Source organism: Rummeliibacillus sp. BSL5, from assembly GCF_052928305.1.
The window spans coordinates 56,784-111,868 of sequence record NZ_JAVGCV010000005.1; the positions used below are offsets into that span (position 1 = coordinate 56,784).

The window sequence follows — 55,085 nt, forward strand, 5'->3', positions numbered from 1 at the left end:
CCATAAAATACTATCTCTCCTTTTTGTTTTCTTCTTGTTCTAAAGCGGTTATTTTTTCTTCTATTTTCATTAATCGTTCTTCTACTGGATCAGGTATGTTTTGATGATCTAATTTTTGTTTATGGTTGACACGGACGCCATCCTGGATGACTACTTTACCTGGAATCCCTACAACAGTGGCATTTGGAGGGACCTCTTTTAATACAACGGATCCTGCCCCGATTTTACTATTCTCTCCAATTGTAATCGAACCTAATACCTTTGCTCCTGTGGCCACTAGGACGTTGTCATGAAGTGTTGGGTGCCGTTTACCTTTTTCTTTCCCTGTACCACCCAATGTCACGCCTTGATACAGCGTCACATCATTGCCAATCTCGCAGGTTTCACCAATGACTACTCCCATACCATGGTCGATGAAGAAACGCCGGCCAATTTTTGCCCCTGGGTGAATTTCAATCCCTGTAAAGAAACGGCTAATCTGAGAAATCGCTCTTGCCAAAAAATAAAATTTGCGTTTATACAAACCATGGGCAATACGGTGAGACCATATAGCATGCAAGCCTGCATAGGTTAACACCACTTCCATTGTGCTTCGCGCTGCCGGGTCATTATCAAAAATCGTTTGAATGTCTTCTTTCATATTCTTAAACATATAAATCCTCCCCCAAAAATATCTAAGACATTTGGATTCAACAAAAAAGACGCCCCTGTCTAATGAAAGACAGAGACGCCTACTATGCGCGGTTCCACTCTGATTGGAAGCATACTTGCTTCCCGCTTGAACATCTTTTAACGGAGATTACCGGCTAAGTCTACTCTAGTGACTATTTCAACTTAACGCTCAGAGGTGCATTTCTGTAATTCATTGGCTCAGACCATTTTCAGCCGGTGATGGTCCTCTCTTTTAGAGCATGAATTGCGTACTTCTCCTCTTCATCGCTTTTATATCATTTGTTAGCTTCATTTTACAATGTAGCGAAAAAAAATCAATCAAAATAAAAACCAAATAAAAATTGTAAATCTATTTTATTCATCCCGCCCTACGACAGCATATGAATAAAGGTATTACTAAATGAATGCTTCGATCCGTTTAACAACAGTGTCTTTGCCCAGTAATGAAAGTGCATCATTTAGTTCTGGTCCATGCATTTCACCCGTAGTAGCTACACGGATTGGCATGAAAAGATTTTTGCCTTTATGGCCTGTTTCTTTCTGCACTGTTTTGATTGCTTTCTTAATGTCTGCAGGCTCAAATGATTCCAACTGTTGTAATTGTTCTTTGAATGCAGCCATTACTTCTGGTACTTGCTCTCCTGCAAGAACTTCTTTTTCTTCATCAGTATATGCAAGTTCCTCTGTAAAGAACATACGAGATAAATCAACAATTTCTGCTCCAAAGCTCATTTGCTCATGGTACAAACCAATCAACTTATTAGCCCACTCTTGTTGTTCCTCGGATAAGTTTTCAGGAAGAAGTCCGTCTTTTTGTAAAAATGGAAGGGTTAAAGCAACTACTTCTTCGCTATTCAGCTTCTTCATGTATTGATTATTCATCCATTTTAGTTTTTGTTTATCGAACATGGATGGTGATTTAGATAGACGTTTTTCATCAAACTTTTCGATAAGCTCTTCTTTTGTGAAGATCTCTTCTTCGCCCTCTGGAGACCAACCTAATAGAGCGAAGAAATTGAACATCGCTTCTGGCAGGTAGCCAAGATCTCTATATTGTTTCACAAACTGGATAATGGATTCATCACGCTTAGAAAGTTTTTTATGGTTTTCATTTACGATCAGCGTCATATGGCCATAGTGAGGTGGTTCAAAACCAAATGCATTAAATATCATTAATTGCTTTGGTGTATTTGATAAATGCTCTTCCCCTCTAAATACATGTGTAATATCCATCATATGATCATCAAGAACTACTGCATAATTATATGTTGGGATGCCATTTGCTTTTACGATAACCCAATCGCCGATATCTTTTGATTCAAAAGAAATTTCTCCGCGAACTAAATCATCGAATCTATATACAACGTTTTCTGGCACTTTAAAACGGATTGTATAAGGTTCGCCTGCTTCTTCTTTTGCAGCTACTTCCTCTTTTGATAGATGTCTGCATTTTCCGTTATACATAGGAGCCGCAACGCCGCGCTCTTGCTGAGCTTCACGGTCTGCTTCTAATTCTTCTGTTGTACAGAAGCATTTATAAGCCATGCCCATATCAATTAGCTTATTTGCGTATTCTGTATAAATTTCTAAACGTTCCATTTGACGATATGGCGCATATGGACCACCAATATCAATTGATTCGTCGTAATCAATACCAAGCCATTTTAGGTTGTCTAATTGAGATGCTTCGCCACCCTCGATATTGCGGGCCACATCCGTATCTTCAATGCGGACAATAAAGTCTCCGTCGTGGTGTTTTGCATACAAAAAGTTAAATAAAGCTGTACGTGCGCCGCCAATATGTAAATGTCCAGTAGGGCTCGGTGCATAACGTACTCGAACTTTGTTAGTCATGTCTAAATCCTCCTATTAATCGTTCAAAAATTCAACTTTACCCATTTTACCACTGCTAGTATGAAAATTAAAGGAAGTCACTTTTTAATAAGCAAAATAGTTGCCATACTTGCAATTCCTTCTTCACGCCCTGTAAAGCCTAATTTTTCTGTTGTTGTAGCTTTGACATTTACTTGAGAAGGCTCTGCATGTAAAAGTTCCGCAATTCGATTTCTCATTTGCTCAATATAAGGCGCAAGTTTTGGCCGTTGTGCCATAATAGTGCAATCAACATTTCCTAAAGTATAACCCTTCGATTCTACGATCTCCCAAATGTATGAAAGCAATTTTGCAGAATCTGCATCCTTGAATGCCGGATCAGTGTCGGGGAAATGATGACCGATATCCCCTTCCCCAATCGCTCCTAATGCAGCATCCGTTACGGTATGTAATAATACATCCGCATCAGAGTGACCGATTAAGCCTTTACTATGAGGGATTGTAATACCGCCAATAATTAATGGGCGCCCTTCTTCAAATGCATGTACGTCAAAACCTTGTCCTATTCTAAACATGTTATCCTCCTATACGTTGACTTAAAATAGCATCGCCAAATATTAAGTCCTCTTTAGTAGTTATTTTAACGTTTTCATAGCTACTTTCAACTATATATACAGATTGTCCTAAACGTTCAACGAGCATCGCTTCATCTGTTCCTAAAAAATTGTCTGTTTCTGCTTGCTGTTCCGCCTTTTTTAAAAGTGTGAAATCGAAAGCTTGCGGTGTTTGAATCATCCATAAACTTGAACGATCAACAGTTCCTTTAATCTTTCCGTTCTCTACTACTTTCATTGTATCTTTTGCTTTTACGCCTGCAATGGCAGCACCTTTTTTCTCGGCTGCTTCTACTAATTCATGGATTATAGGAATGGTGATAAATGGTCTTGCCGCATCATGTACCAAAACAATTTGGCCATCCTCTATCTGCTTCACACAGGCTACAACACTATGCTGCCTTTCTTCTCCACCATTCGGCATAGCCTTCACTTTTGTAATATGGTATTTCTCTAATAGTGTTTGAATATAAGCTTTTTCATTAGGCTTTACAGCTAACCAAATACCTCTACATGCTTCATCCTGTTGGAAAACCTCTAACGTATGGATTAAGATGGGCTTATTTCGAAGCTCCAAAAATAACTTATTGTGTCCAGCAGCCATCCTTTTCCCACTACCCGCCGCTGGTAATATAACATCATACTGCATCCGGTTCACTCTTTCTTAATAGAAAAGGACAAGGTAAATTACCCTGCCTCTCTGCATTTTGTTACGGCAAGTGCCTGCTAGCCTGCACTTTTGCCATTATATTTTGGCTTAGCAAAAATCATACGCCCTGCTGATGTTTGCAGTACGCTTGTCACGGTAACAACAATTGCTTGGCCGATATATGATTTTCCTTCTTCAACCACAATCATCGTGCCGTCATCTAAATATGCAACACCTTGATTATGCTCTTTACCGTCTTTAATCACCAGCACATTCATTTCTTCCCCAGGAATGACCACTGGTTTGACTGCATTTGCTAAATCATTAATATTTAATACTTTCACATTATGAAGATCGCATACTTTATTTAAATTAAAGTCATTTGTTAAAATCTGACCACCCATTTTTTTCGCTAAACGGACTAATTTTAAATCAACCTCTTGCACATCTTCAAAGTCCACTTCAGTGATCAAAACTTGTGTGGCTCTTTCATCTTGCAATTTTTTCAAGATATCAAGCCCACGGCGCCCTCTGGTCCTCTTCAGCGTATCAGATGAGTCCGCTATATGCTGAAGCTCAGTTAATACGAATTGAGGTACAACGAACGTTCCCTCGATAAAGCCTGTTTCTGAGATATCAGCAATCCGGCCATCAATGATGACACTAGTATCTAAAAGCTTATACTTTGCATCGTCGAGTTCTACATCTTCTCCCATTGCCTTTTTCTTCGATGTATTCGATGATTGAGCTTTCCCTGCTGTAAATACATGAATCAGTTCATCTCTCTTTTTAAAACCGACCTGGAATCCGAGATAGCCGAGAACAATGGACAATAGGACAGATAAGATAGGCACAATCGTAGTGATTAAAGGAATTTTGATGTTATCAATAGAAAAGCCAATTAGGTAAGCAAGTATCAACCCAATAATTAAACCTAATGTCCCGAACAACAAATCTCCTACCGGTGCTTTTAATAATTTATCTTCCATCCACCGAATAAATTTTACAAAGTAATCTGAAACCCAAAATGAGAAAGCAAATAACAAGATGGCTCCTACAGCCACTGATGTATACGGATTATTCAACCACGGGTTATCTGATAGATGAATGATTTGGTATAATAGCGGTAAGACAAATAAACCCACAGTCCCTCCAATAAAAAGAAACGCAATTTGGATTATTCCCTTTAACATTCAGGCACCTCCTTTTTTTATTTTAATTATACATAGTTTACCTTTGATGCGTCTTGTGAAACCTCTTTCTTACACCCTATGACAAAGATGGGCTAATCTTGACACAGATCATGAAAAAGCATTCATTTAGCAAGTGCAACGAGGTGAAGCGGAATAGCTGCGAAGGTTTTCTAAGATGATGTGAAACTCTTAATATGCTGTTATTCAGGAGCTCACTTCTCTGCTAACCTTTATAGTGCCTTCTATTCCGACTCCTTATAATTCCCCAGATAAATATATAAATAACCAGGCATTACACAAAAAACATCTTATGCCTTATCAAAACTTAATTTTAGTGCTTGATTAACTGTATCTACCCCGACTACTTCAATGGTATCTGGATACTCAAAGCCACCCAAGTTGGATGCTGGGACAATCGCGCGTTTGAACCCTAGTTTGGCTGCTTCCTGAATTCTTTGTTCAATCCGTGACACTCTTCGCACTTCACCTGTTAATCCTACTTCTCCGATATAACAATCCATTGGTTTAGCAGCTGTATCTCTAAAGCTTGAAACAATGCTTACAAGAACCGCTAAATCAATAGCAGGCTCATCTAGCTTAACCCCGCCTGCTACTTTGATATAAGCATCCTGTGCCTGTAAAAGCATGCCCATCCTTTTTTCTAATACTGCCATCAATAAGGATATTCGGTTCTGATCTACTCCTGTTGCCATTCGCTTTGGATAATTGAAACTTGAAGGCGTTACGAGAGCTTGTACTTCGACTAAGATGGGGCGAGTACCTTCCATCGACGCCACAACAGTGGAGCCTGGAGCACCCTGCGAACGTTCTTGCAGAAACAATTCTGAAGGATTTAATACTTCCTTCAAACCATTTTGGAGCATCTCAAAAATAGCAATTTCATTAGTAGAACCAAATCTATTTTTTTGGCTCCGTAGAATTCGATAAGTGTGGTGGCGTTCTCCTTCAAAGTAAAGGACTGTATCCACCATATGTTCTAGTATCCTTGGCCCTGCAATTTGCCCTTCCTTCGTCACATGTCCAACTAAGAAAATCGCAATATTCTTCGTTTTCGCTATACGCATAAATTCAGCAGTACATTCTCTAACCTGCGAGACACTTCCCGGTGCACTTGTTACATTCGGGTGGTACACCGTTTGAATGGAATCCACAATAACAAACTTGGGGTTCACTTCTTCAATCGTTTGATTTAGAAATTCTAGATTTGTTTCTGAATAAATGTAAAGCTCTTCGGATTTTACGCCTAGTCTTTCAGCTCTTAGCTTCGTTTGGCGAATAGATTCTTCTCCGGAAATATAGAGGACACGATGCCCTTTATTTGAAAGAATCGCTGAAACTTGCAGCAAAAGCGTGGATTTTCCAATCCCCGGATCCCCACCAATTAGGACAAGTGAGCCTGGGACAATCCCACCTCCTAGGACGCGATTCAGTTCGTTTAGTTCCGTTTCAATCCTTGGTGCATCTTCTGTTTCAACTGCAATTAACGGCGTAGCTTTCTGCGTTACAGACGAGGAATGCTGAAAAGCCCCTCTTGGCCCCTTGGATACTACTTCTACTTCTTCCACCATTGTATTCCAATCACCGCAACCAGGACATCTACCTAGCCATTTTGGCGATTCATATCCACATGCATTACAAAAAAACTTTGTCTTCTTTTTGGCCATTTTATATCTCCTGCCATTTTTAGTCTTACTCTTATTATAAAACAAGGCGTCCCAAATTTCGCATTTGGAACGCCTCACTGTTGCGTATTATTTTTCAATACGTTGACATAAAGTTCACTATTTTGTTGCTAATTCTTTGACATTCACGACAAATTCTCCATCTTTCACATCAAATTCAACGCGTTGTCCAGTTAAGACAGTGCCTTTTAAGATTTCTTCTGATAGGCGGTCTTCTATATTTTTTTGGATAGCTCTGCGCAATGGGCGGGCACCGTATTGCGGATCGTATCCTTCTTCTGCAATTTTGTCGATTGCTTCCGTTGTAAGATCGAGCGTAATATCTTGCTCATGCAGGCGTTTTGTTAATTGGTTTACCATTAGGTTTACAATTTTGCGCAAATCTTCTTTTTCTAATGAGTGGAAGACAATCATTTCGTCGATACGGTTTAAGAACTCTGGACGGAATGCTTTTTTCAATTCTTCCATCATGACACTTTTTGCATTTTCTTGGCTTTGTGATGCACTTTGAGCACCAAAACCAAGTGATTTGCGGTATTTCAAGGCCTCTGCACCTACATTGGATGTCATTATAACCACCGTATTACGGAAGTCCACTACACGGCCTTTAGAATCCGTTAAACGGCCATCGTCCAACACTTGTAAGAGGATATTGAAAACATCCGGGTGAGCTTTCTCAATTTCATCAAGCAAAATAACAGAATATGGTTTGCGGCGTACTTTCTCTGTCAGCTGACCACCTTCCTCAAAACCGACATATCCTGGAGGCGATCCAACAAGTCGAGAAGTCGAATGTTTTTCCATGTATTCGGACATATCTACACGGATCATGGCATCTTCATCACCGAACATTACTTCAGCTAAAGCCCGGGCAAGTTCTGTTTTACCAACACCTGTTGGGCCTAAGAATATAAAGGAACCGATTGGACGTTTTGGATCTTTTAATCCTGCACGAGCACGGCGAATCGCTCTCGAAATAGCTTCAACTGCTTCGCTTTGGCCTACTACTCGTTTATGCAACTCATCCTCTAAGTTCAACAGCTTCTCTGATTCAGCTTGCGCCAGTTTAGAGACTGGGACACCCGTCCACATGGACACAACTTCCGCAATATCATTCACCGTTACTTTAGATTCTGATTTACCTTGCGCTTCTTTCCATTCTTTTTTCGTGCTGTTCAATTTATCTTTAAGCTTTTGTTCAGAATCACGTAAGGACGCAGCTTTTTCAAATTCTTGAGATTGGACTGCAGCCATTTTTTCAGAATGAAGTGAGTCTAGCTCTTGTTCTAACTCTTTTAAATCTGGTGGTGTTGTAAATGAACGCAACCGGACTTTAGATCCTGCTTCATCGATTAAGTCAATTGCTTTGTCGGGCAAGAAACGGTCTGAAATGTAGCGGTCTGACATTTTAGCAGCCGCTTCAATGGCTTCATCTGTAATTTTGACACGGTGGTGAGCTTCATAACGGTCGCGCAGCCCATTAATAATTTGAATAGCTTCATCCACTGATGGTTCATCGACTTGTATTGGTTGGAAGCGACGTTCAAGGGCTGCATCTTTTTCAATGTACTTGCGGTATTCATCTAATGTTGTAGCACCAATACATTGTAATTCTCCTCGAGCAAGTGATGGTTTCAAGATATTTGAAGCATCAATTGCTCCTTCTGCTCCACCAGCACCAATTAATGTGTGCAACTCATCGATAAATAGGATAACGTTTCCTGCTTGGCGAATTTCATCCATTACCTTTTTTAATCGGTCTTCAAATTCACCACGGTATTTTGTACCCGCTACGACCGTTCCCATATCAAGCGTCATAACACGTTTATCGCGCAATGTTTCAGGCACTTCATTGTTCACGATTTGTTGTGCAAGACCTTCTGCAATCGCTGTTTTACCGACACCTGGCTCCCCGATTAATACAGGGTTGTTTTTAGTACGGCGAGACAGCACTTCAATTACGCGTGTAATTTCTTTGCTGCGTCCAATCACAGGATCCAAGCTGCCTTCTCGTGCTATTTGAGTAAGGTCTCTTGCTAATCCATCGAGCGTAGGTGTATTAGCTGTCGGCGCACTGTTATTGCTTGCTTGTGGATGATCATTACTTCCAAGCAGTTGTAGTACTTGCTGACGGGCTTTGTTTAGGCTGACACCCGCATTATTTAACACGCGAGCTGCTACACCTTCGCCTTCTCTAATTAACGCAAGCAATAAATGTTCTGTACCAATGTATGAATGGCCCAGTTTGCGAGATTCATCGACTGATAATTCAATGACCTTTTTAGCACGTGGTGTATAGTGTACAATTGGGCCTACATTTTTAGTGCCGACACCAACCAATTCTTCAATACCTTCTTCAATCATTTCTGTACTCACATTGATCGCTTCAAGCGCTTTTGCCGCAATGCCGCCTCCTTCACGTATGAGGCCTAGCAAAATATGTTCTGTGCCGATGGCTTCGTGTTTCATACGGATTGCCTCTTCCTGTGCTAATTGCAGAACTTTTTGAGCGCGCTGTGTAAATCGATTGTACATCATGAAGATCCTCTCCTTTTTACTGTTATATTATTTAACCGTCGTATTGTTTAATTTTTCTCGAATAATTGTTGCTCGAAATACATCTCTTTCGTTCGCCTGGAGCGTTGTACCAGCAAGCTGCTGCAAGAAACCAGGCTGCATAATCAACATACATTCATTCAAAACTCTATCCGGATATGTTGGAATTAATCCCAAATCTATACCCAACCGGACATTTGATAAACAATTAGCCGCTTCTTCACTAGATAAAATCCTTGCATATTTCAACACACCTAATGATCGATTTAAACGATCTGAAACAGCAATAGATGCGTGTTCTAGCAAAGCTCTACGGGCACCGATTTCTTTTTGAATAATTTGCTCGGCTACACTTTGTAGATCTAAAATAATATCTTCTTCTGGCTTGCCGAGGGTGATTTGGTTAGAAATTTGATAATAATTCCCGAGAGCTTCGGTACCTTCTCCGTATATTCCTCTTACAACCATGCCTAAACGAGCCATTGTATTCATCAGCGTTCCCATTTGGTTAGTCGCAGTTAGGGCAGGTAAATGCATCATCACTGATGCACGAAGTCCTGTACCTGTGTTTGTTGGACAGCTTGTAAGGTAGCCAAATGAATCATCGAAAGCATATGGTAGCTTTCTTTCTAAAAGTCGGTCCACTTCATCAGCCAGCTGATAAGCCTTATCCAATTGCAGGCCTGGTTGTAAGCTTTGTATGCGGATATGGTCTTCTTCATTTACCATGATGCTAATCGTTTCATCATCCGACACTAAGATAGAGCCTGTTTTTGTTTTATTTGCTAATTGCGGGCTAATTAAATGCTTCTCTACCAAAACCTGACGCTTAAGAGCGGGCATATCATGAAGTGAGAAATAAGAGAATGGCATATCAAATTTCTGGTCTCCATCAATCAATGCATTTGAAACCATTTTGTCAATTTGCAACGCTTCATCTTCTGAAAAAGCCCGTGGAAACCGAAAACCATTTATATTTCTAGCTAGGCGAATCCTTGTACTCATGACGATATCGCCAAATGTACTATCCCCTCTCATCCATATAGGAGGTTTGCTTTGCAGAAAGTGGTCAATGTTCATCTCTTTTCTCACCTCCTCCATTCAATTTGTTTTCAAGCAATTTAACCTCATCTCGAATTTCCGCGGCGTCTTCAAAACGTTCCTCTTCCACTGCTGTTTTCATATCTTGTCGCAGCGCTTCAATTTGGCGTTTTGTCTGATAGCTCTCATTAATTGATCCAGGAACCTTGCCTATATGTTCTGTAGCGCCATTATGAAGCCGTTTTAATACCTGCGGCAAAAAATCTTTAAACGTCTCATAACACGTTGGACAATTGAATTTCCCTTCTTCGAGAAATTGTCTATATGTCATGCCGCATTGTGGACAGCTTTCATTTTGCACTTTACTTTGTGGTTTCTTGATAGGCATATCCTGTACTGACCAGCTTGGCGTTCCGAATAAATTTGAAAATAGTTTTTGCATGGCATTGGAACTATCACCAGGTTCAAGATTCACGTGAAAGTGATCTAGCTGCTTATTGCATACATCACAAAAGTGCCTTGTTATCTTATTGCCGTTTTTCATCTGTGTGACTGTAATTGTTGCAGGCCGCTGTTTACAATTTTCACATATCATCTTTAACACCTCTTTGCATTTGCTGGTCGTATTTCACCGCTAGTAACATCGCCCTCATAATGCGCGCTCGTAGTTCATCGCGTAAGGGTAAATGGAGGGACAATACTGAACGGTCTAGTGCCGCTATCATCATCCTTGCTTCTCTTTGCGTTATTACATCTTCATCAATTAACCGAAAAATAAAGTCCTGTGCAGACGACTGTGTGATAGAATCACCAATTTGATGCATAATCTCTTCAATTAACTCGGTCCCTGAGCTTGCTCTAACACGTAAAATCCGTATATAGCCACCCCCGCCTCGCTTACTTTCAACGATATACCCTCGCTCGGCTGTAAACCTTGTATTGATGACATAATTGATTTGGGAAGGTACACATTGAAATTTGTCAGCAATTTCACTTCGTTTGATTTCAATATGACCTTTACCACCTAATTCAATAATCTCTTTTAAATACCCTTCAATAATGTCTGAGATATTCCGCATTTTTATTCCACCTCACTCGCTTCACTGACTTTGACTAACTTTGACTTTATTATATGTGCCATCAAAAAATGATGCAAATATTTTGCTTAACCTGGAAAATCGTTATTCATTCTCCTAATATACACAAAAAACATACTGCTATATGCAGTATGTTCATAAGTTTTTGTATTAAATCCACTTTCCAACAATCGGATATTCCCAATGTGTTCCCTGAAGTGCTCTAATTATACCGATAATAGGTATAATAACGCCCATAATCCCGAAAATAATTATCATCGGAATGCCAATAATCGCAAGAATTATAGTGAAGGTCAGGATGCCTCCAACTGTAACGAGCAGCCACATAACGAATTGGAACAGCAGCGCTTGAATTGACAAACGTTTTATCTCTTCATCTCTAATAAACACAAAAATAAGAATCGGGACTAAACATGGGGCAAAAAAAGCGCTCGCATGCAAAATAACTTTTAACCCTTTATTCTCCATCTTGTTATTCACTCACTTTCAATATCAATTTTTACTTAACTTAATTTACGTATTACATTAAATATAGTTTCATTTTTTTATACCTCTCTTATATAAGGAATTTCTCCTTTCTGGCATTGTTTACATAATTGTGAGAGGATAAATATACGAATATTGTTGAAAAGAGGGTCTGAGATGATTCGAACGCTTGGTATCACTAATGATCAACAACTCTTAGCTGATTTTTCGCTCGAAGAGATTAAAACCGGCAAGTTTATATGGTATTGGGTCGATTTTGAATCGCCTACCACAGAAGAAAATAGATTACTTAGCAGCTTTTTTCATTTTCACCCCTTAGCCATCGAGGATTGTTTAATGAGACTACAAAGGCCTAAACTGGACTATTATGAGGGGTACCATTTTCTTGTCGCTCATAAAATAAATAAAGAAACATTTGAAGGGGAAGAGGTCAATTTATTTGTAGCGCCAGACTTTATAGTCACCTATCATCACTCACCTGCCCCCGAGTTTGCCATCGTGAGAGAACGAATTGAGGAAATGCCAGCTTCCTGGGAGCGCGGACCCCTGTATATTGCCTATCAAGTACTTGATAAAATTGTTGATGGCTACTTTCCGTTAGTATATGACATCGAAGATCATTTGAATGAAATAGACGATGAAATCGGTTTTAAGAGTACGACAAAATCAATGAAATATGTATTTGATCTAAGGAGCGATTTGCTTCATATTCGTCGCATCGTTTTGCCAATGCGCGATTTACTTTATCGAGTTTTAAATTCCTATCGCTTCCGCTTGAATGACCAGGAACGGGCTTACTTTATGGATATACACGACCATTTGATTAAGCTGACAGAAATGGTGGAATCGAATCGGGAACTGACAGCAGACATGCGAGATAGCCATATGTCGATAAACTCGAGCCGGATGAATGGCATTATGATGATTTTGACTATTATTTCTTCCATATTCATACCGCTGACATTTATTGCGGGTGTCTATGGAATGAATTTTAAAAACATGCCTGAGCTCAATTGGCATTATGGTTACTTTATTATCTTATTCATTATGTTTGGCATTGCCTTTTCGATGGCCATCTGGTTTAAGTTGAAGGGATGGTTTGACTATAGACCGTAAAAACGAAAATAGAACAGCTGCAAAGTTCTCTATACTTTGCAGGCTATTCCATTTAAAGTTGGTTTATATTAATCTCATTAATATGGGATTTATTTAGGAGTATCCTTTAAACCAAAAAGGACAAAAGACAGGAGATAAGTGACGATGGTTGCACCGATTGTAATATAGATTCTGTGGCTCATTGGCACTTCTGTATAGTTAGCATTTAGAAGCATTAACGATGAGACCGCTACTACCATTGCTAATGGCAATGCATATTTCATTCCTCTTTTTGTATCCATGCTGTACATCCTATTCTTGTGATTTTTTCTTTATTGTAGCATGTTCTACCTAGCTCGAATAGATAAAGAAACGATAATAGGCGATTGCTGTTATAAGATACAGCAACCGCCTATTTGTATAATATACCGATTATTATAAAGTAAAGAACTTGCTTGGCATTTCGCGCTTTTCTTTACGAATCTTCCGGCGTATCGAGCCTGATTCGAATAATTTCTTTTCTTGTTCTGTTTCTGGGAAAACGGGCGCTACTTCCTGAGGTGCACCATTGGTATCTACTGCTACCATAGTAACGAAAGATTCTGTCGTTAGTTTTTTTACACCTGTGTCGATATTAGTAGAATGCACCACGATATATAACTCCATCGATGTGCGTCCAGTAGAACTAACAATCGCCTCTAGTTCTAGGACTTCTCCTGAACGGACTGGCGAATAAAAGTCCACTGAGTCGAAAGATGCTGTTACTGTTTGCATTTTTGCATGCTTCATGGACGTAATCGCTGCGATCTCATCAATATACGCCAACACCTTCCCACCAAAAATTGTGCTCATATGGTTGGTATCGGGCGGTAAAACCAATCTTGTTTGTATTGTTCTTGAACTGCCCATTGGCACTGCTTCTAGCATCGTATACACTCCTCACGTATCTTTTAACACATAATTTTAAAGGGAAGCCCTTGTTCAACAAGTCATTTCTCTGTACTTGCATCGACTTCTCCAAACATACTACAGTTTAGTCTTAATCGTAATAAACTTCAAATCAGTCATTTCGTTCACTGCATATTTAATGCCTTCGCGTCCATATCCGCTATTCTTCACTCCACCATATGGCATATTATCTATACGGAATGTTGGAACATCATTAATGATGACTGCACCAGCTTCTAATTCCTCTGCTGCTCTCATGGCATCTTCTAAATTATTTGTAAAGATCCCTGCATTTAAACCTAAATCTGATTGGTTTACTAAATTAATCGCTTCATCGAATGTGTCATATGGAACAATGGATACAATCGGAGCAAATGTTTCCTGGCATGCTACCTTCATATCAGGCTGAACATTGGCCATGACAGTTGGTGTTAAGGTACGCTCTGTGAAAGTTCCACCTGTAGCAACGGTTGCACCTTGCTCTTTCGCCTCTGCAATCCATTGCATAATGCGTGTAACTTCTTTTGGATTAATCATTGCACTTACATCTGTTTTTTCGTCCAAAGGATCGCCTACTACCAATTTTTCTGTAGCTGCAACAAAGTCATTTAGAAATTGGTCATAAATCGATTGATGGACATAAATACGCTGTAGTGAAATACATACTTGTCCTGCGTAACCAAATGCGCCACTTACACAGCGATCTATAATTTTATCGATTGGCACACTTGGTTCTACAATCAAGCCTGCATTAGAACCCAATTCAAGCGTTACCTTTCGCAATCCTACTTTTTCTTTAATCTTCAATCCAACAGAACTGCTACCTGTAAACGTAACCTTTTTGACGAGCGGATGTGTAACAAGCGTATCGCTTAACTCACTTCCACTTCCAGTAACGATTTGAAGCATCCCATCTGGTAAACCTGCATCTTTAAAGATTCCAGCCATTACAAGGCTGCTTAAAGGTGTTTGTCCAGCAGGCTTTAAAACAACTGCGTTACCCACAGCAAATGCAGGACCTAATTTATGTGCCACTAAGTTAAAAGGAAAGTTAAATGGCGTAATGGCTGATATAACACCTAAAGGTACGCGTTTTGTCCAGCCAATCCGATCTTTTCCACCCGGTGCAGCATCCATCGGAAGCGTTTCACCACTTAATCCTTTAGCTGCCTCGGCTGCAAATTGGTACGTTGTAATGGTACGATCAATTTCAGTAAGGGCAGCTGTGATTGGCTTTCCTGCTTCTCTCGCTGCTATTTCAGCTAGATCTTGCTTGCGCTCTTTCATTAACTCTGCCACTCGATATAAAATTTCAGCTCTTTCATAAGCCGTTGATGATTTAAATTGAAGAAAGGCTTGATGTGCGCCTTCAATGCTTCGTTCTACATCATTCACGGTGGCTTTCGCTATATTTGAAATATGCTCTCCATTATAAGGAGCGGTTAATTCATAGCTTTCAGCTGTGCTAACCCATTCTCCATTAATCCATAATTTTGTTTCCTTCACAGAAGACACCTCCGTTAAAGTTATACCCCTCTTATTCCATACTAACATGATTACTTTTTCATATCCTAAATAGATGCCTAGCATTTCCCAAACTGAAAAAACTCCAGCTATCATAGCCTGGAGTTTTGTGCTTACATTAAATTGTACACTTTTCTCGTTAATCCTATTCAAAAACTCTTGATTCAATCACGAAATGTTCTTTTTCAATACTATCCAGCGAAAACGAAGCGCCTCTGCCAGGCTTCACATCTAAGATCAGCTGGGTATGCCTCATATACTCATAGTGGCTTTTGTGTATATAAAATGGCACATCGCCCACTTTACCAAGAAGTAGATCCTGTTCACCTACTCGAAAATCCTCTTCTTTATAGCACATAGGTGCAGAGCCATCACAGCACCCACTAGATTGAAAAATTAAAATCGGACCATGCAACGATTTCATATAGTTGATAAACTCAAGAGCTTTATCTGTCGCTTGTATACATGCTGTCATCTAGAATCCACGACTATTCTAGAAGAAACCTTGTGGCTTACGATTATAGCTGACAAGTAAATTCTTCGTTTGTTGATAATGCTCTAACATCATTGCATGGTTTTCACGGCCAATGCCTGATTGCTTATAACCGCCAAACGCTGCACCCGCTGGATATTGGTGATACGTATTTGTCCATACACGACCAGCTTCAATAGCGCGTCCTGCACGATAAGCGGTATCACCTGAACGAGACCATACACCTGCACCTAAACCATATACGGTGTCATTTGCAATTTCGATGGCTTCATCAAAGTCTTTAAATGTAGTGACACCAAGGACTGGGCCAAATATTTCTTCCTGGAAAATACGCATTTTATTATGGCCTTTGAATACAGTTGGTTTTATATAATAACCGTCCTCAAAACCATCTATCTGATTGTGCTCACCACCGATTAAACATTCTGCCCCTTCCTCCTTGCCTAATTTTAAGTATGATAGAATTTTTTGCTGCTGCTCGTTTGATGCTTGTGCCCCCATCATTACTTCGGTATCAAGCGGATTGCCAATCTTAATTGATTCAATTCTCGCCATTGCTCGTTCGATGAATTGATCGTAAATGGATTCTTGCACTAATGCACGGGAAGGGCATGTACAAACCTCTCCAGAGTTAAAAGCAAACATTACAAAACCTTCAATTGCTTTATCTAAAAAATCATCATCATGTTCCATGACATCTTCAAAGAAGATATTTGGCGATTTACCACCAAGCTCAAGGGTAACAGGAATAATGTTTTCGGTTGCATATTGCATTACTTGGCGACCTACTGCAGTAGAACCCGTGAAAGCAATTTTAGCAATGCGAGGGTTTGTAGCAAGTGGTTTGCCTACTTCTACGCCATAACCGTTAACTACATTCACCACACCAGCAGGAAGTAGATCTTGAATTAATTCCATTAGCACCATAATAGATGCTGGCGTTTGTTCTGCTGGTTTTAATACAACACAGTTACCCGCAGCAAGCGCAGGAGCCAATTTCCAGACAGCCATTAATATCGGGAAATTCCAAGGAATGATTTGCCCAACAACGCCAAGTGGTTCTTGGAAATGATAGGCTACAGTATCATTGTCTAGTTGGGTCGTACGTCCTTCTTGTGCACGAATAGCACTGGCGAAATAACGGAAATGGTCTGCAGCCAGCGGAATATCCGCATTCAATGTTTCACGGACAGCTTTACCGTTATCCCAAGTTTCTGCTACAGCCAATAGCTCTATATTGTCTTCAATTCTATCTGCAATTTTATTTAAAATACGGGCACGTTCAGCAGTAGAAGTCTTGCCCCATTCGCTTTTTGCACTATGTGCTGCATCTAAAGCTAGTTCAATATCATCTGCAGTGGAACGAGCTACTTTTGTAAATACTTGGCCATCCACTGGTGATACATTGTCAAAATATTGGCCTTTAACAGGTTCTACCCATTCGCCCCCGATAAAGTTATCATATTGAGCTTTAAATTGAACGACAGCACCTTCAGCATTTGGTTTTGCATAAATCATGTCCGATCTCCCCCTTATGTTTGAGCGAATACTACTATCCTATTAAATAGATAGCGCTTTCATATATAATGATGTCTGAAACTATCTTAATATTCAAGTTTTTTAAACTATATTCAAAAATATTTTCTATTAAGATAGATCCAACATTTCATATATATGGCCTAGATATAAAAATATGCATATAAAAAGAAGACAAATACAACACGTGTATATGTCTTCTTTATCAGTTACTTCGATGACCTGGTAACGGTTGAGAACTCACTGTATATTTTGTGGCCTTTGACCGTTTGATATGCCTTAATTTTATAATCTAAATTTTTGCCGTTCTTTATGTTTCTACTAGCAGCACTCACTTTAGAACCTTTGATTGCCATCAGTTTTTTATAGTTTGATCCTTTGCGTGGTGCTTTATAAATTTCGTAGCCTAGCGTTCCACTTACAGGCTTCCATGAGAAAAGAAGCTTGTCCTTCGATACTTCCTTGGCCTTCAGCTTTGTAGGCTTTGCCAATATAGCATTTCCTGATTTTATGTCTGTGTAAGGACTATACAATTTTGTATTTTCCACATTCTTGTAAGCACGCATTTTATAGAAATACGTATTCCCCAGTGAAACTTTTTTATCTATATATGTTGTTACTTTACTGTTTTTTAGGGTAGCTATTTTCTCATATTTGCCTGATTTCTCTACAGCGCGATAAATGATGTAGCCTTCTACATCTGTCGATCCCTTCCAGCTTACAGTAATTTGATTATAGGTTTTGCCTGATACAGAAAGCTTAGCTGGTTTTTCAGGATTCTTGATAAACTTCGCAAAAACCACTGTCTCAGTTTTTAACATCGTATCAAAATCAAACTCTTTTTTATATGAATTATCTGTATACCATCCTGCAAAAGTATAGCCTGCTTTTTTAGGTACCTCTAATGCTTCATCATCTCGTATTGTTTGTTGAGATACAACAGTACCATTCGCATCTTTAATAGATACTGCGTAATCTTTTAATCCATCACCAGTTTCAACCGTTTTGAAAGTCCAGATTGGCGAGCGGACTTTTCCTTGGTAATCATCTGTTACATCTGCATACCAGTAGTATTGTGTATTGTTCTCGAGGTCCTTCCATACTACTTTAGCAGCTTCATTGTTTTTTACATTTTGAGTTGCGCCAATTTTGGTATTCGTATAGACATTTACATTAAACGAATCGGTTGCTACTACTTTCTCTTTTGGCGTTAAATCTGTTTCAATAACAAATTCATCTTTGCCTGGATAGTCATCCGCATTATAAAAATTATATTTATTTAAATATGGAGAATAGGTTTTCACATAAATTTTATTCTCGATAGGATTTACTTGGAGAATGCGCATAAACCCTTGTCCACCTTCAGGACCACCGGAATAATCAGTTAGCATTTGATATACTTTACGATCAGGGTGACCATCACCATTGTCATCAATCTCATCTACTCGTGTTTCACTTCCAAAGAAATGACCTGATAAAACAAGAATGACATTTGGATTCTTTTCTACTACTTTTTCAAAGAGAGTATTTCCCAGGAAACTTCTATCGCCTGACGGTTGTAGGTACTCATGGAAATTAAGTATAGCTTTACGATCTGAATATTTCTGTAGTACTTTATTCATCCACTCTATACTCTCTTCATCAGTTCCCCATCCCATATAAAGCATAAGGAAATCATTGCCTTGTTCACTGATTAAATCATAATGGCCACGATTATTATCATAAGACTCACCGTAATAATCTTTGTTGATAAAACGTTTTTCACCAAAATATTTATAGAATGTATTGTAGTTAAAATCAATGTGGTTGACATCATGATTGCCTGCCAACACGCCATACGGAACATTTGCATCATCCAATGTTTTCATTGCAGCGTCTGCGTTGACCCATTGGCTTTTCTTTGATTGCATATCAATTATGTCTCCTGTATGGAATACATATTTAATCTTCATTTCATCTTGCTGATTCACAATCCACTTTGTCATTTCTTTATAGATTTGCGGATAGCTTTTCGCATAATATTGAGTATCTGTCATCCAAACAAAGGAATAATTAAATTGATTCGTCTGAGCTACTTCATCTTGAACCAATACTTGCACTTTGTGGTCACGTGCGAATGCAGTTCCTGAAATGACAGCATTCAATTTAAAGTTTTTATTATTGTTGGCGATTTTCCATTCTTGAACCTGCCATTTTTGTTTGTCAAAATTCCACACGTAGAGCGATACTCTACGACCAATAACAGATTTGCCCTCCCAATTTATTTCAACCTCATCTTTTGCAAGGTCTACTTCTTTATCCAATGATACTTCAAAGCGATGGTATGGATACTTGTCCGTGCCCGTTGTCGTTACGTATTTTTTATCTGGTGTAGCTATCGAATCAACATTTTCTATAGACTTTTCCCCATTTGATATGAGATCCTTCGGTGGTTCATTATCTGTCTTATTTTCATATGCTCTTATATGTTCATCTTGATTTGCAGTATATTGATACGCTTTTTTAAATGAAACATGCAAATCGTCTCCAGTTGGGTCACCGACAGTAACCTTCAACTTCGGTGCTAGAGGAACATCGACTGATTTTTCATAGGGTATCATTAACTGAGGTAGATAAGGTTGTTCTTCCACTACCTGGAACGTTGTAGTTTTCACTGAGCGATTCCCAGCTTGGTCCGTTGCTTCAATTCGTAAAGTATGGCTACCTGGTGTTAACGCTGCTGAAAAAGTATTAAACGGCAAAGCAATCTCATTATCATCTAGCTTTGCCACTACTTTTTGGACGCCTGCATAGTCATCCTTTAATTCAGCGTTAATGGTGAATTTGCCTTTATAAAGCTTATTCTTTTGGATAGATGGAACAATCACTGGCGGCGTATTATCAACAAAGACAGTGGATTTGACTGTTTTCTTCCCGCTCTTTGCCATAATGGTATGGGTTCCCTCTTTTGCACTCTTTGTATTCCATTTAAAGGAGCTTGCTGAAAACTGTTCGTCCGGTACAACAAAGCTTATTTTTAGAATAGGCTTTGACCCTTTGCTATCGCCAACTTTCCATTCCTTTTCCGGATCTGCATATTTAGGATCGTAGAGAACTGTTCCGTCACTTAATATTAATCGCATATGTTTGACAACAAAGTCATCACGATTTTCTTTTGAATTTTCATCAAAAGGCGATACCTTTGTTCCGGACCGAATAGCAAATGCTCGCTTCTTCCCTTTTGTAAAATACTTGGGGTCCACAGGAACAATAAGTGTTTTATACGAGGTGATTTTGTCATGGAATATTTGCAGGACATCCTTACCAATCGTCACACCATTTTCAAAATAACGATCAATTTTATTAACATCCATGACTAAGTACGCCTTGCTTTCCAAGGCCTCTGTTGTTTTTCCTGTTACATCCTCTTGATCAATCAATAAAGAAGATTTTGAATTTTTTTCTGTATTAAAGGCTTTTACTAATATATTTTTCGAGAGAACAGTATCATTCTGTATATTGAGTGATAGTCCTTGAGGTATTCTTTCTTGCATTACCTCTACTTTTTTCTTCTCAATCTCTTGCGTATTTGTTCCATCAGATACGCTTAAGTAATACTCTACATATTCCTTCCCAATCAGGTCTGTAGAGGGAATTGTATATTTATAGAGGCTACTGCCGCTCTTTTTAGTAAGGTCAATGGCTTTAAATGACTCTTCATCATTGGTCTTGTAGTACAAGCGAGCTGTTTTAATTGAAATATTATCATATAGGTTAAAAGAGAATAACAAATCATTTTGTTCGACGTTCACCTCAGGCGTAGAAACGTCTTGGATTTCCGGCTTTTGTTCATCTTTTGGAATAACCACTTTTTCAGATGGTATTTGCTCTGGCGATACATAGCCAGGCGTGGCATCATAGGTTCTACTGCTATACTTTTTCAACATCTTGTCCTTTGGCGTTCCTGAATATGTATAGAGTATTCCTTTGTCTGCTACAGTATCTATTACTCCAGGTACTTCATTATAGTAGGCAATTGCCACATCTTCCCCTGTGTTTGTTGCCAGTGCAAGACCTTGAACACCATTAACCTCCAAAGGTTTCGTAGCAGTTACCTTGACGATTGTTTCATTTTCAATTAGATTCACATCGTAATAACGATTAAAGTCTGCCACAGTTTTCGTATTATCTTGTACAATCCAGTAGACAATCGAACCTCCTGTTGGAATCGTGATGTCCTCAGTTTCAGGAGTCAAAACGTCATCTTCCTTTTTCAAATTTTCAAGATAGCGGTAGCGGAGCTTGTAATCATTTAAGGAAATATTTTTATCGGCATTATTGTAAATCTCCACAAATTGATAAGCATTTGTTCCTTCTGATTCAGCATTTTTAGGAACTACCTCTGTCATGAACAATGAAGGTGCGTTAAGTATTGAAGTGTCATTTTCAGCTGCATGGGCTGTCGTTACATGTAAGTTTGCTATGCTTGCTGAAAGAAAAAGTATGGAGGCAAGGAACATAGCTAACTTCTTTTTCATCATTTTGTCTAACCCCTTTGTAATTTTTGGATATAAAAAATAATTTTCCCATGCCTATTATAACAATACACCCAGATTTATCTACTAGTATCAGGAAAAAGATGAGTCTTTTTAACAATAAAAAATAAAAAACTGCACAATCTACATTGATAGATTGCGCAGCCTATAAAAATTTATCCCATATAATGAGGTATAATCAGATACTATAATCCACCTAAGTAAGCAGCTTTTACTTGTTCTGCCTCTTGTAAATCTTTTGCTAGTCCAGATAATACTACGTGACCCGTTTCTATTACATATGCACGGTCTGCTATTGATAAAGCCATATGTGCATTTTGTTCGACTAACAAAATGGTCGTTCCCTCTTTACGTATTTCTTCAATGGTATGAAAAATTGTTTTTACCATTAAGGGAGCTAATCCCATGGATGGTTCATCTAATAGAAGTAGTTTTGGACGTGCCATAATTGCTCGCCCCATCGCTAGCATTTGCTGCTCTCCACCTGATAGTGTCCCGGATAGCTGTTTTCGCCTCTCCAATAAGATTGGAAAGATTTTAAAGATCCGTTCTTTATCTTCTGCTACGGCTTTATGATCCTTACGTAAATAAGCACCCAAATCCAAATTTTCTTCCACTGACATGTTTGAAAAAACTCGCCTACCTTCAGGTACGTGAGATATTCCAGCTTTCACGATAGTTTGAGCTGCTTTACCAGCAATTGTTTTACCTTGGAACTCAATGGTTCCTTGCTTTGGTTTTAAAAGGCCAGAGACCGTTTTTAAGAGTGTACTTTTCCCGGCGCCATTTGCGCCGATTAATGTCACAATCTCTCCTTCATTAACCTCTAAGGAGACGCCTTTTAATGCTTGGATATTCCCATAGAATACATTAATCTCATTAATTATTAGCATCTACTCCGTAACCTCCTCGCCAAGATACGCTTCAATGACTTTCTTGTTGTTCCTGATTTCTTCCGGTTTGCCCTCAGCTATTAGTTGGCCATGATCCAGTACATAGATGCGCTCACAAATCCCCATCACCAATCCCATATCATGCTCGATCAGCAAAATGGTTAGGTCAAACTTTTCCCGTATAAGAGCAATTAAACCCATTAGATCTTGCGTTTCCTGTGGGTTCATACCTGCAGCTGGTTCATCTAAAAGCAAAAGCTTAGGTTTAGCTGCTAGTGCACGGGCGATTTCTAACCGCCTTTGCATACCATACGGCAAGTTTTTAGCCAATTCATTCATGTAGGGATCGAGCCCAAAAATCTTTAAAAATTCTATAGATTCTTGTTCCATTTTTGTTTCACCCGAAAAATAATTTGGCAAACGAAAAATGGAACTGATGACAGAATGGTGTGCCAAAGAGTGATTGGCTACTTTTACATTGTCTAATACCGTTAAATCCTTGAAGAGTCGAATATTTTGAAACGTCCTACTGACACCGCTTTTTGTTACTTGGTGAGGCGACATATTATTTGTTTTCTTTCCATTAAAAATAATGGTGCCTTCAGTAGGTTTATAAACACCTGTCAGCATATTGAAACTTGTTGTTTTCCCAGCGCCATTCGGTCCGATTAACCCAATTAATTCGCCTGCATGCATTTCCATATTTAATCCGGATACTGCTTTTAAACCACCAAACTGAATACCTACATTTTCTACTTTCAAAAGAAGGTCACTCATTGACTTTTCCTCCTTTTGCTTTTTTGTTGAATTTAAAGAAGTCCGTTATTTCTTTAGTTCCCATTAAGCCTGATGGTCGATATAACATAACAATAATGAGGACTAAGCTATAAATAATCATTCGAGTTTCAGGGAAGTCTTGTAAGTATAAAGAAATAACTGTCAATAAAATAGCTGCAATGACAGCACCAGATAAACTTCCCAGCCCACCCAAAACAACATAAATTAAAATATCAAAGGATTTTAAGAACCCAAATTGTGATGGTTGTATGATGAAGAAGTTGTGTGCAAATAGCCCACCTGCAAGTCCAGCAAAGAATGAACCGATTGCAAATGCCAATACCTTGTAATACGTTGTATTAATCCCCATTGCATCTGCTGCAATTTCATCTTCTCGTACGGCGATACATGCTCTACCATGTCTTGAATTCGTAAAGTTTGCAATTACAATAATTGTAATTAGGACGCCGAAAAACGCGTATGTCCAAGTCGTCAAATAATCAACCTGCATCCCTGCAGCGCCACCGACATAATCAATATTCAAGAAAATAATTCGTATAATCTCAGCAAATCCTAGTGTGGCAATTGCCAAATAGTCTCCCTTTAAGCGCAATGTCGGTATCCCAACAATAAGTCCTGCTACAGCTGCAACAATTGCACCAATGATTAGAGCAACAGGGAATGGAAAGCCTAGGTTGGTAGTAAAAATAGCTGAAATATAAGCCCCAACAGCTAAGAATCCCGCATGTCCAATCGAAAATTGGCCAGTAATGCCAATGACTAAATGTAAACTCACAGCTAGTATGATATTAATAGCAATGGTAATAAATAGATTGGAATAATACATATCAAGTTGGCCATTGACAATCAATAGCTCAACAATGGCATAGACCACAAGCGCCACTGCAATGTAAATCCAAAAGATTTTAGACTTTTTCATATGCACGCTCACCTACACTTTCTCTCGGGTGTTCTTGCCAAAAATACCCGATGGCCTAAAGATTAATATGAGAATTAGAATAATAAACGCTGCCGCATCCCGCCAAGAAGAGAAACCGAGCGCACTAACAACTGTTTCAACTACACCAAGCACCATTCCGCCAGCCACTGCTCCTGGAATAATTCCTATTCCTCCTAATACAGCTGCAACGAATGCTTTAACTCCTGGAATGATCCCCATTAATGGATCAATTTTTGTATAATACACACCGAATATAACTCCTGCCGCTCCAGCTAAGGCTGACCCTATCGCAAACGTTACGGAAATCGTATTATCCACATTAATCCCCATCAACCGTGCTGCCTCTACATCATGAGATACTGCACGCATAGCCTTGCCAATCTTTGTTTTATGTACGATAAATTGAAGGATTAGCATTAGTACGATAGATACTGATAGAATCATGATTGACTGCATACTAATTTGTGCACCTAAAAATTGAAATGTTTTAGAAGAAACGACATTAGGATATGCCTCAGGTTGTGCCCCTCTAAAGAAAATGGTTGTATATTCAATTAATAGCGACACGCCAATCGCTGTGATCAATGCAGCAATACGCGTAGCATTGCGCAAACGTTTATACGCTACCCGCTCGATGAACACGCCCAATAAAGCGCAGACCACCATCGCTAGAAGGAGAGCCGGAAAGAAACCCAAATCCCATCTTGATATTGCAAAAAAACCTATAAATGCGCCAATCATAAACACATCACCGTGCGCAAAATTAATTAATTTGATAATGCCGTAAACCATTGTATAACCTAGTGCAATCAAGGCGTAAATACTGCCGAGTGAAATTCCGTTGATTAATTGTTGCAGCCATTCCATATACAGTTCACTCCTTTTAAAAAACAATAGAAAAACTAGAAAAGGGAGGTCTATGCCCTCCCTTTAAATAACAGCTTAAGGATTGACCTTAGAGTTAAACACTTGTTTGCCATCTTTGAATTCAAGTACTGTAGCTGATTTCACTGGGTGGTGATTCTCATCCACAGAGAATGTGCCTGTTACGAGAGACAATTCTTTTGTTTCCGCCAAGGCATCTTTCACTTTTTCGCCATCTGTAGAACCAGCTCTTTCAATTGCATCTTTCAGCCAATACACCGTATCGTAGCCCAACGCATTGAATGCATCCGGTGCTTGGTCTTTGTTAGCACCTTTAAAGGCCTCTACAAATTTTTGAATTTTTTCATCTGGATCTTCTGATGAATAGTGATTGGTAAAGAATGTGTTATTAAGCGAATCTCCTCCAGCAAGTTCGACCATTTTTGGCGAATCCCATCCATCTCCGCCCATCAAAGGTACGGTGATACCTGCTTCTCTTGCTTGCTTGACGATCAAACCTACCTCCTCGTAATAACCTGGAATATAGATAAAGTCAGGTTTCTTGGATTTTAGGCGTGTAAGCGTTGACTTGAAATCCGTATCTTTCGCAACATATGATTCTTCCGCTACTACTTTTCCACCATTTTCTTCTATTGTTTCTTTGAAAGATTTCGCTAAGCCTTTTGCATAATCACTGGCACTATCTGAGAAGATAGCGACGTTCTTCGTTTTCAGTGTGTTCAAGGCAAAGTTTGCTGCAATCCTTCCTTGGAATGGATCAATAAAGCATGTACGGAATGCATATTCATTTACTGAATTATCACTGTTAACAGTTACTGTCGGTGAAGTAGCTGATGGCCCGATCACCGGCATTTTATTTTTATTTGCTATTTGTACAGCCGCTACAGTATTGCCTGAAGTAGCTGAACCAATTTGCGCTACAACCTTTTCTTGCGTTGCGAGCTTGATAGCAGCAGCCGTTGCTTCCGCTGCGTCTGATTTATTGTCAATTTCGACAGGGACAATCTTCTTGCCGTCAATACCCCCGTTATCATTGATTTCTTTAATAGCAAGTCTTGCTCCTTTTGCAATGCCCGAACCGTAAGAGGCCACATTGCCCGACAACTCTAGATTTAGACCAATTTTCACTTCTTTACTGCTGTTACCTTTGCTGCCTGACGTAGTGGATTGGTCTTTGCTACCGCAACCTGCCAATAGCCCTACAACTAATGAAGAAGCCAAAAATACCGAAGCATACTTTTTTAATTTACTGTTAGCGACCATCTAAAGCCCTCCTTTGATTACTATATTCCAAATATTTTGAAAATTTTATCTAGAAGATATTTAGGAATATAGTCTTTCTATCTAGCAATACTTAATACTTAATACTTATTACTTATTACTTATTACTTATCATATTGTAATGTATTCCTTTCTATTCGTCTACATAATTTTTTATAAATTATAAATATTTAAAATAGTCAAAAACATATTTTATTAATCAGTCCATTTTGTTCTATATTATGGTTTCAGCGCTTCTAGTATACCTTTATAAAGAAATGAAAAAATCAAGAAGGAGTACTCCTTCTTGATTCATTGATAAATGCTATAGTGAGAAAATTAATGAAGCATAATAGAACCGCCATCAACCATAAAGGTTTGGCCAGTCATGTATTGAGAATCCTCTGAAGCTAAGAATACAGCTACACGGCCGATATCTTCTTCCACATCGCCAAAACGGCCCAATGGAATTTTACTTCTTACTGCTTCATAGTACTCTGGTTGGGCTTTTGCCCATGCTTGTACACCAGGTGAGTTGGCAATTGGGCTGATAATGTTTACATTAATGCCAAAGCGGCCCCATTCATTTGCAGCAACACGAGAAATACCACGAATTGCTTCTTTTGCAGCAGCATATGAGCCTTGTGTTTCATGACCATTAATACCAGCGCCTGAAGCAAAGTTAATTACATTGCCTTTTGTTTCTTTTAAATAAGGAAGCGCTGCTTGCATTAAATAAAATGTTGGGTAGAACCCTGTATTGAATGACAAATCTAAATCTTCTTGTGTTATGTCTTCAATAGTAACTTGCTTAGAAGCATGTGCATTGTTTACTAATACATTCAATTTTCCGTATTTCTCAACAACTGTTTTTATGATATTTGGAAGATTTTCGCGATCCATTAAGTTCGCTTGCATGAACATAGACTTTGGCGAGATTGCTTGCAATTCTTTTTCCATTGCTTTGCCTGTCTCTTCATTTAAGTCAACAATCACTACGATTGCTCCCTCTTTTGCCATCGCTTTCGCCATGCCGCTGCCAATACCTCCAGCTCCTCCTGTAATAATAGCAACTTTTTCATCTAATTTACCCAAAAGTAACAACTCCTTTCCTTCAATACACACTATTTTAGCACTAAAACATTTAACGTTAAAATAATATCTATATCTATACTGGTTTTTTATGCATTAAACCGGTTTATTCTCCATTAAAAGATGATCTTTTCGGCCATGGAGCAAGAAGTATAGAGCTAATGTGATAAAAATAAATATCCCTAAAGAGATATATAGTTTTCCGTAGCCGATAAGCGGGATAATAAAACCAAGCAAATATGGCCCGATACCTAAGCCGCCGTCCATTGCGATAAAGAATGTAGAAGTCGCAAGACCCATACGATGAGAAGGTGTTACTTTTACGGCGATAGCTTGTGCTGAAGATGATAAATTACCGTAACCTATCCCAATAATAGCGCCAGCAGCTAAAAGAACAAAATTGCTATGCGCAGTACTTAGTAATAGCAAACCTAAGCCAAAAAGAACAAAGCAAGGATACATGACAAAGTTAGCACCCTTCGTATCCATTAACCGTCCACTGAATGGGCGTGTAATTAAAATTGCAATTGCATACACAACAAAGAAAAAGCTAGAAGCTTCTACTAAGTTACGATCTTTTGCAAAGAAGTTGATGAATGATAAGATGCCTGCATAACCTAATGACATACAAACAGTAATAATAGCAATCGGAATTGCTTTTGGCTCAATATATTGAGAAATAGAGAAACCTTTTGATTCCGCTTTTGCTTCAGGAATCAATTCCATAGGCGGAACTTTTGTTGTAAGGCCTATTATTAAACTAATAACACCTAATAGTACACAAACCGCAAAAATCATATTGTAAGAAGTATGTTGGCTCATTAGAATTCCGATAAATGGCCCAATCGCTGTTCCTAATGTTGTACTCATACTGTAATAGCCAATGCCTTCACCTTTACGAGAAATCGGTAGTACTTGCGCAACAATGGTACCAGTTGCTGTAGAAGCAATCCCTACGGCAAATCCATTTACAAAACGAGATAAAAGGAGCACTGTGATGCCCGCGTGGATAAAATACAAGCATAATGTAGCAATAAATAGAACAAGACCTACAATCAGAACATGTTTACGGTCAAAGTGGTCGATAACTCTCCCCGTCCCAAGTCTTCCAATCAATGTACCGATAATATAAATCCCTGTTACTAAGCCCGCTTGACTAGTAGTTGCATGATAATCTTTCACTGCAAATGAGGCGATAGTTACCATTAATAAGTAGAAAATTAATAGAATAAAAAAGTTAATTAAGGACATGACGATAAAATCTTTTGTCCAAAGCTTTTCTTTTGCGTGACTCATTTATTTTCCTCCGATCTGGTAGATAAATTTCTTTTGATTTTTTGCAAAGTATGAATAAATGCAAGTTGCTCTTCTTCTCCCACATCTAAGAGCAGTTGTTGTTCAAAAGCATCCACTGTGGTGCGGATTTCATTGAATATTTCCATGCCTTTATCTGTCACCACTAACCGTTTTTCTCGTTTGTCTTGCCCTTGGATGGTGTCGACATAACCCATTTCGATTAAACTCTTCATAGTTCTTGCAATATTCGGCTTTTCAACACCCATAATACGTGCAATTTCTACGGACGTAGCAAATTCGGTCATGACTAAATAATATAAAACGGACCATTGAGTTCGATGCAGCCCATGCTTAGAAAGCTGCTCATTTAACTGTGTTTCAAACGGTCGGTAGGTTAAGATTAGCTCATGAAAAAGTGTGCGATATTTTTTCATATACCCTCCATATAGTTAACAATGATAACTAAAACAACTTTTTCATTGTATCAGAATATAATTTTAAAATCAAGTAGCCTTGTAGGATTAAAGGTTTTTCCTTCTGGTTTCATGTCACAGTTTCTTTCTAAGCAAAATAAAAAGGCTACAGCCATTATGATGGCTGTAGCCTAAGTTTTTACACTAAGTTACTATTTTTTTCATTTTCAAAATAGTTATCATATTTTTCTTTATCCAAACGACCTTCTGATTTAGCCATAACAAGTGAGGCTAAAGAGTTACCTGTTACGTTTACAGCTGTACGTGCCATATCCAGGATACGGTCAATACCAAGGATAAATGCTAAACCTTCCAAAGGAATACCTACAGCTCCAAGAGTTGAAAGCAATACAACGAAGGATACGCCTGGAACACCTGCAATACCTTTTGATGTTACCATCAATGTTAATACCAATGTAATTTGTTGACCGAGACTTAAGTCAATTCCATACATTTGTGCGATAAACAAAGCAGCGATTGCTTGGTACAACGTAGAGCCGTCCAAGTTAAATGAATAGCCTGTTGGTATAACAAAGGATACGATATCCTTTGGTACGCCTGCTTTTTCCATTTTCATCATAATCCGCGGTAAAACTGTCTCGGAACTAGATGTAGAGTAAGCAAGTAAAAGTTCGTCTTTTAAAATGCGAATCAATTTAAATACACTTAGACCGAAGATTTTTGCCACAATGCCCAAGACGACCACAACAAAAAGAATCATTGCTGCATACACAAGAATAGCCAACTTGCCCAGTGGAACCAACGACTTAATACCGAATGTTGATACTGTAACAGAGATTAAAGCAAATACACCGATTGGCGCAAATTTCATGATTGTATTTGTTACCCAGAACATAGCATCTGCTACTCCTGAGAAGAAGGACAATACTGGTTTCCCTTTTTCTCCGATTGCAGCAACACCTAGACCAAATAATACTGAGAAGAAAATAATAGCAAGCATATTACCTTCAGACATCGCTTGTATCACATTCGTAGGTACAATATGGACGATTGTGTCAGCAAATCCGCCACCAGATTTAACACTTTCACTTGTCTCTACATAAGAGGAAATATCCCCTTTTGTTAAATGATCCATGTTAACGCCAGTACCAGGATGGAAGAAATCGGCTACAAAAATACCAATTATGATAGCAAATGTAGTAATTACTTCGAAGTAAACAATTGTCTTGATCCCTAATTTACCTAGCTTTTTCAAGTCACCTTGTCCAGCTACCCCTAAGATCAATGTAGAGATGATAATCGGTACGACAATCATCTTAATCATGTTCATAAAGATAGTGCCGACTGGTTGAAGATATTTGGGTACGTTTTCATTTCCGTAAAAAACAGCACCTACTATAATACCAAGAATTAGCCCGATTAAAATTTGCCAAGCCAATCCGATTTTTATTCGTTTCATTCAAGTCACCCCTTTAAAAAATTACAACTTTTTTGTGAATTATTTTTATTGTACCTAAGACATATAAAATCCGACACCATCCGACATTTTTTATGAAATAAAAATTCAAAAATATTTATTCAACTTAAAATTTTTAAAGAGAATTATAACATCATGCATCATAACGTGGCGGGTGTTTGAATTTTTCTTCTGCATCTACATACAGCACTTGAAGAAATTTTTTCACATTTACTTTCATCTTCTTTGGCGTTAGGGCCTTCTGTTGTATGCCGTTCATTAAGCCTCTTATTTCGGCAAATTCGAAATAACGAGGTGCATAATACTCAAATTCCGGATTCGTATAGTCTACTACCCCTAAAGTTGCTAAATTATTCATAGCAATCACTAGCGTACGCCGAATTCTTTGCTCAATTGCTTTACTTTCCTTAATAATTTCAGAGCTGCTTAATTTTTTTCGGCATGCCAATTCTTCATATAAGTCTTTTAATGGAGGAATTTGCCTTGGCTTATCTTCTCTCGATACTAAGAATTCAATGATGGCTACAATATCATCGCTACCTGCTTCACCAACGATTCCCATATCATTTAATATGGAGAAAACCACATCCTTAATCGTTCGATGTGACTCTTCTCGTGTTTCTGCCTCGAAATTTAAGAGTGATTTACGGATGGTCAATAGAGATTTCTTTAATAAAAAACGCTCTGACGTTTTTTTAAGGATACTCTGCACTTCAATTTTGTTGATTGGTTTATGAATAAAAAATTCAATGTCCTTTTCATATGCATGGCCCACCATTTCTTTATTCTCCACCTGAGATATCATAATAAAGTATCCTTTAAAACCTTGTTTGCGCAATTGTTCAATTGTTTCAATACCATCTAAATTAGGCATCAGTAAATCAATCAGCACAAAATCTGGGTCACTGGATAAAATCGACTCTATAGCACTAATACCACTATCCGCCTCACCGACAATGACCCCCATATCTCCTTCCAAAATAATTTGCTTTAGCATACGGCGGCTCGCCGCATCGTCATCGACTATAAAGTATCTCATCTTTGCTCAACCCTCTTTTCTATGTTTTTCTTTGGAATCCTTATATGAAAGGCTGTGCCGTCTGCTTGATCTTCAAGCCTAATTTCTCCTTCAAGCATGTTGATTATTTCTTTTACATGTGAAAGGCCAATACCAGTAGCCGCAACGCCTTGTTGATTGTATTTTGTTGTAAAACCCGGTTCAAAGATAATATCCATATCTTCTTCTTTAATGCCAGTCCCATTATCTTGCACTTTAAAATGAATCATATTCCCTTCTGCCCATATAGACACGCTTATCATGCCAGATTCCTCGATTGCTTCCACAGCATTTGCAACTAAGTTATTGAGAATGGCTAGAATAGGATTTTGCTGAGATAGGATAAAGTCGACCGTCTGAGTAGTTTTGAGTTCCACTCTTTTATTTAACATACTGCTATATTTAAAATTTGCTTTTTCTACAAATTCTACAATATTCGATAAATAGTACTCCTCATTTGTTTTCACTACAGATATGTCTGAAAGGCCTGAAAAGATTCTTTGAGCATCCTTTTTCACCTCATGGATTTCCTGGGAAATATGGAGCGCGCGTACGCTAAGGTTTGTTTGATTATCAGCTTTCAATGTTCGATAAAAGTCATAACTATCAGCCATAATTTGTTCGATATGATTCATCATTTTTTGCAAATAGAGCGTTTCTACGTATAAGCCAGAGTCGAGTGATAGTTGTTCACCTACTCGTTTTTTCTCTTCCATTGCAATGATTGAACTAAAAATACCCACAACAAAAAAGCTTCTTAAAAAAGCAACCATCACAATTAAGAGCAGATCAGAAATACCTATATTGGTAACTGACATAAGGTATCTCAGCAAATGCTCCGCAGTGTTCGCCACAATTTCAATGCCTGTAGCGATTAAACCTAATTTAAATGGTGAATCAATAAATTTCTCCAGCTTTATGAATTGAAAAAGGAGAACATACAAGAAGTAATAAAAAAACGCAGGAAGATGTTCTTGAAAGCTATTGTCCCATGTGCCACTGTAAAATATAACTGAAATAATGAGACGAAAAAGAACTACGGTTGTCCCCGTTATAATACCTGTTTTTAAAACGGACTTTGGTTTCCGAGCTAACAGAAGCACTAAGAAAGTTATACTGCCTACTCCAAAGCGAAACGGTTCGCCTTGAAAGGGAGAGAGTTTAATTTCGCTACTGACAGCTGTTAAAACAGCGATCAATAACATCCATATCGTTTCCGACTTCAACCAATTTTTTTGACTAATGCCTATGGAGATTCCCCTCCAATCAGATAATATATTCTCTTTATATTACCATGATTGCACTAGAATGAAAAAATACGGTGAAACTTATAAGTCATATAAAAAACAAAAGACGATATCCACGCTACTAAGGGCGTGGATATCGTCTAACTGTTAGCTCATTTGATCAATGAGCTTTTATGAAAAATGAATAGGTGTGCTGAAAATCATTTGAGATTTCGAGAAACCATTTAATAGTTCCCTGTATTTTGTTATGCTCTTTGCAAAAATGCCCTTGTACGCTCATTCTTAGGTTGATTAAATACCTCTTCTGGCTTGCCATCTTCTACGATAACACCTTGATCCATAAAGACAATACGATCGGAAACTTCCCTTGCAAATTCCATTTCATGTGTCACTATAATCATTGTTAAACCTAGATTCGCCAGCTCTTTCATCACTTTCAAGACTTCTCCTACCATCTCAGGGTCTAAGGCAGATGTCGGTTCGTCAAACAGTAGCGCATCAGGCTGCATAGAGAGGGCTCTGGCAATGGCTACACGTTGTTTTTGGCCACCTGAAAGCTGATGGGGACGAGCATTTTTGTAACGATCCATCCCGACAACCTTTAAATATTTCATCGCCACTTCCTTCGCTTCTTCCTTTGGCCGCTTTAATACTTTTATTGGTCCTACCATACAATTGCTTAATACATCACAGTTATTAAACAGATTAAATTGCTGGAATACCATGCCGAGGTGAGTACGGTATGTATTTAAATTATGCTCTTGGTCCAGTATATCCTGTCCTTTATATAAAATCTTTCCGCCAGTGGGCGATTCAAGCAAGTTAATACAGCGCAGCAGTGTTGATTTCCCTGAGCCCGAAGAGCCAATCACACAAACTACTTCACCCTCCTTAACAGAAAAGTTAATATCTCTTAATACCTCATGTGATCCAAAGGATTTATTGAGATGCATGATATCGATAATGTTTTCCATAGAATCCCTCTCCTTTGTTATTATGATGCCTTCTGTCCGCTCAGCATTTCTTGATTATCTATTAGCTGATATGTTGCATTGCCGGCAAGTTTTCTTTCGAAATATCTCAATATTTGTGTCACTATAATAGTCATAATCAGATAAATGATACAGGCGACAAAGAATGACTCAAAGTAGCGGAAGTTATTTCCTGCAATCGTCTTCGTTTGGAAGAATAATTCGGTAACACCGATCACATTTAACACTGATGTATCTTTAATATTCATAATGTATTGATTGCTTGTAGCTGGCAAAATATTGCGCATTACCTGTGGCAAAACGACATGCACCATCGTTTTCCAATGATTCATACCAATCGCGCGTGCTGCTTCAAATTGTCCATTGTCGATGCTAATAATGCCACCTCGTACGATTTCTGCCATGTAAGCCCCTGTATTGAGAGAAACAATGAACATTGCCGCAAATGTACGGTTCATATCAATGTGAAATATCAGGTCAGAACCAAAGTAAACAACCATCGCCTGCACAATCATTGGGGTTCCGCGGAAAAATTCCACATATACCGATAAAATGATGCTTACGCATTTTAAAAATACTCTTTTAATTCTACTTTTGCTTTTCGGGATTGTATGAATAATACCGATGATTAAGCCAATTAAGGCGCCAAAAATTGTACCAACTGTCGCAATGAGCAACGTCATCCATGCGCCTCTTAAAAACATTGGCCAGTTATTGACGATAATCTCTATAAACCATTCTAAACTCATCTATTTTCCTCCTCCAAACAGCGCCTTAACAGATGCTTATGTCTCTCCTATAACAAAGCTTTAATACATGCCGTATCCTTTAGGCGTAAATATTACATGTTAAAGCGCGATTGATGCAAAGCTAGTGAAAGCTGAAGAGCACTTTCACTAAGTGAACTTTTGCATTATTTGGCTGCTGGTTGTTGTTTAATGGCATCATCCATCATTTTTGTACGCTCTTCTTCTGAGATGCCTTTTAGTATTTCATTGATTTTCTTTGTTAATTTGCTATCTTTCGGTATACCCACTGCTGTTTGTGTATCTTCCGCGGCTGTTTTAAATCCTTTGCCGTCGCTAAATTCAACCATTTTAAATTGATCATTGGCTGAAGTTGCTGATACTGCTTCTGGTTTCTCTGAAACATATGCATCCATCTTGCCTGCTTGTAAAGCCACGCGCATAGCGGAGAAATTATCCGTTGCTGTTTGTTTTTTCACGCCTGGAATTTGATCAATAACTGTATAGTGGAATGTATTTAATTGAGCTGTTACTCTTGCCCCTTTAAAGTCTTCAATTGAAGTAGCATTTTCATATTTACTTCCTTTTTTAACGACCATCACTAGATGAGATGTATAGTAATTGTCAGAGAAGTCGATTGTCTTTTTGCGTTCTTCAGTAGGAGACATCCCTGCAATAATCGCATCTATCTTACCTGAAGCTAAAGCTGGCACTAAACCGTCCCATTCCATTTTAGAAATGACAAGTTTTTTTCCTAAGCCATCTGCAATTTTTTTGGCAATTTGAACATCATATCCACCTGCATATTCAGCGTTCCCTTGAATGGCAACCGCACCATTAGAATCGTCACCTTGCGTCCAGTTAAACGGCGGATAACCTGCTTCCATGCCGACTGTAAATGTGTCGCTTCCTTTGCTGCCTGAAGACTTTGTATCACCAGATTCTTTAGAACTGCACCCTGTTAGAATTAGCACAGCAATTAGTAACATGCTTGATAACAGTGTTCCTATTTTTTTCATATTGATCTCTCCCTTTTTTCTAAATAAAAAAGACTAGAATTATAGACCTGAGTTGAACTCAGGGCTACGTAATTCTAGTCCTAAATCCTCTACTTATATCCCAATTTGAGATAGCACAACTCAATAAACCATAGAAATTTATTGAGACAGTCCTGCAGTTATTCACTGCAGACCCAGCATGCAACAATGAGAAACTTGTTACACACTTCGGCAATATTTCCTTCTTCTTAGACTCATCGCTTTCTCTAACTCCACTAAGAACTAATAAATACTGCGCCTCTACCTCACCGTATAAGTGAGGCTATATTTAGTTATGTTTTAAACAGTCTACAATAGGGATGGAATGGATGTCAATAATATTTCAACAATTTAAAAGATTCTAGCCATCAATCTTCCTCATATTCTTCTTCTGCATAATAGACTTCCCCGCTCATGGCATTAATAGCCATGATTTCTTTTCCAGCTGGAAATTCTGCTTCATAAGTCAAATCATATATAATTAGGTCTTCATCTTCTTCATCATTGACCTCAGTTCGTGCAAGATGCATTTCCAGCTGTTCTTTAAATTTAGCGTCGGCTTCCTCTAAAGGCAGGACTGGTACAATGTCTAGGGTATTTAACTTCCCTTCGTTTGGCAACAGCAGCGAACATTCACGAATAATCCCCGTATATTTCCCTACATTGATATGAATGGTGTAATCACTTAATAGGACACCCTTATGCTGTCTTATAAATGAAAATGTTGTGTATGGCTCAAAGTCAAAGTTTTCGTCAAACTCATCATCTTCTTCTAACTCCAACTCTTCAAAGAATTGTCGTTCCTCTTCTGACAAGTCTTCTTCTGTTATTATGCCATATGACGAATATTCCATTTCCCCTTGCTGTACTTCTAACAGGTACTTTTCATGGACATCGCCCACAATCGCCTCTAGGAACATTTTTGCTTTATTAGCTAATGTAGCTTCTGGCAGTTCTTCTTTCTGCTCTTCCCACTCTACCAGCGATTCGTATTCCATAAACATAGAATCTATGTTTTCAATTTTAATAACAGGTTCTTCTTCATCGGTGTTTTTCGAATTGCCTATATACCAAAAACGATTTGCTCCGTCCTCAATCAATTGCATATCATCAGTTACACCAAGCAATGTTTTTACACTCTCGGTTACTGTAACGGGCTCAAAGGAATTAGCATTTTGCTCCCCATATTCCATAAAATCCTCTTCGTATTGGAGACTACCGTCTACATGTACTCTAAAAGTGCCACTTTTTGGTTTGTAGAGAAGCTGTAATTCCCCATTCAAGTCTGCAATCGCAAGTTCGACAAGCGGTTGTTCAAAAAGAATTTCCCTAGCATCTTCAGCAGAAATCTGAATATCAGGATAGGCTAGCTGATAATACGACTGATTAAAGGTAGCCGACAGGATAAAACCTTGTTTATTTATTTCTAGCGTCACACCTGAATTAGGCAAGAATAGATTTAGTGCAACATCCTTTGCTTCAAACGTTAACAAGTATGATTCACCATTCCATTCAGAAATACTGCGGAAAGTAAGTTCTTTTTGATAGAATTCATCTATAAAATCTTCCGCAATTCCCATCAAATCCTCTTGTGTTAATTCTTCATACTCATCAAGTGACACATCATTGTGTTCCATGATGTCTTCCATTTCAATTAAAAGTGATGCTAATTTTCCGTCTTCTGTTACTTCGATTTGCCCATAAGGCAACTCTCTATTTAAGTCTACAATTTCTCCAACTGTCGGATCGTCCTCATCGTACTGAATAGCAATGACCGGACGCCCAATCATATAATCGCGTAATATAAATTCCCAGCTCTTCATTGGTTTTCTCCCCATATTCATTTAATTTTCTATATCTAATTATTAAGTGGTTAGTATTGTTCATCTATAATAAAAGTGCTCTTTCTACTAAAAGTAGTATCTTCTTTGTTAATTTTACAGTGCTACTACTAAAAAATTCTACCATAAATAATACATTTGGGCTTAAACAAATCAAAAAAAAGCCAGAGGAATTAATCCTCTGGTCCGTTTTCTAAAACACTTTTTTCCATAAGCTCTTTTTCATACCGTTCAATCTCTTCGATTGAATCTGCATACCAGACTCCGGTAAATCTAGATGGTTTTTTTTGCTCGAAATAATCTCCATCATAGTAGGCTAATGGGAATAGTACGCCTTTTTCAACATACTCTTTTATCGCTGTATAGAATGCATCTCGTTGGTCATTTGATCGGTAGGCTAAAAACTTGTTTACTGGCTTTCCAAGTTGTTCGTGTAGTAATAACATGGATGTAGAACCATTTTGTCTAAAGTTCAAATCGATAGCTTTCACTTGGCCATCCTTTGTAATAACAAGGTCAAATCCCGCTACACCGATAAACCCTTTTTCTACACCGCATTCCATAATTTCGCGACCTGCCTGAATGATTTCTTCTGGTACATTCTCTACTAGTATATTTCCACTGTATATTCCGTTGTCATCTGTAATTTGCTTCGATGCACCGATGAATTGGATACCAGTTTCTTCTGAATAAAGGTACTGGCAGCAATAATTCACTTCTATATCAAGACACTCTTCAACAATAACCATTTTTGCATCTTCACTTTTAAATTTGCGGACGGCCGCGACTAGCTGATCGTCAGTGTGACAAATCATAACACCATAGCCCCCAGATGAAGGCAAATCTTCACCTTGTTTTAAAATAAGTGGTAGCTGCCATGATTTAAGCTCTTCCTCTAATTGATCTATGCAAACAACGTCTCGTTTAGGTACATACTGTTTTGGGATGATATCATCGATATTAGCCTTACAGTTCAAATAATTAAACATTTCTGCATCCATCCAATAACAATCTCGACTGATTTCTTCTTCATCATATAAATAATGGAAAACAATTTTCTTTTTCTCTCGGCTCCACTTGTGTAAAACAGCTTCATATTCTTCTTGGTTGCCATATTGATAGGGTTGTTCGGGTATTTCTACCCCTACTATTTCGAACAGTTCTTTGATTTTGTCTGTTTGTGTCGCTTTATGAACCAGCGTTGGTAAATTTGAGATAACTAATTCTCTTGCAGTTAAAAAGTCCAACTGTTCCATGTCCTGCGACATCCAAGGGTTTTCTTGATAAGATGGCCTTGGACTATAGACAGCGTCCTCTCCGTAGATTTGCTTCAATGTAAAGGTTGGTTTTACGACTAGCTGATCCATATTATCTTCTCCTTTTCTATAACCGCACTGTAGCGGTCTTTTTTATCTATTGTGTTTCAATTGTTAGATTCGTCTTTAGTTAACTCTTTATAGCTTTCAAAAATCCCTTATAAGGATGCTATTAATTACCCCTTACTCTCTAACAAGAAACTATATTTCAAAAAGATAACTAAAATCTAAAAGACCTTTACAAATAACTAAAAATAATGTAAATTATCAAATGGCGAACGTTTTATAAATAAATAAAAAATAATATTCGACTTTAGGGGTGTTCCTTTATGGATAATGTATTTGATTACGAAGATATTCAGTTGATTCCTGCAAAATGTATTGTGAATAGTCGATCAGAATGTGATACAAGTGTGACACTTGGCGGACATACTTTTAAGCTTCCAGTGGTCCCTGCAAATATGCAAACAATTATTGATGAAAAGGTAGCAATCCAATTAGCAGAAAATGGCTATTTCTATATCATGCATCGTTTTAATCCTGAACAACGCGCAGACTTTATCAAAGATATGCATGCACGCGGTTTAATTGCATCTATCAGCGTTGGTGTTAAATCGGAAGAATATGACTTTATTGAGACATTAGAAAGAGACGGGCTAACACCTGAATTCATTACTATTGATATCGCTCATGGACATTCCAATGCAGTCATTAACATGATCCAGCATATTAAAAAACATCTCCCTCAATCATTTGTCATTGCAGGTAATGTTGGAACACCAGAAGCAGTTAGAGAATTAGAAAATGCTGGTGCAGATGCAACAAAAGTAGGCATTGGACCGGGTAAGGTATGTATTACTAAGATTAAAACTGGCTTCGGCACAGGCGGTTGGCAATTAGCTGCACTTCGCTGGTGTTCTAAAGCTGCTACTAAACCAATTATTGCTGATGGTGGCATTCGCACACACGGCGATATTGCAAAATCTGTACGTTTTGGCGCTTCTATGGTGATGATTGGCTCTCTATTCGCTGGTCATGAAGAATCACCTGGCGAAACAATCGAAATAAACGGCAAACTTTATAAAGAATACTTTGGCTCTGCATCTGAATTCCAAAAAGGGGAACGTAAAAATGTAGAAGGCAAAAAATTGCATGTTGAACATAAAGGGCATTTAAAAGACACCCTAATTGAAATGGAACAAGATTTACAGTCATCTATTTCATATGCAGGCGGTACAAAACTAGATGCAATTCGCAATGTTGATTATGTAATTGTAAAAAATTCAATTTTCAACGGAGATAAAACATATTAATTTTCTTTACCGGACAAATAAAAAAGCCCTCTACGTCATGCTATATGCTGATCGTAGAGGTTTTTTTCTACCCATTATTAAAAATATTTACTATTATCCGATAAATATTTTGGAAAACTATCACTATACGATTCTTTATGTGATAAAATTAGCTCGCAATTAAGGTAAAAGACACTCATATGCACTATGTACATAACAGAATAAGGGAAATAAAGGATCTAAAATCCACATCACATAAGCTTTTAACCTTATCTAAAAACATGAGTGAATCCAAAAGTCTTGATAGGAATCAGCACCCTTAAAGCAATTTGGTTAATGAATGCTCAGCGGACTTCCAACGAGTAAAGTAGTCACTAAACTTTCTTGCAGCATATCAAAGTTTTAGTATAAGAGAGGTAAACGCGAGTGAAAAAATTATTTAACTGGAGTCTGCGTTCTAAGTTAATTGGGGCTTTTTCAATTTTCTTGATTATTCCTTCGTTGCTGATGGCTACGATTTCTTACAGTAGCACAAAATCACAAATTAAGCAGGAACAACTGAATAGCGCTAATTCTACTATTAAACTGTTGAATACAAATATAACGAATACTATTCAACCTAAAATCCATGATGCAACTTATTTATCTAAACACATTTCTAAAGGTTTAATCGATTCTTCAAAGGATTCAGAGCTTCGAAAAATATTAAATCAATATATTAACGAACATCCTGAGACAGCGATGGCTTATGTAGGTACAGAAAAAGGCGAAATGATCCGTATGCCTTATGCTACATATCCGAAAGACTATGACCCACGAGAGCGTCCTTGGTACCAAGAAGCAAAGGATAAGTCAGGAGATGTGGCAATTACTGAGCCCTACACTTCAACTTCAACTGGCGAGTACGTGGTAACTATTACAAAAACATTATCAGACGGATCAGGCGTCATAGGCATTGATATTAAAATCGATGCTTTAAGAGACATTTCAAATCAAGTGAAAATTGGAAAGCTAGGTTTTATTTCTTTATTAAGTGATGGTGGAAAGTATATTGCAGATCCGAAGGCAGATAGTGGATCAGCTCCTAAAGAAACTTATATGAAGGAAGTATTAAATAAAGCAAAAGGTCAGACAGAGACAGATGAACACAATATCCTCTACCTCACAAATAATGAAACAGGTTGGAAAGTAGTCGGCACCACATACAAATCAGAAGCAGATAAAGCGGCAGCATCTACACTTTACTTGGATATTATAGTAGAAATTATATTCTTATTATTAGGTGCATTTGCCATTTGGTATATTGTTCGGTCTATTATAAAGCCTATCAATCGCTTAAAAGAAAGTGCCTCTAAAATGGGGAAAGGCGATTTATCAGAGGAAATTATCGTCACTTCTACGGATGAGATCGGACAGCTTTCTAGCTCATTCAATGATATGAAGAATAATCTTGCCACTCTTATTCAAAAAGTAGGATCAAGCACAACGCTTGTCCGCACATCATCAGAAGAATTATCAGCAAGTGCTAGCCAAAATATTGCTGCTTCAGAACAGATTGCCTCTGCCATGCAGCAAGTAACTATCAATACAGAAAATCAGACAACTGGCATTGAGCAAAATGCTACTGCAGTTGAAGAAATCTCTCATGGCATCAGCCATATTACAGAAAGCATTAATGAAGTCGCTGTTTTATCTTCACAAGCGACAGAACAAGCAGAAACAGGCGAAGAATCCATCCAGCATACAGTGAATCAAATGGATTCAATCCATCATTCCGTATCTGCTACGGACACAAAAATAAAGTTACTGTATGATCGTACTAAGGAAATTGGTGCAATCTTAGATATCATCGGCGATATTGCTGGTCAAACCAACTTGCTTGCATTAAATGCATCGATTGAAGCCGCACGCGCAGGTGAACATGGCAAAGGCTTTGCAGTAGTTGCAGAAGAGGTACGTAAGCTTGCAGAGAGCTCACAACAGTCTGCATCACAGATCGCAAGTCTCATCCATGCGGTACAGCAGGATTCATCAGAAGCTGTAAAAAATATGGCTTCGACTCTAGAAAACGTTCAAGAAGGATTAAGCATTTCCAAACAGACAGCAATGCAATTTGAAGCAATCATTTCAAGCATGCAAGAAATTACACCAAAAATTGAAAATGTCTCGGCTACTACAGAGCAAATTTCTGCCTCTATTCAAGAAGTATCGGCTACTGCTATTACATTAAATGATCATGCAAAAGACAATGCAGCAGCATCCGAAGAGGTAGCAGCTTCAACAGAAGAGACGCTTACTTCAATGGAAGTAATGGAAGAAAACGCAAATCAACTTCTCAATATGTGTGAAGAGTTACAAAACATGATTGGTGAATTTAAAACAAATTAAGAGATACCTCCTTTATAGAACTATCTATAGAGGAGGTTTTTATTCTATCACTTCCCCTTCATATGAATGGGCCATGCTGCATAAAGTGAATTAAAAAGGTGGGATTGATATGAATAATGATTTGCATTTTATACGTTACTTTTTGCCCCCGACAGCTGCTATTTTAGAATTAGAAACAGGTCCTGTTATTTTGCATGCCGATGTAGACGGTGACTCAATTGAAGAGCTGATTAGTGCCTATAGCTATAGGGGCAACACGTTTCTTCTTATGCTAAAGCAAATAAATTTCCAGTGGCAGCCGCTCGTCCACCTCAAAATAGAACAGCACCATATTGCAGGGTTATATGCTGTAAAAAAGAAGGAAAGCACTAAAAAGGATTTAGTCATAGAATGGAAAATAAACAACCTTCCTCCTTACTTAGATACACTAACGTGGACTTCTAATGGATTCCAGCGGCAGACAACCCCATCTCAACAGCTTATCATTACGAAAGCTTATGGCGATGTTACGGGAGATGGACTAATAGATACCGTCTACCTCACAGGTGAAAAGCAACCTGATAGCCCGCTTTGGCAGAACCTAGAGCTACAGATTATGAATCACTCGCAAGGCATTCCTGTTAACATATCGCTCAATGATATGAAAGGTTATAACCCAACCATCTTTCTCGGTGACTTTACCGGGGACAAAGCTCAGGATATCCTTGTAACTGTGGATTCTGGTGGGAGCGGTGGTATTATTTTCACAAAAATCTTTTCTTATCAAAATGGAGTATTTAAAGAAATATTCGACGACGAACGCTTTAATAACAAATCAAGTTATAAAGTAACATATGAAGACGGCTTTAAAGTGCGCGTTACGAGCTCAGTACCGCCAAAACAGTATAAAATCGATCTTACTTATAAAGGAAAATCCTATCTTTCAGAAATATACAAGCCAAATGGCCAATTAAAAGAACCGATTGAAGGTTGGGTAGATCCAATAAGCGGTCTATACCCAATCGATTTTGACCGTGACGGTGTCTATAGTCTCTTGGCATTCCAAAGCATTGCAGGCAGGTATCACGCTGACCGTTTAGGCTATGTTCAAAGTACATTAGAGTGGGATGGTGAACAGTTTGTAGTTGTAAGACAAAATGTCTCTATAGAAGGTCGAGAAGGAAAGCGCCAATAAACTATTAGGACAGGAGAGAAATTTTGCAAAATATCTTGCCAAAACATTCCTCTTTGAAAATCGTCTTACGAAAAAGGCAAAAACAAATGTGTAGGCAAAAAAGAGAGTCAATGAAAAAAGGTACTAGAAAAACAGGTATCGAGCCTACACTTCTTCCCGCTCACCAACAGCAAAAATAGTAAACTATGAGGCAGAGTGGCAAACACCACTTTGCTTTTTCTTTTCTTCTCTGCCTATACATTCCGTTGTATTTAAAATATAGTAGAAGCGGGTGATAAAATGAATACAAAAATATACATGGACAACGAAAACTTAATTGCAGGCATTTCATTAAAAGATACAAGTATGCCCGAAAACGGCAATATGGCACTCCATAGTTGCACTGATCCTTCTTTAATTTTACAAAATCGAAGCTTGTTGGCAGCATCTATCGGTTGCGATCTTAATCAATTTGTTTGTGCCAATCAAACACATAGCCCAAACTTTTATAAAGTCACTCGAGACGATGTTGGGCGTGGAGCTGAAGCAAAAGAAACAGCTATTGAGAACACAGATGCACTATATACGTTTGAACCAAATATAGTACTGTGCACCTTTACTGCTGATTGTGTCCCCGTGATATTATATGATCATTCTACAGGCCTGGTTGGCGTTATCCATTCTGGCTGGCAAGGGACGATTAAAGAAATTACTCTGAAAATGATTGACTATTTGAAAGAGAATGAAACATGTGACCCTAAAAATCTGTATATTCATATTGGCACAGCTATTAGCCAAGATAAATTTGAAGTAGATCAAGATGTATATGATCAATTCAAAAATCTGAGCTATGCAGATGAGTATATGTATTTTAATGAAAAAACAAATAAGTATCATATCTCTAACCAACAAACCGTTAAAAGGCAATGCGAGCTTGCGGGTGTACCAAGCGCTCACATTACCATAGATGAAACATGTACGTATATTAATAATGAAGGCTTTTCATATCGTGAGGATAAAAAAGCAGGTCGCCATCTAACATTTGTAATGAAAAAGCAGTAACTGATTGTACTTCCCTCCCTCTCTGCATATACTCTAAGACCATGCAAAAAGGGAGGACCCATATGTATATATATCCACGATTTGGCCATTCACTTTGGTATTATAGCCAACTATTTGATGTACCTCTTGCTCTTATAATTGATTCCAACCCTCGCCTTGAAATAAATGATTTAGGCGATAATGAAAGATTACAAATACCCGGATTCACTTTAAATCACTATATAGCCAAGCAGGAGGAAACCTTAAAACAAATTGCTAGGAAATTCACTATTCCCTGTGAAGCTATTCTTTGTGTAAATCTAGACTTACATGAAAATACCTCATTAACCGTGGGCCAAAAAATTGCTCTCCCCCAAAAAGTGACTTGGCGAACTATACGCGATAAAGACCACTACGACTCAGCCAAAATGAGGAAGGATCTTCAGGCACTGTTTCAAATTTATCCTTTTCTAAAGCAACAAACGATTGGCTACTCTGTATTAAATGATCCATTAAAAGAAATTCAAATTGGAAAAGGCCCTAAAAAGGTTCACTTCAATGCATCTTTCCATGGCAATGAGTGGATTACCACTGTATTTCTTTTGTCATTTTTAGACGATTATCTTTTAGCCTTAATGAATAAAACAGATTTGAGAGAGACAAACCCCCTCACTCTTTATATGCAAACAACTCTTTCCATTGTGCCGATGGTCAATCCTGACGGAGTCAATCTGGTATTAAACGGCCCTCCGGATGATCAAGAATGGGCAGGATATCTGCTTACTATAAATAATGAATCAACTGATTTTACTGGATGGAAAGCTAATATAAACGGTGTTGATTTAAACGATCAATTCCCCGCTAATTGGGAAATTGAAAAATCCAGAGCCCCTCAACTGCCAGGTCCCCGAGACTATGGTGGTGAGCTTCCGCTAACAGAACCCGAATCTATTGCTATGGCTGTGTTGACTAAACAGCGAGACTTTGATCGGGTATTGGCATTCCACACACAAGGTGAGGAAATTTATTGGGGGTATCATCATTGTGAACCCAAAGAATCAAAAACCATCGTGAAAGAACTCTGTAAAGTCAGCGGGTACAAGGCTGTCAGAAATGTAAATAGCGATGCGGGCTATAAAGATTGGTATATACAAGAATGGCGAAGACCTGGTTTTACTGTGGAACTTGGCTATGGTACAAACCCGCTACCTATTGAACAATTCAGCTATATTTATAAAAGGGCGATGGGAATTTGCTTAGCAGCTTTATATATGTAGATAAAAGAAGTCAGCTATCGCCTCCATGGCGTATAGCTGACTTCTTCTCTAATGTAAAACCTTTTTTCTATTGTTTCGTTTTTCATCGATGCGGGCAATCGTCCCGTTCTCTACACCAAGCTCTTGTAGCCATCTACGATAAGCAATAGTCAAGGCATCTGATTTAAGATGCATTTCCGCTTGTAAATCTAATGGTAGGAGTTCAGGCTTTTGGCTTTCTACGATATCCAAATCCTGAGCAAAGATTAAATCTTGAAATTCTACAAAAGATGCATCTGGCTGATCTAAATCATAGTTTCTTGTTAAAAGCATAAAGGCTTTAGTTTTTTCATGATCTTCTTGATTTACACAAACGAGAATCGTTAATTCATCCTCTGATTCTTTTGATGTTTTTGTAAAACATGCAGTAGTTGGATTTAAAATCTCATAAACATAGTCAGTATAACCGCCCTTTGAACGTCCATCAGGATTAGGCTGATATACTGGTATTTTACTTGTGATAAATCGATTGTCTTCAAAAGAAACGGTATAATTATCAACTTCAGCATGGTCTTCGTCTCCAAGCATGCCGCCATGGACAAACATAAGGTGAGACACATCTAAGAAGTTTTCAATAATTCGAGGCGCGTTTGCATTTACATCATATGGCCCGCAGATGACTGTCCGATATCCCTCACGACTATAATCAAGGTAAGGAATCATCGGAGCAGGCTCATCACCTAAGCATACCCAAATCAAACCATACTGTTCTTGGCAATGGTAGACTGTAGCCTTAGCCTTGCTAGGAATTGCCTTCCCGCATGGTAACGCAGGAATTTTTGTACAATCGCCATGGCTGTTATATTCCCATGCGTGATAAGGACAAACAATATTCCCATCTTTTACTTTTCCAAGAGACAGCGCTGCCCCGCGGTGAATGCATAAATCTTTAAATGCATGCACTCCTTCTTCGTTACGGAAGACAACGACGCGTTCACCTAGTACAAAAACCTGCTTTGGCGCATCTTCCACTTCATTTGCAATAAATACGGGATGCCATTCATTCCATAGATAATCTTGACGCATCTTCAATTCCCCCACTAATTTAAATTTGTCTGTACCTCTTTGATTCCTTATGATCTTCTATACTTTCCGGCAAGATTAAATTTAATAACAATGCAGTAACTGCACCAACAGCAGTGCCTGATGCAACAAAATATGTCGCTAGGTCTGGTAACTGAGCCAATATATCTGCTGGCATTAATACTGCAAACAAAGCAGCCATAATAGAAACACCTATTACTAACATATTTCTTTCTGTAAACGGCACTTCTTTTATCACTTTAAAGCCGTTCATCATAATTACTACACAAAGGATGGCAAAAATACTATTAACTACAACAGATGGAATACATGCAATACAATTCATTAATTTTGGCATCATTCCAAGAACGATTAAGATGGCACCACCTACTAGAATTGGTTTTCGGCTTTTAATGCCTGTAATCGCAATAATGCCGGCATTAGAAGAATAACCAGTGACAGGGGTACCTCCGAGGAAGGAGCCCAAAAAACACCCCAATCCTTCTCCCAATGCCCCACCGTTTAGTCGCTTGTCATCTAGCTTGTCACCCGTAATATTGCTAACTGTAAACCAAGTACCGGTTGTTTCAATCATGACGATCAAATAGATGGCCAACATAATAAGGATGGCGTTGATATTAAACGTGGGCATTCCGAATGCAAAGAGAGTTGGCAACTGAAACCACGACGCTTTCTCAACAGAAGAAAAGTCAATCAATCCATAAAAGGATGCAACAAGAGAGCCGCTGGCAAGCGCTAAAATAACGGAAATTACTTTGATAAAGCGAAGTTTTGTTTTTGACTTTTCGCCAATATACATACAGAAAATTAGAACAGCTGCTGTTACAATCGCTACAATCATATTAGAGCTTAAACTGCCCTGCGCAGTATAAATTGAGTGGATGGCACTAGGCATTAACGAAATACCGACAATAACAATAACCGTACCAGCCACTAAAGGAGGAATAAACCTTCTTACTGCCTTACTGAACAGCTGCAGTGGATAACCTAGCAAGCCTATCAGCAATGCACCAGGTATTAAACTTCCAATCATTGTACCGATTCCCGAGGTTGTCCCAATGGCAGCAAGCGCGCTGATCGGAACGAATGAGGGTCCTTGCATGACAGGAAGCTTCATTGCAAGCCCTGCTTGAATTAGTGTCGCCAGCCCACATGCAATAAATGTCATTTGAATTAATAGTGCACTATCATTTACTGAAAAAGAAAGCATACCTGCTAGGATCATCGGCGGAATAAAAAGGTCCATTGCCATTACTTGTTGTAATCCGAGAAGAAGCATTTGAGCAGCAGCGCCTCCCCTTTTCCGGTCCACAATAACTCTTTTTGTTCTCCCTGTTTCTAATTCTCTCGTTATACTTCCCATCATCAATCCTCCTGTAATAAATCAACCCATATAATTCATCAAAATAAAAAACTCGGATTACATACCTCTACCTTTGTAGAAAGCCATGTAATCCGAGTTCAAAAAAATGAGAATTCGAAAGAGAAGATAAACGTCCCTATAGGCGATTTATCTTTTCAAAGCTTTCCATAGCCAGTTTATTTACGGTAAACAGGTAGAAACTTGTGAGCCATATCCTCACGATTATATGAAAAACAACTTATATAATTTTATGGGCTAAGTATAGCACTCACCCTATGAATTGCAAGTATATTTTTTAATAAGTTTTTAGTCAGCAATGTCTTAAAATAACTTAAACCTGCACCATATAAGGATTTATCCTATCAAAACAAACTTTCGCTTTTTTGTAATAGTATTTAGCCGACTAATCATTTATAATCAAAATATAAACAAAAACACGAACTTTATGGAGGCATTTATGGATAAATATACGTATATTTTCAAGGGAACTGCTTTTACAAGTGAAACAAATAAAAAAGTAGCCATCTTAAAAGATCATCTCTTCTGCATTAATGAAAACGGCGTGATTGAGGATATTTTCAATCCTACGCAAGATGAGTATTCTAGGTTGATAGATGCCTATCAAGATAATGACAATTTCCACACATTAGCGGCAGGCCAATACATCTTACCTGGTTTTATCGACTTGCATGTTCACGCACCGCAATGGGCACAATCAGGAACAGCCCTTGATTTACCTCTATATGATTGGCTCCATACGTATACTTTCCCACTCGAAGCAAAGTTCGCTGATTTAGAATTTGCAGAGCTTGTTTATAATGATTTAGTTACAACATTCCTTAAGAACGGAACAACAACAGCTCTTTACTTCGCTACTATCCATAAAGAAGCAAGCTTATTACTCGCGACAATATGTGCTAAAAAGGGACAACGCGGGTTAGTAGGCAAAGTGGTGATGGACGATCCAACACAAAACCCCGATTTTTACCGAGATCAAGATGCCAAAACGGCATTAGCTGATACAGAAGAGTTTATTCTTGAAGTCAATCACCTTTCAAAGGAAACCAAGCAAGGCGTGTACCCTGTAGTGACACCTAGATTTATCCCAAGCTGTACAGATGAAGTACTGGCAGGATTGGGGGCATTAGCTGAAAAATATGATACCTATATCCAATCGCATTGCAGTGAAAGTGATTGGGCACACAATTATGTACAAGAACGTTTTTCAAAACATGATGCCTTTGCACTCAATGATTTTGGATTACTAAAAGATAAATCAGTGATGGCACATTGTAATTTCTTAGACGATGAAGACGCCTCACTATTCGCAAAAACAGGAACGGCCATTAGCCACTGTCCCTTATCCAATGCCTATTTTGCCAATAGCGTATTGCCTGTATCACATCTGCAAGAAAAAGGAGTGGATATTGGCTTAGGAACAGATATCTCTGCTGGCGCTACGCCAAGCATATATGCCAATGCTATTCAATCAATTATTTCATCTCGGATGCTAGAAGATGGTGTAAACCCTTCTATACCAGCCAGTGAGCGGGGTGTACCTCATTCTCGCTTGACCATCGATGAAGCATTTTATCTGGCAACAGCCGGCGGTGGCGAAAGCTTAAGTTTACCTATTGGGAAAATCAAAAAAAATTACTCGTGGGATATTCAAATTATTGATACTACTGTGTCATCTGCAAGAATGCCCATCTTTTCGCCAGATGAGCAACCATACGATATTTTCCAAAAAATTATGTATCATACACGCCCAGAACATATCCAAGAGGTGTGGGTACAGGGAGATAAAGTCCAATTTTAATCCACAACAAAAAAGCACAGACCATTTATGCTGGTCTGTGCTCTATTGACTTATTTCCAAAAGCCATCTTGCTCTAATTTCTTTTTACCTTTAAATGCAAACAAGATTGCAATGATATTGATAACTAACATAGCTAGTAAAGCGTATAAAACAACTGTGTAGCTTCCTGTAAAATCATACACATAGCCATATACAGGAAGAGCGACAATAGAAGAGATTGCTAGTCCTAAAGAGGCTGTTGAATAAATTTGGCTATACTCTTTATTACCAAATAGACTTGCTGTCAACGCAGGTCCTAATGTACCGATTGATGATGAAATCACGCCAAATAACCCTACGGCTAAAGTAATGATCCCAGCATTTGACTCTGTAAATACAAGCAAGCAAATAGATATTAAACCAACAGCCATTGCAAGAAGTGCTGTATTTTTTGAACCTATACGGTCAGTCAAGAAGCCTATGATTAATGATCCAATTAATACACCGATCATTAAGGTCCCCATAATATTACCTGCAAACGAAACACTGAATCCTTTATTCATCAAGTATGTTGGGATATGCATAGAAAAACTTGCAATAGATGTTACAAGGAAGAAGAAAATAAGCAATGCATAAAAAGCAGAAGATTTTTTTGCTATTGCAAATGTAACACCTTTCTCTTCAGTATTGATTGCTGACCCATTATCAGTTGCAGCGGCTTCATCCATCCCATATGGAAGAAGACCCTTCGCTTGTGGAGATTTTTTAATCAAAAGCAAGACAACTGGTATAATGATCACCATTGCTGCAATGCCAACAATAACATAAGATGATCTCCATCCATGGCTAGAAATCAATTTACCAACGATTGGTTGAGAAATAGCACCTAATAAACCACCAGCAGCACCTAAAATACCAAGAGCCAAGCCACTGTTCTTTTTAAACCATTGATTGATCAGGACTGGTCCTGCAATAACTGTGATAAAAACGCCCCCAACAGCTAATGGAATGGCCATAATATACCATCCCCATACAGAACTCATAAAACTAAATAGAACATAAGATCCCGCTTGTAAAATAATACCTACAATTAAAACTGAGCGAATATCATATTTCGCCAAAATTTTTCCGCCTATTGGTAGGAAGATCAACGTCACAATAGCAGAGACACTGAAATACAGGCTTAAGCTACCTAAGCCTACACCAAGATCTTTAGTAATCGGCGTTAAAAATAAGCTTGCAGAGTTACTCAAACTTCCTTTACCGATACCAACAATGATACAAAGCGCTAGCAAGGTCCACCACGCGTAATGTATTTTTTTCTTTTCCATAATTCGTTACTTCCTTTCTGCTTTCGTATTTATCACCAACAATAAGCAATTCAAAGTAACAATTGATAAGTGTGTATAGAAACCGATAATTTTATTGAAATAACTAAAAGTTGCATGTTCTAAATTTTAGTTATCTAAATATTAGGAGACTAAATATTTACCGCTACTTCACCTAATAGAATAGTAAATAGCGGTTATGGACTCTCAATTATTCTTTTTTCATGCTTGGCTTTTCAAAAAAATTACTTAGAATTCTAAATAAATCACCAGTAAACAATAGCAGACTTACTGTAAAAGCGCAATACCTTTCTTTTAAATTTTGTGATAAAATATTGTTTTTTTAAGTAATTATTGGTCCAATTAATTACAATAATGTTATATAGAGCGATTAATTTAATGTGCGAATATATTCTAACGCAACGTATAATTTACATATGATAGAGGTTTTTCTTTTCCTATAAACGGTTAAAGTATTAAAAACAGGAGGGATCCATTATGCATCCAGTTGTACTTTTTGATGGCGAATGCAATTTTTGCGATTCAAGTGTACAGTTCATTATCAAACATGACCCTAAAGGACGTTTTTATTTTTCTTCATTACAGGGGGACACGGGAGAAAAAATGCGGGAGAAATATCAGATACCTTCTTCCATTGACAGCATCGTACTCATAGAGGATGACAAAGTTTACTATAAATCAACAGCAGCACTCAGAATATGCAAGGGCCTCTCAGGCTTTTGGAAGATATTTTATTTCTTTGTTGCCGTACCACTACCATTGCGTAATGCTGTATATGACATCATTGCGAAAAACCGCTATAAATGGTTTGGCAAAAAGGAAAGCTGTATGCTTCCATCGCCAAATATCCGAAAAAGATTCATATAAAAAAGAGCGAAAAGAAGGCCTTTTCGCTCTTTTTTCTTTTTTATATTGGTAGATCTTATACCTCAAACTTCTGTAAAAGTGGTATAGCGCCATAAATGATTTGCCGTTTGCGGAGCCATCATTTCAAGGCCCTTATTATCCGTTTGATGTACTGTGTGCCAATCTTTTTTATCATGTTCTTTCATATACACTTCATGGCAAGGTGCTTGGTCATGGCTGCCTATAAAATCTACTGTCCCATTGCGATAAAATGTCCCAAATAATCTATAATTAATGGCAGGAGAAGCTACAAGCGGATTACCTACTTCATGATACAGCTCAAACCGTACGAAATCCTCGTTCTTGATGACTTCTTGCATTTCTATTCCTTCATCAGAGGCCCGCTCTTCTTTTAAAAAATGCTTATCCTCATCATATGCCTTGGTAATGCCAGCTGTTTTCTTCAGCACTGTCGCTTCTTCAGCTTCTGCATCATAGGTAATTTCTGTCCGAGTACGATAGCTATTTGCTTCCGGATCGTAATGACGATTGTCTCCTTTAAAAAAACGTTCAGAGGAGGCTATATTTGGGTTTCCAATCCACTCTTCCTTTAAAAATGTGGTGTAGCGCACCAACCAATTTTTATCTTTTTTCTCTTGCCTGTTTGCTTCGGGTCTTATAAGAAGATGTTCTGCTGGTCCAATCTTTTTTCTCAGCGTAAATTCTTCTTGTGCTGTTTGTTCTTTCGAGGTATCATTTTTTGCTATTCCTAATACACCAGCTATTGCAGAATTGGTCTTGCTGCTTCCTTGTTCTGACAAGAGAAGCGGCCTTTTCGCCTTGATTTGGTAATTACATTCTTTACTTGTGCTTGGTATTTTTTCTTTAAAGTTGCATGTTTTTGTTTTACCAATCAATTGTTGATCTCGATATATAAAGTATTCATCAATTCCATCAATAGCTTCCCATTTAAACTGAATGTCTTCTTCTGAAATAACAGTTGTAATAACTAAATCCTTCAAAATATTATTCTCGGATTTTTTATCAACAGCTGTAGCCGTTTGAACAACGTACTTTTTAGAAAGTCCCTTTTCTTCTTCCTCAGTAAATTCCACATAATACTGATATAACGTACCTGGAACCAAACCTTTGTCAGCGAATTCACTTTTATCACCTTTATAAAGCAACTTTCCATCTCTATAAATTGTATAAAGCCCTTGTGTTTCCTTAAGTAAAAAAGTAATTGAATCCTTGGAATGACGAATAGTGCCAAAAGCAAATCCGTCATCTTTCTGCGGAGCTTTTTCTATTTTTTTTAAGATAATTTTTTCAGCGGTTCGAGCGATTACAAAAGTCCCCAGAAGAATACCTGCTGTCTTGATTGGATTTCTTTTCACTTTTTCCAACAACGATGAAGATAGCATTTGATCACCTCAATATTTTTTTATACTATACCCTTTTTTTGGTTTTTGCTATCAACATTTTGCTTAGGTGTTAAAAACAGTTGATCATAAGAAGAAAAACAAAACAAATAAAAAAACAAAAAATATTTTAAAATGGTCCCATTTTTCACCGTCTTTTCACTATTGAGGGATAAGGTATAGAGGCAACAAAAAATAAATGATATTTGGAGGAACACTTATGAACAAAAAGAAACTAGTTGGATATGTAATGTCGGGTGCCCTGTCAGTTGGAGTATTAAGTGGAATTGGCTCTAACGTATATGCAAAGACGATGTCAAATTCCTCTGATAGTAGTAATACGACTCAAGAACAAATACAAAAGATTAAAACAGAACTAAAAAGCAAATTGGCGAAACTCGGCGTGTCATTACCAGAACCTACTTTTAAAAACTCTATGTTAGCTAATTTAGATGACGCCACTAAAAAGAAGGCTCAAGCTATTCTGGATAAAGAAAAAAACGGTTCTCTTTCTCACGAAGAAGCTCAAAAACAGCTTAAAGCTTTAGGCGTAAACTTCCCTGAACATCCTGGTAAAGGTAAGGTTGAAGCTCCTCTAGACAACCTAGATGCCGCTACTAAGAAGAAGGCTCAAGCTATTCTAGATAAAGAAAAAGATGGCTCTCTTTCTCACGAAGAAGCTCAAAAACAGCTTAAAGCTTTAGGCGTAAACTTCCCTGAACATCCTGGTAAAGGTAAGGTTGAAGCTCCTCTAGACAACCTAGATGCCGCTACTAAGAAGAAGGCTC

46 protein-coding genes, 1 pseudogene, 2 riboswitches and 1 other annotated feature (1 of these 50 only partly in view) are annotated in these 55,085 nt (G+C 38.2%); of the genes and pseudogenes, 9 read left to right on the forward strand and 38 right to left on the reverse strand.

Going from position 1 to position 55,085, the window contains the following annotated elements; genetic code table 11:
- The 12 genes from cysS to RCJ93_RS13920 form a co-directional block, all read right to left on the reverse strand.
- A protein-coding gene (cysS, locus tag RCJ93_RS13865; RefSeq protein WP_251648222.1) for a cysteine--tRNA ligase crosses the window boundary here: on the reverse strand, positions 1 to 4 show its 5' portion. Its footprint begins 1,397 nt before the window's first position; the window shows 4 of its 1,401 coding nt (coding positions 1-4); the start codon lies at positions 2 to 4; the stop codon falls past the left edge of the window.
- Positions 5 to 10: 6 nt separating this feature from the next.
- Entirely contained in the window at positions 11 to 652 is a 642-nt protein-coding gene (gene cysE, locus RCJ93_RS13870) for a serine O-acetyltransferase (RefSeq protein ID WP_066790971.1), read from the reverse strand.
- Positions 653 to 720: 68 nt separating this feature from the next.
- Positions 721 to 946, reverse strand: a binding site (T-box leader).
- Between the two features lie 122 nt (positions 947 to 1,068).
- Positions 1,069 to 2,526: a glutamate--tRNA ligase gene (gene gltX / locus RCJ93_RS13875; protein WP_446739308.1), complete on the reverse strand. Its 1,458-nt coding sequence runs from the start codon at positions 2,524 to 2,526 to the stop codon at positions 1,069 to 1,071.
- Positions 2,527 to 2,603: 77 nt separating this feature from the next.
- A complete protein-coding gene (gene ispF, locus RCJ93_RS13880; RefSeq protein WP_066790974.1) occupies positions 2,604 to 3,080 on the reverse strand; it encodes a 2-C-methyl-D-erythritol 2,4-cyclodiphosphate synthase in 477 nt (158 codons plus the stop codon).
- 1 nt (position 3,081) lies between these two features.
- On the reverse strand, positions 3,082 to 3,768 hold the full coding sequence (gene ispD / locus RCJ93_RS13885; RefSeq protein ID WP_446739309.1) for a 2-C-methyl-D-erythritol 4-phosphate cytidylyltransferase: 687 nt from the start codon (positions 3,766 to 3,768) through the stop codon (positions 3,082 to 3,084).
- Between the two features lie 77 nt (positions 3,769 to 3,845).
- Positions 3,846 to 4,961, reverse strand: a complete 1,116-nt coding sequence (locus tag RCJ93_RS13890) for a PIN/TRAM domain-containing protein (protein ID WP_251648219.1) — start codon at positions 4,959 to 4,961, stop codon at positions 3,846 to 3,848.
- Between the two features lie 308 nt (positions 4,962 to 5,269).
- Positions 5,270 to 6,646 (reverse strand): DNA repair protein RadA, encoded by a 1,377-nt coding sequence (gene radA / locus RCJ93_RS13895; protein ID WP_147197434.1) that lies wholly within the window; start codon positions 6,644 to 6,646, stop codon positions 5,270 to 5,272.
- 117 nt (positions 6,647 to 6,763) lie between these two features.
- The gene (locus RCJ93_RS13900) at positions 6,764 to 9,202 is read right to left on the reverse strand and encodes an ATP-dependent Clp protease ATP-binding subunit (protein WP_150285376.1); all 2,439 of its coding nucleotides are present in this window, start codon (positions 9,200 to 9,202) and stop codon (positions 6,764 to 6,766) included.
- A 27-nt stretch (positions 9,203 to 9,229) separates the two neighbouring features.
- Positions 9,230 to 10,300: a protein arginine kinase gene (locus RCJ93_RS13905; RefSeq protein WP_251648218.1), complete on the reverse strand. Its 1,071-nt coding sequence runs from the start codon at positions 10,298 to 10,300 to the stop codon at positions 9,230 to 9,232.
- Positions 10,290 to 10,856: a UvrB/UvrC motif-containing protein gene (locus RCJ93_RS13910; RefSeq protein WP_251648217.1), complete on the reverse strand. Its 567-nt coding sequence runs from the start codon at positions 10,854 to 10,856 to the stop codon at positions 10,290 to 10,292. Before RCJ93_RS13910 ends, RCJ93_RS13905 begins: the two co-directional genes overlap by 11 nt.
- Positions 10,846 to 11,340, reverse strand: coding sequence for a CtsR family transcriptional regulator (locus tag RCJ93_RS13915; RefSeq protein ID WP_066790988.1), 495 nt, complete (start codon positions 11,338 to 11,340; stop codon positions 10,846 to 10,848). Before RCJ93_RS13915 ends, RCJ93_RS13910 begins: the two co-directional genes overlap by 11 nt.
- A 168-nt stretch (positions 11,341 to 11,508) precedes the next feature.
- Entirely contained in the window at positions 11,509 to 11,826 is a 318-nt protein-coding gene (locus tag RCJ93_RS13920) for a DUF4870 domain-containing protein (protein WP_147197440.1), read from the reverse strand.
- Positions 11,827 to 12,000: 174 nt separating this feature from the next.
- Between RCJ93_RS13920 and corA the strand changes: the two genes are divergently transcribed.
- Positions 12,001 to 12,960 carry a magnesium/cobalt transporter CorA gene (gene corA, locus RCJ93_RS13925; RefSeq protein WP_251648216.1) on the forward strand — a complete coding sequence of 320 codons (960 nt, stop codon included), beginning with the start codon at positions 12,001 to 12,003 and terminating at the stop codon, positions 12,958 to 12,960.
- 89 nt (positions 12,961 to 13,049) lie between these two features.
- On the opposite strand, the gene RCJ93_RS13930 is transcribed toward corA, so the two are convergent.
- From RCJ93_RS13930 to ldmS, 22 genes are all read right to left on the reverse strand, one after another.
- On the reverse strand, positions 13,050 to 13,241 hold the full coding sequence (locus RCJ93_RS13930; RefSeq protein WP_066790995.1) for a hypothetical protein: 192 nt from the start codon (positions 13,239 to 13,241) through the stop codon (positions 13,050 to 13,052).
- A gap of 133 nt (positions 13,242 to 13,374) precedes the next feature.
- A complete protein-coding gene (locus RCJ93_RS13935) occupies positions 13,375 to 13,866 on the reverse strand; it encodes an acyl-CoA thioesterase (protein ID WP_066790997.1) in 492 nt (163 codons plus the stop codon).
- Between the two features lie 99 nt (positions 13,867 to 13,965).
- Positions 13,966 to 15,393, reverse strand: coding sequence for an aldehyde dehydrogenase family protein (locus RCJ93_RS13940; RefSeq protein ID WP_446739310.1), 1,428 nt, complete (start codon positions 15,391 to 15,393; stop codon positions 13,966 to 13,968).
- Between the two features lie 163 nt (positions 15,394 to 15,556).
- Positions 15,557 to 15,886 (reverse strand): DUF779 domain-containing protein, encoded by a 330-nt coding sequence (locus RCJ93_RS13945; protein ID WP_446739311.1) that lies wholly within the window; start codon positions 15,884 to 15,886, stop codon positions 15,557 to 15,559.
- Positions 15,887 to 15,904: 18 nt separating this feature from the next.
- A complete protein-coding gene (gene exaC / locus RCJ93_RS13950) occupies positions 15,905 to 17,422 on the reverse strand; it encodes an acetaldehyde dehydrogenase ExaC (protein ID WP_446739312.1) in 1,518 nt (505 codons plus the stop codon).
- 227 nt (positions 17,423 to 17,649) lie between these two features.
- Complete coding sequence (locus tag RCJ93_RS13955) at positions 17,650 to 21,960, reverse strand: metallophosphoesterase (RefSeq protein ID WP_446739313.1); 4,311 nt, start codon at positions 21,958 to 21,960, stop codon at positions 17,650 to 17,652.
- A gap of 200 nt (positions 21,961 to 22,160) precedes the next feature.
- The gene (locus tag RCJ93_RS13960) at positions 22,161 to 22,868 is read right to left on the reverse strand and encodes an ABC transporter ATP-binding protein (RefSeq protein WP_446739314.1); all 708 of its coding nucleotides are present in this window, start codon (positions 22,866 to 22,868) and stop codon (positions 22,161 to 22,163) included.
- A complete protein-coding gene (locus RCJ93_RS13965) occupies positions 22,869 to 23,645 on the reverse strand; it encodes an ABC transporter ATP-binding protein (protein ID WP_150285370.1) in 777 nt (258 codons plus the stop codon).
- On the reverse strand, positions 23,638 to 24,585 hold the full coding sequence (locus RCJ93_RS13970; RefSeq protein WP_147197451.1) for a branched-chain amino acid ABC transporter permease: 948 nt from the start codon (positions 24,583 to 24,585) through the stop codon (positions 23,638 to 23,640). Before RCJ93_RS13970 ends, RCJ93_RS13965 begins: the two co-directional genes overlap by 8 nt.
- Positions 24,586 to 24,597: 12 nt before the next feature.
- Positions 24,598 to 25,473, reverse strand: coding sequence for a branched-chain amino acid ABC transporter permease (locus tag RCJ93_RS13975; protein WP_066791013.1), 876 nt, complete (start codon positions 25,471 to 25,473; stop codon positions 24,598 to 24,600).
- Positions 25,474 to 25,548: 75 nt separating this feature from the next.
- Positions 25,549 to 26,754: an ABC transporter substrate-binding protein gene (locus tag RCJ93_RS13980; RefSeq protein WP_066791015.1), complete on the reverse strand. Its 1,206-nt coding sequence runs from the start codon at positions 26,752 to 26,754 to the stop codon at positions 25,549 to 25,551.
- Positions 26,755 to 27,090: 336 nt separating this feature from the next.
- The gene (locus RCJ93_RS13985; protein WP_147197457.1) at positions 27,091 to 27,846 is read right to left on the reverse strand and encodes an SDR family NAD(P)-dependent oxidoreductase; all 756 of its coding nucleotides are present in this window, start codon (positions 27,844 to 27,846) and stop codon (positions 27,091 to 27,093) included.
- 93 nt (positions 27,847 to 27,939) lie between these two features.
- Positions 27,940 to 29,139 (reverse strand): MFS transporter, encoded by a 1,200-nt coding sequence (locus tag RCJ93_RS13990; protein WP_147197459.1) that lies wholly within the window; start codon positions 29,137 to 29,139, stop codon positions 27,940 to 27,942.
- Positions 29,136 to 29,573 (reverse strand): MarR family winged helix-turn-helix transcriptional regulator, encoded by a 438-nt coding sequence (locus RCJ93_RS13995; protein WP_066791024.1) that lies wholly within the window; start codon positions 29,571 to 29,573, stop codon positions 29,136 to 29,138. Before RCJ93_RS13995 ends, RCJ93_RS13990 begins: the two co-directional genes overlap by 4 nt.
- 178 nt (positions 29,574 to 29,751) lie before the next feature.
- Entirely contained in the window at positions 29,752 to 31,032 is a 1,281-nt protein-coding gene (locus tag RCJ93_RS14000) for a cation:dicarboxylate symporter family transporter (protein WP_066791026.1), read from the reverse strand.
- 151 nt (positions 31,033 to 31,183) lie between these two features.
- Positions 31,184 to 32,089 carry a response regulator gene (locus tag RCJ93_RS14005; RefSeq protein ID WP_066791028.1) on the reverse strand — a complete coding sequence of 302 codons (906 nt, stop codon included), beginning with the start codon at positions 32,087 to 32,089 and terminating at the stop codon, positions 31,184 to 31,186.
- Complete coding sequence (locus RCJ93_RS14010) at positions 32,086 to 33,312, reverse strand: ATP-binding protein (RefSeq protein WP_446739315.1); 1,227 nt, start codon at positions 33,310 to 33,312, stop codon at positions 32,086 to 32,088. The genes RCJ93_RS14005 and RCJ93_RS14010 overlap by 4 nt, the downstream gene beginning before the upstream one ends.
- Before the next feature lie 287 nt (positions 33,313 to 33,599).
- Positions 33,600 to 34,328 carry an amino acid ABC transporter ATP-binding protein gene (locus RCJ93_RS14015; protein WP_150285368.1) on the reverse strand — a complete coding sequence of 243 codons (729 nt, stop codon included), beginning with the start codon at positions 34,326 to 34,328 and terminating at the stop codon, positions 33,600 to 33,602.
- 20 nt (positions 34,329 to 34,348) lie between these two features.
- Positions 34,349 to 35,095, reverse strand: coding sequence for an amino acid ABC transporter permease (locus tag RCJ93_RS14020; RefSeq protein WP_150285367.1), 747 nt, complete (start codon positions 35,093 to 35,095; stop codon positions 34,349 to 34,351).
- A 164-nt stretch (positions 35,096 to 35,259) separates the two neighbouring features.
- The gene (locus RCJ93_RS14025; protein WP_446739316.1) at positions 35,260 to 36,111 is read right to left on the reverse strand and encodes a transporter substrate-binding domain-containing protein; all 852 of its coding nucleotides are present in this window, start codon (positions 36,109 to 36,111) and stop codon (positions 35,260 to 35,262) included.
- Positions 36,112 to 36,214: 103 nt separating this feature from the next.
- A riboswitch (Lysine riboswitch) is annotated at positions 36,215 to 36,401 on the reverse strand.
- Positions 36,402 to 36,497: 96 nt separating this feature from the next.
- On the reverse strand, positions 36,498 to 37,952 hold the full coding sequence (locus RCJ93_RS14030) for a hypothetical protein (protein ID WP_150285365.1): 1,455 nt from the start codon (positions 37,950 to 37,952) through the stop codon (positions 36,498 to 36,500).
- Between the two features lie 191 nt (positions 37,953 to 38,143).
- Entirely contained in the window at positions 38,144 to 39,337 is a 1,194-nt protein-coding gene (gene ldmS, locus RCJ93_RS14035) for an L-aspartate--L-methionine ligase LdmS (RefSeq protein WP_150285364.1), read from the reverse strand.
- A gap of 278 nt (positions 39,338 to 39,615) precedes the next feature.
- Here ldmS and guaC point away from each other — a divergent pair, with 278 nt between their 5' ends.
- From guaC to RCJ93_RS14060, 5 genes are all read left to right on the forward strand, one after another.
- Positions 39,616 to 40,599 carry a GMP reductase gene (guaC, locus tag RCJ93_RS14040; RefSeq protein WP_446739317.1) on the forward strand — a complete coding sequence of 328 codons (984 nt, stop codon included), beginning with the start codon at positions 39,616 to 39,618 and terminating at the stop codon, positions 40,597 to 40,599.
- Positions 40,600 to 41,004: 405 nt separating this feature from the next.
- A complete protein-coding gene (locus tag RCJ93_RS14045; RefSeq protein WP_446739318.1) occupies positions 41,005 to 42,966 on the forward strand; it encodes a methyl-accepting chemotaxis protein in 1,962 nt (653 codons plus the stop codon).
- Positions 42,967 to 43,075: 109 nt separating this feature from the next.
- A complete protein-coding gene (locus RCJ93_RS14050; protein WP_223823618.1) occupies positions 43,076 to 44,140 on the forward strand; it encodes a hypothetical protein in 1,065 nt (354 codons plus the stop codon).
- 279 nt (positions 44,141 to 44,419) lie between these two features.
- The gene (gene pgeF, locus RCJ93_RS14055) at positions 44,420 to 45,181 is read left to right on the forward strand and encodes a peptidoglycan editing factor PgeF (protein WP_150285361.1); all 762 of its coding nucleotides are present in this window, start codon (positions 44,420 to 44,422) and stop codon (positions 45,179 to 45,181) included.
- Between the two features lie 62 nt (positions 45,182 to 45,243).
- On the forward strand, positions 45,244 to 46,437 hold the full coding sequence (locus RCJ93_RS14060; RefSeq protein ID WP_150285360.1) for a M14 family metallopeptidase: 1,194 nt from the start codon (positions 45,244 to 45,246) through the stop codon (positions 46,435 to 46,437).
- Between the two features lie 48 nt (positions 46,438 to 46,485).
- On the opposite strand, the gene RCJ93_RS14065 is transcribed toward RCJ93_RS14060, so the two are convergent.
- Both RCJ93_RS14065 and RCJ93_RS14070 read right to left on the reverse strand, forming a co-directional pair.
- Positions 46,486 to 47,502 (reverse strand): aromatic ring-hydroxylating dioxygenase subunit alpha, encoded by a 1,017-nt coding sequence (locus tag RCJ93_RS14065; RefSeq protein ID WP_446739319.1) that lies wholly within the window; start codon positions 47,500 to 47,502, stop codon positions 46,486 to 46,488.
- A 19-nt stretch (positions 47,503 to 47,521) separates the two neighbouring features.
- Positions 47,522 to 48,883 carry a nucleobase:cation symporter-2 family protein gene (locus RCJ93_RS14070; protein WP_446739320.1) on the reverse strand — a complete coding sequence of 454 codons (1,362 nt, stop codon included), beginning with the start codon at positions 48,881 to 48,883 and terminating at the stop codon, positions 47,522 to 47,524.
- A gap of 148 nt (positions 48,884 to 49,031) precedes the next feature.
- Positions 49,032 to 49,133, reverse strand: a riboswitch (purine riboswitch).
- Positions 49,134 to 49,340: 207 nt separating this feature from the next.
- On the opposite strand from RCJ93_RS14070, the gene guaD reads away from it, so the two are divergent.
- Complete coding sequence (guaD, locus tag RCJ93_RS14075) at positions 49,341 to 50,702, forward strand: guanine deaminase (protein ID WP_446739321.1); 1,362 nt, start codon at positions 49,341 to 49,343, stop codon at positions 50,700 to 50,702.
- 50 nt (positions 50,703 to 50,752) lie between these two features.
- Here the strand turns inward: guaD and RCJ93_RS14080 are convergent, their stop codons facing one another.
- The gene (locus RCJ93_RS14080) at positions 50,753 to 52,012 is read right to left on the reverse strand and encodes an MFS transporter (protein ID WP_249775076.1); all 1,260 of its coding nucleotides are present in this window, start codon (positions 52,010 to 52,012) and stop codon (positions 50,753 to 50,755) included.
- 495 nt (positions 52,013 to 52,507) lie between these two features.
- Between RCJ93_RS14080 and RCJ93_RS14085 the strand changes: the two genes are divergently transcribed.
- Positions 52,508 to 52,897 (forward strand): thiol-disulfide oxidoreductase DCC family protein, encoded by a 390-nt coding sequence (locus tag RCJ93_RS14085; protein WP_147197486.1) that lies wholly within the window; start codon positions 52,508 to 52,510, stop codon positions 52,895 to 52,897.
- A 62-nt stretch (positions 52,898 to 52,959) separates the two neighbouring features.
- Here RCJ93_RS14085 and RCJ93_RS14090 read toward each other — a convergent pair whose 3' ends face one another.
- Positions 52,960 to 54,300: a DUF3238 domain-containing protein gene (locus tag RCJ93_RS14090; protein ID WP_150285356.1), complete on the reverse strand. Its 1,341-nt coding sequence runs from the start codon at positions 54,298 to 54,300 to the stop codon at positions 52,960 to 52,962.
- A 217-nt stretch (positions 54,301 to 54,517) separates the two neighbouring features.
- Here RCJ93_RS14090 and RCJ93_RS14095 point away from each other — a divergent pair.
- Positions 54,518 to 55,085, forward strand: a pseudogene (locus RCJ93_RS14095) (hypothetical protein); the annotation flags it as partial.

Bases quoted from the DNA above. Each gene is read 5' to 3' on its own strand.
- RCJ93_RS14025 (WP_446739316.1), bottom strand. From the start codon at position 36,111: ATGAAAAAAATAGGAACACTGTTATCAAGCATGTTACTAATTGCTGTG.
- pgeF (WP_150285361.1), top strand. From the start codon at position 44,420: ATGAATACAAAAATATACATGGACAACGAAAACTTAATTGCAGGCATT.
- RCJ93_RS13955 (WP_446739313.1), bottom strand. From the start codon at position 21,960: ATGATGAAAAAGAAGTTAGCTATGTTCCTTGCCTCCATACTTTTTCTT.
- RCJ93_RS14060 (WP_150285360.1), top strand. From the start codon at position 45,244: ATGTATATATATCCACGATTTGGCCATTCACTTTGGTATTATAGCCAA.
- RCJ93_RS13945 (WP_446739311.1), bottom strand. From the start codon at position 15,886: ATGACAGCATGTATACAAGCGACAGATAAAGCTCTTGAGTTTATCAAC.
- RCJ93_RS13990 (WP_147197459.1), bottom strand. From the start codon at position 29,139: ATGAGTCACGCAAAAGAAAAGCTTTGGACAAAAGATTTTATCGTCATG.
- cysE (WP_066790971.1), bottom strand. From the start codon at position 652: ATGTTTAAGAATATGAAAGAAGACATTCAAACGATTTTTGATAATGAC.
- ispD (WP_446739309.1), bottom strand. From the start codon at position 3,768: ATGCAGTATGATGTTATATTACCAGCGGCGGGTAGTGGGAAAAGGATG.
- RCJ93_RS14070 (WP_446739320.1), bottom strand. From the start codon at position 48,883: ATGGGAAGTATAACGAGAGAATTAGAAACAGGGAGAACAAAAAGAGTT.
- guaD (WP_446739321.1), top strand. From the start codon at position 49,341: ATGGATAAATATACGTATATTTTCAAGGGAACTGCTTTTACAAGTGAA.
- RCJ93_RS14050 (WP_223823618.1), top strand. From the start codon at position 43,076: ATGAATAATGATTTGCATTTTATACGTTACTTTTTGCCCCCGACAGCT.
- RCJ93_RS13995 (WP_066791024.1), bottom strand. From the start codon at position 29,573: ATGAAAAAATATCGCACACTTTTTCATGAGCTAATCTTAACCTACCGA.
- RCJ93_RS14000 (WP_066791026.1), bottom strand. From the start codon at position 31,032: ATGAAACGAATAAAAATCGGATTGGCTTGGCAAATTTTAATCGGGCTA.
- RCJ93_RS13915 (WP_066790988.1), bottom strand. From the start codon at position 11,340: ATGCGGAATATCTCAGACATTATTGAAGGGTATTTAAAAGAGATTATT.
- RCJ93_RS14080 (WP_249775076.1), bottom strand. From the start codon at position 52,012: ATGGAAAAGAAAAAAATACATTACGCGTGGTGGACCTTGCTAGCGCTT.
- ldmS (WP_150285364.1), bottom strand. From the start codon at position 39,337: ATGGATCAGCTAGTCGTAAAACCAACCTTTACATTGAAGCAAATCTAC.
- RCJ93_RS13905 (WP_251648218.1), bottom strand. From the start codon at position 10,300: ATGAACATTGACCACTTTCTGCAAAGCAAACCTCCTATATGGATGAGA.
- ispF (WP_066790974.1), bottom strand. From the start codon at position 3,080: ATGTTTAGAATAGGACAAGGTTTTGACGTACATGCATTTGAAGAAGGG.
- RCJ93_RS14030 (WP_150285365.1), bottom strand. From the start codon at position 37,952: ATGAAGAGCTGGGAATTTATATTACGCGATTATATGATTGGGCGTCCG.
- RCJ93_RS13920 (WP_147197440.1), bottom strand. From the start codon at position 11,826: ATGGAGAATAAAGGGTTAAAAGTTATTTTGCATGCGAGCGCTTTTTTT.
- RCJ93_RS13935 (WP_066790997.1), bottom strand. From the start codon at position 13,866: ATGCTAGAAGCAGTGCCAATGGGCAGTTCAAGAACAATACAAACAAGA.
- RCJ93_RS13970 (WP_147197451.1), bottom strand. From the start codon at position 24,585: ATGAAAAAGTCTAAAATCTTTTGGATTTACATTGCAGTGGCGCTTGTG.
- radA (WP_147197434.1), bottom strand. From the start codon at position 6,646: ATGGCCAAAAAGAAGACAAAGTTTTTTTGTAATGCATGTGGATATGAA.
- corA (WP_251648216.1), top strand. From the start codon at position 12,001: ATGATTCGAACGCTTGGTATCACTAATGATCAACAACTCTTAGCTGAT.
- RCJ93_RS13910 (WP_251648217.1), bottom strand. From the start codon at position 10,856: ATGATATGTGAAAATTGTAAACAGCGGCCTGCAACAATTACAGTCACA.
- exaC (WP_446739312.1), bottom strand. From the start codon at position 17,422: ATGATTTATGCAAAACCAAATGCTGAAGGTGCTGTCGTTCAATTTAAA.
- RCJ93_RS13965 (WP_150285370.1), bottom strand. From the start codon at position 23,645: ATGAGTGACCTTCTTTTGAAAGTAGAAAATGTAGGTATTCAGTTTGGT.
- RCJ93_RS14020 (WP_150285367.1), bottom strand. From the start codon at position 35,095: ATGAGTTTAGAATGGTTTATAGAGATTATCGTCAATAACTGGCCAATG.
- guaC (WP_446739317.1), top strand. From the start codon at position 39,616: ATGGATAATGTATTTGATTACGAAGATATTCAGTTGATTCCTGCAAAA.
- RCJ93_RS13980 (WP_066791015.1), bottom strand. From the start codon at position 26,754: ATGGTCGCTAACAGTAAATTAAAAAAGTATGCTTCGGTATTTTTGGCT.
- RCJ93_RS14010 (WP_446739315.1), bottom strand. From the start codon at position 33,312: ATGTTATTGATCGCTGTTTTAACAGCTGTCAGTAGCGAAATTAAACTC.
- RCJ93_RS13930 (WP_066790995.1), bottom strand. From the start codon at position 13,241: ATGGATACAAAAAGAGGAATGAAATATGCATTGCCATTAGCAATGGTA.
- RCJ93_RS14065 (WP_446739319.1), bottom strand. From the start codon at position 47,502: ATGCGTCAAGATTATCTATGGAATGAATGGCATCCCGTATTTATTGCA.
- RCJ93_RS14005 (WP_066791028.1), bottom strand. From the start codon at position 32,089: ATGAGATACTTTATAGTCGATGACGATGCGGCGAGCCGCCGTATGCTA.
- gltX (WP_446739308.1), bottom strand. From the start codon at position 2,526: ATGACTAACAAAGTTCGAGTACGTTATGCACCGAGCCCTACTGGACAT.
- RCJ93_RS13975 (WP_066791013.1), bottom strand. From the start codon at position 25,473: ATGGAATGGCTGCAACAATTAATCAACGGAATTTCACTCGGCAGTATT.
- RCJ93_RS14015 (WP_150285368.1), bottom strand. From the start codon at position 34,328: ATGGAAAACATTATCGATATCATGCATCTCAATAAATCCTTTGGATCA.
- RCJ93_RS13890 (WP_251648219.1), bottom strand. From the start codon at position 4,961: ATGTTAAAGGGAATAATCCAAATTGCGTTTCTTTTTATTGGAGGGACT.
- RCJ93_RS13960 (WP_446739314.1), bottom strand. From the start codon at position 22,868: ATGCTAATAATTAATGAGATTAATGTATTCTATGGGAATATCCAAGCA.
- RCJ93_RS14090 (WP_150285356.1), bottom strand. From the start codon at position 54,300: ATGCTATCTTCATCGTTGTTGGAAAAAGTGAAAAGAAATCCAATCAAG.
- RCJ93_RS13900 (WP_150285376.1), bottom strand. From the start codon at position 9,202: ATGATGTACAATCGATTTACACAGCGCGCTCAAAAAGTTCTGCAATTA.
- RCJ93_RS14085 (WP_147197486.1), top strand. From the start codon at position 52,508: ATGCATCCAGTTGTACTTTTTGATGGCGAATGCAATTTTTGCGATTCA.